This window comes from uncultured Actinobacillus sp. (assembly GCF_945915845.1).
GTDB lineage: Bacteria > Pseudomonadota > Gammaproteobacteria > Enterobacterales > Pasteurellaceae > Exercitatus.
The window spans coordinates 1-48,711 of record NZ_CAMEFX010000013.1; the positions used below are offsets into that span (position 1 = coordinate 1).

General features: G+C 41.2%; 33 protein-coding genes. 27 read left to right on the forward strand and 6 right to left on the reverse strand.

Features of this window, described 5'->3' with window-relative positions; genetic code table 11:
- Nucleotides 1–299: 299 nt before the first annotated feature.
- The 24 genes from Q0O89_RS04895 to Q0O89_RS05010 all read left to right on the forward strand — a co-directional run bounded on the left by Q0O89_RS04895 (nt 300) and on the right by Q0O89_RS05010 (nt 25,882).
- Complete coding sequence (locus tag Q0O89_RS04895) at nt 300–833, forward strand: type II secretion system protein (protein ID WP_293730569.1); 534 nt, start codon at nt 300–302, stop codon at nt 831–833.
- Complete coding sequence (locus Q0O89_RS04900; protein WP_293730570.1) at nt 830–1,564, forward strand: type II secretion system protein J; 735 nt, start codon at nt 830–832, stop codon at nt 1,562–1,564. Before Q0O89_RS04895 ends, Q0O89_RS04900 begins: the two co-directional genes overlap by 4 nt.
- Entirely contained in the window at nt 1,561–2,238 is a 678-nt protein-coding gene (locus Q0O89_RS04905) for a DUF2572 family protein (protein WP_293730571.1), read from the forward strand. Before Q0O89_RS04900 ends, Q0O89_RS04905 begins: the two co-directional genes overlap by 4 nt.
- A complete protein-coding gene (locus Q0O89_RS04910) occupies nt 2,222–2,515 on the forward strand; it encodes a DUF5374 domain-containing protein (RefSeq protein ID WP_293730572.1) in 294 nt (97 codons plus the stop codon). The genes Q0O89_RS04905 and Q0O89_RS04910 overlap by 17 nt, the downstream gene beginning before the upstream one ends.
- Nucleotides 2,516–2,595: 80 nt before the next feature.
- Nucleotides 2,596–5,934 (forward strand): exodeoxyribonuclease V subunit gamma, encoded by a 3,339-nt coding sequence (recC, locus tag Q0O89_RS04915; RefSeq protein ID WP_293730573.1) that lies wholly within the window; start codon nt 2,596–2,598, stop codon nt 5,932–5,934.
- A 53-nt stretch (nt 5,935–5,987) separates the two neighbouring features.
- Nucleotides 5,988–7,094, forward strand: a complete 1,107-nt coding sequence (mltA, locus tag Q0O89_RS04920) for a murein transglycosylase A (protein ID WP_293730574.1) — start codon at nt 5,988–5,990, stop codon at nt 7,092–7,094.
- Nucleotides 7,094–7,858 (forward strand): tRNA cyclic N6-threonylcarbamoyladenosine(37) synthase TcdA, encoded by a 765-nt coding sequence (gene tcdA / locus Q0O89_RS04925; protein WP_293730575.1) that lies wholly within the window; start codon nt 7,094–7,096, stop codon nt 7,856–7,858. Before mltA ends, tcdA begins: the two co-directional genes overlap by 1 nt.
- 86 nt (nt 7,859–7,944) lie before the next feature.
- The gene (gene znuA, locus Q0O89_RS04930; protein ID WP_293730576.1) at nt 7,945–8,892 is read left to right on the forward strand and encodes a zinc ABC transporter substrate-binding protein ZnuA; all 948 of its coding nucleotides are present in this window, start codon (nt 7,945–7,947) and stop codon (nt 8,890–8,892) included.
- Between the two features lie 199 nt (nt 8,893–9,091).
- The gene (locus tag Q0O89_RS04935; protein ID WP_293730577.1) at nt 9,092–11,833 is read left to right on the forward strand and encodes a YdbH family protein; all 2,742 of its coding nucleotides are present in this window, start codon (nt 9,092–9,094) and stop codon (nt 11,831–11,833) included.
- Entirely contained in the window at nt 11,830–12,027 is a 198-nt protein-coding gene (locus Q0O89_RS04940) for a YnbE family lipoprotein (RefSeq protein WP_273315138.1), read from the forward strand. The genes Q0O89_RS04935 and Q0O89_RS04940 overlap by 4 nt, the downstream gene beginning before the upstream one ends.
- A gap of 83 nt (nt 12,028–12,110) precedes the next feature.
- Nucleotides 12,111–14,720: a type III-A CRISPR-associated protein Cas10/Csm1 gene (gene cas10, locus Q0O89_RS04945; RefSeq protein WP_293730578.1), complete on the forward strand. Its 2,610-nt coding sequence runs from the start codon at nt 12,111–12,113 to the stop codon at nt 14,718–14,720.
- A 12-nt stretch (nt 14,721–14,732) separates the two neighbouring features.
- On the forward strand, nt 14,733–15,170 hold the full coding sequence (csm2, locus tag Q0O89_RS04950; protein ID WP_273315142.1) for a type III-A CRISPR-associated protein Csm2: 438 nt from the start codon (nt 14,733–14,735) through the stop codon (nt 15,168–15,170).
- Between the two features lie 5 nt (nt 15,171–15,175).
- On the forward strand, nt 15,176–15,868 hold the full coding sequence (gene csm3 / locus Q0O89_RS04955; protein ID WP_293730579.1) for a type III-A CRISPR-associated RAMP protein Csm3: 693 nt from the start codon (nt 15,176–15,178) through the stop codon (nt 15,866–15,868).
- An 8-nt stretch (nt 15,869–15,876) separates the two neighbouring features.
- Nucleotides 15,877–16,821, forward strand: a complete 945-nt coding sequence (locus Q0O89_RS04960; RefSeq protein WP_293730580.1) for a CRISPR-associated protein Csm4 — start codon at nt 15,877–15,879, stop codon at nt 16,819–16,821.
- Nucleotides 16,821–18,458 carry a CRISPR-associated protein gene (locus tag Q0O89_RS04965; RefSeq protein WP_293730581.1) on the forward strand — a complete coding sequence of 546 codons (1,638 nt, stop codon included), beginning with the start codon at nt 16,821–16,823 and terminating at the stop codon, nt 18,456–18,458. Before Q0O89_RS04960 ends, Q0O89_RS04965 begins: the two co-directional genes overlap by 1 nt.
- Nucleotides 18,455–19,378 (forward strand): CRISPR system precrRNA processing endoribonuclease RAMP protein Cas6, encoded by a 924-nt coding sequence (cas6, locus tag Q0O89_RS04970; protein WP_293730582.1) that lies wholly within the window; start codon nt 18,455–18,457, stop codon nt 19,376–19,378. Before Q0O89_RS04965 ends, cas6 begins: the two co-directional genes overlap by 4 nt.
- A gap of 64 nt (nt 19,379–19,442) precedes the next feature.
- The gene (gene csx16, locus Q0O89_RS04975) at nt 19,443–19,733 is read left to right on the forward strand and encodes a CRISPR-associated protein Csx16 (protein WP_273315151.1); all 291 of its coding nucleotides are present in this window, start codon (nt 19,443–19,445) and stop codon (nt 19,731–19,733) included.
- Between the two features lie 8 nt (nt 19,734–19,741).
- Nucleotides 19,742–20,914 carry a DUF1887 family CARF protein gene (locus Q0O89_RS04980; RefSeq protein ID WP_293730583.1) on the forward strand — a complete coding sequence of 391 codons (1,173 nt, stop codon included), beginning with the start codon at nt 19,742–19,744 and terminating at the stop codon, nt 20,912–20,914.
- Nucleotides 20,914–22,047: a CRISPR-associated ring nuclease Csm6 gene (csm6, locus tag Q0O89_RS04985; protein ID WP_293730584.1), complete on the forward strand. Its 1,134-nt coding sequence runs from the start codon at nt 20,914–20,916 to the stop codon at nt 22,045–22,047. The genes Q0O89_RS04980 and csm6 overlap by 1 nt, the downstream gene beginning before the upstream one ends.
- 446 nt (nt 22,048–22,493) lie before the next feature.
- Nucleotides 22,494–22,778, forward strand: a complete 285-nt coding sequence (gene cas2 / locus Q0O89_RS04990) for a CRISPR-associated endonuclease Cas2 (protein ID WP_135710638.1) — start codon at nt 22,494–22,496, stop codon at nt 22,776–22,778.
- A 9-nt stretch (nt 22,779–22,787) separates the two neighbouring features.
- Entirely contained in the window at nt 22,788–23,861 is a 1,074-nt protein-coding gene (gene cas1, locus Q0O89_RS04995; protein WP_135710636.1) for a CRISPR-associated endonuclease Cas1, read from the forward strand.
- Between the two features lie 8 nt (nt 23,862–23,869).
- Nucleotides 23,870–24,160 carry a CRISPR-associated endonuclease Cas2 gene (gene cas2 / locus Q0O89_RS05000; protein ID WP_293730586.1) on the forward strand — a complete coding sequence of 97 codons (291 nt, stop codon included), beginning with the start codon at nt 23,870–23,872 and terminating at the stop codon, nt 24,158–24,160.
- A 991-nt stretch (nt 24,161–25,151) separates the two neighbouring features.
- Nucleotides 25,152–25,415, forward strand: coding sequence for a DUF1778 domain-containing protein (locus Q0O89_RS05005; RefSeq protein WP_293730587.1), 264 nt, complete (start codon nt 25,152–25,154; stop codon nt 25,413–25,415).
- Entirely contained in the window at nt 25,415–25,882 is a 468-nt protein-coding gene (locus Q0O89_RS05010; protein WP_293730588.1) for a GNAT family N-acetyltransferase, read from the forward strand. Before Q0O89_RS05005 ends, Q0O89_RS05010 begins: the two co-directional genes overlap by 1 nt.
- 183 nt (nt 25,883–26,065) lie before the next feature.
- On the opposite strand, the gene cmoB is transcribed toward Q0O89_RS05010, so the two are convergent.
- The 3 genes from cmoB to Q0O89_RS10515 all read right to left on the reverse strand — a co-directional run bounded on the left by cmoB (nt 26,066) and on the right by Q0O89_RS10515 (nt 28,907).
- Nucleotides 26,066–27,031 (reverse strand): tRNA 5-methoxyuridine(34)/uridine 5-oxyacetic acid(34) synthase CmoB, encoded by a 966-nt coding sequence (gene cmoB, locus Q0O89_RS05015; protein WP_293730589.1) that lies wholly within the window; start codon nt 27,029–27,031, stop codon nt 26,066–26,068.
- Nucleotides 27,028–28,542, reverse strand: a complete 1,515-nt coding sequence (putP, locus tag Q0O89_RS05020; protein ID WP_293730590.1) for a sodium/proline symporter PutP — start codon at nt 28,540–28,542, stop codon at nt 27,028–27,030. Before putP ends, cmoB begins: the two co-directional genes overlap by 4 nt.
- 215 nt (nt 28,543–28,757) lie before the next feature.
- Nucleotides 28,758–28,907, reverse strand: a complete 150-nt coding sequence (locus Q0O89_RS10515; protein ID WP_366516018.1) for a hypothetical protein — start codon at nt 28,905–28,907, stop codon at nt 28,758–28,760.
- A gap of 18 nt (nt 28,908–28,925) precedes the next feature.
- Here Q0O89_RS10515 and Q0O89_RS05030 point away from each other — a divergent pair, with 18 nt between their 5' ends.
- Nucleotides 28,926–30,062, forward strand: a complete 1,137-nt coding sequence (locus Q0O89_RS05030) for a transposase (protein WP_366516019.1) — start codon at nt 28,926–28,928, stop codon at nt 30,060–30,062.
- A gap of 157 nt (nt 30,063–30,219) precedes the next feature.
- Nucleotides 30,220–31,698 (forward strand): ribonuclease G, encoded by a 1,479-nt coding sequence (gene rng / locus Q0O89_RS05035; protein ID WP_293730592.1) that lies wholly within the window; start codon nt 30,220–30,222, stop codon nt 31,696–31,698.
- Between the two features lie 67 nt (nt 31,699–31,765).
- Here rng and Q0O89_RS05040 read toward each other — a convergent pair whose 3' ends face one another.
- From Q0O89_RS05040 to Q0O89_RS05050, 3 genes are all read right to left on the reverse strand, one after another.
- Nucleotides 31,766–33,061 carry an HlyD family type I secretion periplasmic adaptor subunit gene (locus Q0O89_RS05040; protein ID WP_293730593.1) on the reverse strand — a complete coding sequence of 432 codons (1,296 nt, stop codon included), beginning with the start codon at nt 33,059–33,061 and terminating at the stop codon, nt 31,766–31,768.
- Nucleotides 33,062–33,131: 70 nt separating this feature from the next.
- Entirely contained in the window at nt 33,132–35,291 is a 2,160-nt protein-coding gene (locus Q0O89_RS05045) for a type I secretion system permease/ATPase (RefSeq protein WP_293730594.1), read from the reverse strand.
- Between the two features lie 3 nt (nt 35,292–35,294).
- Nucleotides 35,295–36,569 carry a TolC family protein gene (locus Q0O89_RS05050; protein ID WP_293730595.1) on the reverse strand — a complete coding sequence of 425 codons (1,275 nt, stop codon included), beginning with the start codon at nt 36,567–36,569 and terminating at the stop codon, nt 35,295–35,297.
- Between the two features lie 648 nt (nt 36,570–37,217).
- On the opposite strand from Q0O89_RS05050, the gene Q0O89_RS05055 reads away from it, so the two are divergent.
- Nucleotides 37,218–48,711 (forward strand): Ig-like domain-containing protein (locus Q0O89_RS05055; RefSeq protein WP_293730596.1); only part of this gene is annotated, 11,494 nt, incomplete at its 3' end.

Consider the following 48,711-nt stretch of genomic DNA (forward strand, 5'->3'; position numbering starts at 1 on the left):
AGCGGACTTTTAATCCGTTGGTCGAAGGTTCGAATCCTTCACGACCCACCACTTAACTTTCTAAATTAATTAAAAAAATCTTTTCTTAGGCGGTTTTCGCTTTTTAACTTACAACAAGTTCTTCATTGAAAGATAAACAGCCCAAGTTATCTTTGATCTTTATTTTTGCTTTCTTTCCATTTTTCTAAAAAATACTCTCTTAAAATCTAAATTTGTGATCTTGATTCCAAATTCTTATTCATTTTCTTTTCGATTTTTCATCTTCGCTTTAAAGTGCGGTTGAGAGTAGGGGAGTTTTTATGTCAAAAGGTGTTACATTAGTTGAAGTGTTGTTGGGCATTTTTATCCTGAGTTTGCTCGCTTCTTTCAGTATTCCAACATGGCAACAAAATAATACTCAAAGAGTTCTGGCAAAAGAACAACATAAGCTTTATCTTTTTTTACGTCAAGTTCAGGCTAGAGTTGAGAATTCATCGGATATTTGGTTGATTATAGCGAATCGACAAAGTTCACTTCGAGGTTGGTGTATAACCGCTCAACGGAAATCAGAACCGTTATGTGATTGCCTCCTTCCTCAATCATGTTCAGGTAGCACAAGTGCCCATTTTTATTATCCCTATTTTCCTGAGCAAACCATGATTGTGGCGAAACAATATTTTCCTACGGAAATAACGAAATTTAATGGGATCCGAAATACCTCTCCCTCTGCTTGTTTTGTGCTACAAGCCGGAGATAGTCGTACATTATTTTCTTTTTCCAATCTCGGTACCTTAAAACTGAAAGGTTATCAATCTACAAGTGCCTGTACATCAGGTTCGGGAGATGAAGAATGAAAGATATTTTCTCTCAACCTTACCGTGGGCAAAGTTTACTTGGTTTAATCCTAAGCCTAAGTCTGTCATCTTTTTTATTGTTGGTGATTATTAGCTTTTACAATCAAACTCAACAGCAAAATCAGCGCATTATGCTGAAGCTTCAATTACAAGCAGAATTACAAAGAATGGTTCAAACTATCGGACGTGATGTTCGCCGAGCAGGTTTTAGAGCCTCAGCAGAAGGGCTACAACAAAATAATCTGATGTTGTTTGAACAAGATAACCAGGGAACGAGCGTGACTATACAACAAGCCGATAATGAAGTTCCCAATAGCTGTCTATTATTCTTTTATGATCTGAATGGAAATGGTTGTATCGGGTCAAAAAATAAAGGGAAAACCTGCGTGAATGGTGATAAAAATTCCACTTCTGAAATAGGAACGGAATTATTTGGTTATCGTTTAAACAAAGGCATGATTGAAAGTCGGCAAACCTATAAAAATACAGTGAGCCAAACTTGCCAGCAAGAAGAATGCCGGAGTTATTTACAACAGCCGGCTTGTAATGTTGGTGGTTGGACTGATTTATTGGACGATAATGAATATGTGATAACACAATTAGCATTTAGTTGGTTAGCCGAAAAACAAGGGATTGAAGTGAAATTAGCCGGATATTTAAAGGCTCAGCCTGATATAACCTATGAAACAAGCATTGTTACCCCTTTGCTAAATCAAGGGGAATTTCAATGAGATGGTATCGTGGAATCATGACATTAACCCTGTTGATTTTATTAAGTTCGATGCTCTTTATTGTGTTGCTGTTTGATGATGATATATTGCGCTTGCATTCAGCATTAACCTCACAACGCCAACATTATATCAAGCAAAGCCTCACCTTACAGGAACTGAGTCAGCAAGGTAAGCCATCCGTCTGTACAACAGTGCCTTTAGAGATTAGTGGAAATATTTATGCGATGCCTTTTCAACAAGATGGGTTTGAGGATGATAACCGGCAATATATTTGGTGTGAGCGTAAAGCCTTATTTAAAAAATCCCCAACCAAAGCAACCTTTGTTGGGGAGTTTGATACTTATATTAATCGCGATAATCTGAACTTATTCAGCAATCAACTCCAACCGCCACCTATCCCCCATCCGGTAGATAAGAATTCGCATTTTTATTGGTTTGATAAGAACCAAACAGAATGGCAAATTACAGGCAATATTTATGCCGTGGTGGTCGCTGAAGGGGATTTGTCTATTTCAGGTAAGGGGAAAATTAGCGGCACAGTGATTACTCAAGGGCAATTAACAGTGGAACCTGGTGTGACTATTGCTTATCGCAAGGCTACAGTTCAATGGGCTGTTCAACAGCAAAGTCAATGGCATCGTGCGGAGAAAAGTTGGTATGATTTTCGGTTCTAATTTATTTAAAGGGATGAGCCTACTCTCATTGTTGATCAGCTTAACGGCGTTTAGTGGTATTTTCTTAACGGTCAATCAATGGACAAGCTATCAACGCAAAAGTGCGGTAGAAATTTACCAACGTTATCAAGCCATTCAAATCGCAGAGAATCAAAAGCAGCGACAATTTTTAGGCTTAGACTGTGAAAATACCGTGTCGCAAAATGGTATTCGTTTTCAGGTTCAATGTGGCGTACCTCTAATTGTGCGTTATCCTGCTGGCGAAATTCGCTTATGATTTTTGGATAAATTACTTGCAGAACATCAAAATCTCTCAGAAAATAACCGCACTTTAATTGCCCAAATTGAGATAACGCTGTGTTTTATATTTACCATTCCAACGATTTAGATGTTCAAAAAGAAATTTTACTTACCTTGATGGATGACAAGCCATCCGATCCCTTTGTACCAGAAACCATTATGGTTCAAAGCCCGGGTATGGCGCAATGGTTACAACTACAAATCGCTGAAAAGAGAGGGATTGCAGCGAATCTCAAATTTCCTTTGCCGGCTAGTTTTATTTGGCAGCAATATGTGGATAACCTTCCTAATGTGGTAGAACAGAGCCAATTTACCAAAGAGGCAATGGCTTGGCGTTTAATGACCTTAATTCCACAAGCTAATGTGCCACAACTTAATGCCTATTTGCAATCATCCACCGCTTCTGAGCAACAAAAACGCTATCAACTAGCCTTGAAAATTGCAGATCTTTTTGACCAATATTTGGTTTATCGTCCTGATTGGATTGCTGCGTGGGAACGTGGCGACAATGCCTATATTGAACAACAAATTAAAAGCCAAAAACAAGGTCACGACAAGCTATTTCAACAGATTCAACAGGATATTCAATGGCAAGGCGAGCTTTGGCGCGCATTAGTAGAGGATGTGCAAGGGCAAGATGCAGAAAGCGCGGTGCAACATCGCGCTAAATTACACAATGCCTATTTGAATTTATTACAACAGCAAACACCCCGTAATTTGCCGGCGCGTTTATTTGTTTTTGGTATTTCGGCCTTGCCAAAAACCTATTTAGAAACCTTGGTGGCAATGTCAGCATATTGCGATATTCATTTATTTTTCAATAATCCAAGCCGTGAATATTGGGGGGATATTGTTGATGCTCAATTTGCGCAAAAGCTAGCATTAAAACAACGCCAAGATTGGAAAACATTGGAGAAAACGACCGCACTTTTATCTCATACCCATTATCCAACGGAAGAAACGCAAGATGGTGAGCTGTTACAAGTAGGACATCCTTTATTGGCAACTTGGGGAAAATTGGGACGTGATTTCTTTTATTTGCTCAGCCAAATTGAGGGCGCGGATATTCAGTTTTTCACCGATTTAACGGGGGAGTCGCTTTTATCGCAAGTGCAAAATCGCATATTAAATTTAAAACCGAATAAAACAATGTTATTACATTTCGCTGAAAACGACCGTTCGTTGACCTTTCATGCTTGCCATAGCCCGATGCGTGAAGTGGAAGTATTGCATGATTATTTGTTGCAACTTTTCCAACGGGATCAAGCCTTAACGCCGAAAGATATTGTCGTGATGGTAGCGGATATTGATAAATACACCCCTTATATTCAAGCGGTATTTGGGCAATATCAACGTTACCATAAAGGCAAGTTAGAGCCTCGTTTTATTCCTTTTTCAATTTCAGACGGTAAGCTGTCGGAAAATGATGTATTGCTTGCTGCATTTCTTTCTTTGCTCAAGTTAAAAGAAAGCCGGTTTAGCGCAGAAGAAGTGCTGGCATTGTTGGATATTCCTGCAATACGTGAGAAATTCCACATTGAATTACGAGATCTAGAAACGCTTCGTCATTGGGTGATTGAGGCGGGTATCCGTTTTGGTTTGACGGAAAATGGGGCGAGCGCACGAAACTTTAATGCGTGGCAAGCAGGGCTAGAACGGATGTTACTCGGTTTTGCCCTTTCTGAACAAAATGCCGTTTGGCAAGAAACACTAGGGTTTAATAATGCTTATGGCTTAAAAGCACAATTAGTCGGAAATTTAGTTGCTTATTTGGAATGTTTGCAACAATGGCATCAACAATTATTGCAAGATCATTCTATGGCAGAATGGCAAGAAATATTGACCGCACTGGTGGATAATTTCTTTGCACTTAATACAGACAATCAAGACACCTTGCTGTACATCAAAGATTGTATTCAATCTCAAGCAGACTTATTGGAGGAAATTCACTTTGAGCAAGCGATTAACATTGATGTTATCGCTGAGGTAATGGCGGCGAAATTAGATGATAACGACAACAGCCTTAAATTCTTAGTGGGTAAAGTGAGTTTTTGCACACTATTACCTATGCGAGCTATTCCGTTTAAAGTGGTTTGTTTGTTAGGAATGAATGATGGGGATTATCCGCGCCAACAAACCCCAAATAGCTTTGACTTAATGCAATATCATCGACAAAAAGGTGATCGTTTCCGCCGCGATGACGATCGTTATTTATTCTTAGAAGCATTACTGGCGGCGCAACAATATTTGTACATCAGCTATGTAGGGCGTTCAGCTATTGATAATCAGCCTTTAGAGCCTTCCGTTTTGGTGAGCCAACTGTTGGATTATATTAATGATAATGCGGCAGATGAGCAAAAAATTGCGGTTCAGCAACACGCCATGACGATTTTTAGCCCGGAAAACTTTAGCGAAAATCACCGCACTTTTGCCAAAGAATGGTTGCCTTTAGCTAATCGTCAACAGCAAGACTTTATGGATTTCGCCAATCAATCTTCAGTTGCACCCAAAGCAAAAATTGAACCAATTGATCTGGCACAGTTAGTACAATTCGTGAAAAATCCGGTTCGTTATTATTTTGAAAAGCAATTAGGCGTGTATTTTAGAAATAATGATGAATTGATTGCAGATGCAGAAAATTTTGAATTAAGTGGTTTGGATTTATATCAAGTTAAGCATGAATTATTAATGCGCAGCGATGATGAATTAACGGATTTCTTCGATAAATTGCGCTTGAAAGGAATCAGTCCGCGTGGGCATTTTGCCACGGTTTATGAACAGCAAGTGCGGTCAAATATGGCGGAATTTCGTGAAACCCTGAGTGATTATGTGCAACAAGTACCACACACGGAATGGCTTGAGCTGAAAATGAATACGAGCCAAGGCGAGGTGTTGTTGCAAGGTGCGTTAGATCATCTTTTTGGTGATGAAAAGCAACGCATTGTTTGGTGTGTAGGCAAAATGAAAGACAGTTTCAAAATTGAACATTGGTTAATGTATTTGTGGCAAGTGGCAACCACAGGACGACAAGAAAGCCCATTGTTGTACTATAAGGATGACAAGGGGGTACAGTGTTTTCAGTTTGAAAAATTAGATAAAACGGCGGCACTGGAGCAGCTTACTGTTTATGTTGAAGCTTATTTACAGGGAAAACAAGACATTCAGATCGTTCCAACGACAGAGTTAAGTCAGTTTTTGCGAATGGCGGATAAAAATGATGCGGAAAATCAAGCGCTGTTAGAGAAAATCGCTTATGGCGATAATTACGGCATAAGAGCTGATGTTTATTGGCAACGTGTATTTATGCAAACACAACATTGGGATTTTGAGAAAATGAGTCAGCAAGTCCAAGATTGGTTTGCGCTGATGTTAACGCCGCCTAAAAAGGATAAATAAGGCTTATTTTTTGATATAATGCCCACTTTTCGTGGTTATCACAGGATATTTTAATGAAAAAGAAGTTAGTATTTAAAGCAATAGCCTTGCTTTCAGCCGGTATGCTAGTCGCGTGTTCATCGGACAATAAAACGGCACCAACCAAAGGAGCCGCGACCAATTCACAACAAGAAATGATGCAATTTGGCGCAAAATATCAAGGGCGTCATTACAGTTCAACCCCATTTACCACAGTTTCTCGTATTGATAATGAGAGCGGAATTGTCAATCAAGGGGATTTCTTAACGCAGTTGTCCAATGTACGGAGTTATTCGGGCAAAATTATGGCTAATTTTGCCGAAAATTATAGTCGTATTCAGCAATGGGTCGTATCCGGGGCGGATGTGAATGAGTTGGCGAACTTTGGGATTCGTCCACAAATTATGTCGGGCATGGATGGTTTTCAGAATGTGTTGATGACCGGTTATTATTCACCGGTAATTAAAGTTCGCGGTTCAAAGCAAGGTGAATTTAATCAGCCAATTTATTCATTACCGGCAAACAAACGTTTTAGCCGTGCGCAGATTTATGCCGGTGCCTTAGCCGGGAAAGGTTTAGAGCTCGCCTATAGCAACTCCATGATTGATAACTTTTTATTGGGTGTGCAAGGAAGCGGTTATGTAGATTATGGTAATGGACAATTACAATATCTTGCTTATGCAGGGCAAAATGGGTTCCCATATTATTCTGTTGGACGTTTATTAGTGGAAGATGGCGAGATTCCAAAAGAGAAAATGTCTATTCAAGCGATTCGCGATTGGGCAGCGCGTAACCCGTCTCGCTTACAAGGTTTGCTGGAGCGTAACCCGTCTTATGTTTTCTTCAAGTACGATCCTTCGGGCAAAGTGAAAGGGGCGGCTGGCGTCCCATTAGTGCCAATGGCATCAGTGGCAGCCGATCGTCATTTGATACCGATGGGGACAGTGTTGTTAGTGGAAGTACCGCAAATGGACAATGATGGAAATTGGACAGGCGAACATAAACTGCATTTGATGGTGGCGTTAGATGTGGGCGGTGCGGTAAATCATCACCATTTCGACTTATATCGTGGTATTGGCGATCAAGCCGGTCATATTTCAGGTTTGTCTAAACATTATGGACGGGTTTGGGTGCTACGCTAATGACAGAACGTATTGATAATTACGAACAACGATTTGGCGGCATTGGTCGCCTTTATACCCCCGAAGGCTTGGCGCGTTTACGTCAAGCCCATATTTGCGTCATTGGTATTGGCGGCGTAGGTTCTTGGGTGGTAGAAGCATTGGCTCGTTCGGGAATTGGCAAAATAACCATGATCGATATGGATGATATTTGCGTCACCAATATCAACCGCCAAATTCACGCAATGACAGGAAATATTGGGCAACTCAAAACAGAAGTGATGCGCGACCGAGTGGCGCTTATCAACCCCGAATGTGATGTACAAATTATTGATGATTTTCTCACTCAAGAAAATTTGGCGGAATATCTTAGTGGCGGTTATGACTATGTGATTGATGCCATTGATAATGTGAAGACCAAAGCCGCACTGATTGCCTATTGCAAACGCCATAAAATTCCTGTGATTACCATTGGCGGTGCCGGTGGTCAAACGGATCCCACTCAGATTCAAATTGCGGATTTAACGAAAACCATTCAAGATCCACTCATGTCAAAAGTGCGGTCAACTTTGCGCAAGGATTACCATTTTAGCCAAAATCCTAAGCGTAAATTTGGGGTAGATTGTGTTTTCTCTACGCAACCGTTGATTTTCCCCAAAATGAGCGACGGTTGTGCTGTATCAGCCACGATGAATTGCGCGAATGGTTTTGGTGCAGCGACGATGGTGACAGCCACCTTTGGTTTTTTTGCGGTATCGCGCGTGATAGAAAAATTGTTACGATAAACAGATCTTAATAACCTGATCCTATTGCTTTTTTTCTGAATTCTTGTACTCTTGTTGAGAATTATTTTCAAATAGGAGCTTAAATAATGAATTTAACTAAAACTATTTTAGCCACAACTGTACTAAGCACAGCCTTGTATGCACAAGCTGATATGGTGACTTCGGTAAAACCTTTGGGCTTTATTGCCTCAAGTATTGCCGAGGGGATAACAGAAATTAACGTCATTGTGCCGGCTGGTGCTTCTCCCCATGACTACAATTTGAAGCCAACTGATGTGCAAAAAATCAAATCCGCTGATCTGGTTTTATGGATTGGGAAAGATGTAGATGGATTTCTTGAGAAAAGCATTCATCAAATTGATCAGAAAAATGTAATTGAATTGGCAAAGCTGGATGAGGTTAAAGCCTTATTAGGACGTTCTGCGGCTCATCATCATGATGAAGATGACCATGACCATGATCACGACCATCATGACCATGATCACGGTCATCAGCACGAAGTGGATGAAAATGGGTTAACGGTAAACTGGCATATTTGGTATTCCCCTGAAATCAGTAAAGTCGTGGCGAATCAAGTCGCAGAAAAATTAAGCGAAAAATATCCTGCCCAAAAAGCGCAGATTGCAGAAAACTTAGCGAACTTTAACCGCACTTTAACGGCAAAAAATGAGCAAATTAAATCTCAACTGGCTGCCTATAAAGATAAAGGATTTTATGTTTTCCATGATGCTTATGGTTATTTCAATGAGGCTTATGGCTTAAAGCAAGAGGGCGCATTTACTATTAATCCATTAGTGGCTCCGGGGGCGAAAAAATTAGCCCATATCAAAGAAGAAATTGCGGAGCATAAAGTGGCTTGTCTTTTTGCTGAACCGCAATTTACCCCGAAAGTGATCGATACCTTGAGCAAAAACACCGGCGTAAAAGTCGGGCGTTTAGATCCTATGGGGGATGTTATTCAGCTCGGTAAAAATGCCTATGTGAATTTCTTGCAATTTACCGCTGACAGTTATGCAGAATGTTTGAGTAGATAGGGAATTTTCTGCAATTTGGCTTGTCGTAATAGCAAGATTTTTTCGCGGTATTATATTGCCGTTGTATAAAGCTGAAATGGCGGTTGGTGAGCCTGTCGAACCATAAGGCATTTCAGCGATTGCACAAGACTAACGTTTCGACAAGCTCAACGACCGTCTTGTGTTGTAGATTGTAATGCCGTTTTTTCAGGTAAGATGTATGTGGAAGCGTTGGCTGTTAGGCTTGATTGGTGGTGGGATTTTATTCTTGGTCGCGTTAATTTTAACGCTTCCTTGGTGGTTTTCACCCAAACAGGCAGAACAGCTCGCTAACCGTTTTTTAGCCCCTGATTATTCTCTTCAGCTTGCAGACTCATGGCAACTTAAACTCACGGGTCTGCAACTGGCTCATCTTAAGCTTCAAACCCCAACGTGCCCCCTTGCGGATGCCGAGCAAGTAAAGCTAAATTGGTGGAATTTTAGACGCTTAAATATCGAAAATCTCACCCTAGATTATGGTTGTGTCACGCAATTACCGACCGATCCAAACTCGCAAAGTGCGGTAGATTTAACCGCACTTTTTGCCGCGTTACCAATCAGCGAAGTGGATGTCTCGCATTTTCAGCTCAAAAACACGGCGAGTCTGACACAATCAAATTTACAACAATTATTGCAAGCTGATATTGCATTGAACGCCCAATATACAGGCGAAGCCTTACGATTTTCCGCTCAAGCCAAAGCAGAAAGTGCGGTGATTTTGCAGCATCATTCTGAATTAATCCCGGCAAATGGATTATGGCGTTGGCAAGGGCAAACCGATTATCAACCCGAACCACAGAAAACCTATCATCTTACGTCTTCAATACAGCTGGAAAATAACCTATTAGCCTTGCCGCAACAAGGCTCTCTCGATGTTTCTTGGGATAATGCGGATTTTTCGGTGGCGAAAGGAACGCTAGGGTTAAGCTGGCAAGGTGAAAAAGGGCAAATCAGTGGGCAAGATCTTGTCCGTAATCAGCCCTTGTTAGATGTGCCTTTTACTTGGAATAACAAAGGGTTAGAAGTGACTTGGGGAACGCTTTACTGGACATTTGACGGTTATCAACCGGTGAAAGCATTCTTGGGGCTGAATATTAAAAAGCCTGAACATCAGTGGTTTCCGCTGAATACGGATTTAAATATGATTTTTCAAACCTTTGGCGAATTTGGCAAAGGGGAAATTGTGATTTCAGGGCAAAACGGTGAAATTGGCGGTGGGGAACGCTTTGATCAACTGCATTTTGATCTTAAAACCCGCGGCGACTTACGCTATAACACGACTGTGGCGCAAACCAATTTGGAATATAAAGTGCGTGGTACTTTTGCTGAGCCTTGGATGGTCTTTAGTCAAGGCGCGATTTTCAAAATGGATAATGTTCAATCGGAGACTAAACTTCATGTTCGTTTACCTTTGGATAACGTGGTTATCGGGCGTTATGGTTTAGAAGGGCGTTTACAAGCCACCTTACAGGGCTCAACACCGCAGTTTGAACAATTAGATCTCAAATTAGACGGATATGCCCACGAATTTATTGCCGGTGTCAAAACAGTCTTTGATTTACGTGATGAACGGCAAAATTTACGTTCTGCCGAACTGAAAGCCGCAAACCGTTGGGACTGGAATGTTAAAGGGAGTGCCATTTGGAAGGCATTGAAAACTAAGGTGAATCTCAACGGGCTAGGTTTTTGGGAAGCAGACCATATTGAGCTCACAAAACTGAATGCCAATTCGGGCGATGTCAACATTGCAGAAGTCAAAATGTCGCCCCTTTTTCTCGAGTTAAAAGATCGTTTACGTTGGGATTACGAAAAAGAGAAAATCCGTGGTTTGTTACAAGCACAAACGGATTGGCTTGAATTTGCCTATGGTGGTCGCTTTGAGCATCCTATTTTTGGCGTGGGCATTGACGGCAAATCCATTGGGGATTTTAGTATAGCCGGCGAGCTGAAGGCAGGATTATTAGGGCCGTTGGAGATCTCAGGTCATTACCAAAAACAGGCGTTAACAGGAAAAATTGCATGGAAAGAGCAGTCTGCTAAAGTATTCCAATCCTTATTCCCACAGAAATGGGAATGGATCATTCATCGCGGCACTATCAAAGGAAAAACGGATTTTCTGATCGATGAAAATGGGGTGTTATTGGATGGTGAGTTGAAAGTGAAAAAGGGCGAAATCCAATTGCCCGATGGGGAAATCAAAGGATTAAATATTGATTTTCCATTGCATTATCAAGATCTTACTTTACAAGCCAAAGCACAAAAACCATTGAAGTTTTATATGGACAGTATTCGTCTTGGTGCACTTGAAATCCAACGCGCCAAAATGAACGCCTATGGTTATTATCCTAATTCATTGGCGAAACCCTTAATTCTCTCTCAAGTTCATTTGGATGTATTTGATGGGGACGTCACCGTAGATAAGCTCAGCTTGCCACAACAACAATTGGCGGTGTTAAATCTAAAAAACATTGATTTATCCAAAGTACTTACCATGGCGCAATATAATCAAATTTATATGCAAGGACGTATTAACGCTACGTTGCCATTTCGGTTTAATCATAAAGCATGTTTAATTTGTCAGGGGACAATCACCCAAGCAGAAAAGCTCAATTTGAAATTAGATGATGAAGTTGTAAAAGGGCTCAAAGCCGGTGGTTGGACAGAAAGCATTTTAGTGGATGTGGTTAAAAACTTGGATTTAGAGACCTTTAACGCGAAATTAACGCTTTTGCCCACGGGCGAAATGGATCTTGCTGCGTCTATTAAAGGATATAACCCCGATAAGAAAACCCATAACCCCATTACATTGAATTATACGCACAAAGAAAATATGTTTGAGCTATGGAAAATGATAGACTATGGCTCGCAATTCGAACAAAACCTTGAATATCGACTTTACCAACAAGCGGAAAAAACGGAATGAAAAACTTTGCTAAAAAACAACCGCACTTTTTACTTTTTGCAGCCTTAGTAAGTCTATTTACGCTATCCGCCTGCACCCCCACCATTCAACTCGACACCCCAAAAGAAGGGATTACGATTAATATGAACGTGGTGGTGGATCACAAAATTAGCGTAAAGATGGATGAAAAATCGCAAGAAGTGATGGGAAAATAGTCGAGAATTACAAATTTGCATTTCTTCCTTTCCCTTTGAAGTTTGCCTATAATCTTTTCAACTTATTACCAAAAGGAAGAACTATGTCATCATTACTTTTTGCTTCTTGCCGTGTGGCGTTTGCGGCATTGGTTCACGATTTAGGGAAGTTTGCAGAGCGCGCCAAACTTCCGATTTCGCAGGATGCGCTTGATGCCCACAAAACGCTTTATTGCCCTTTCAATCAAGAGGGGAATTATCATTCCCACGTTCACGCTGCTTATACCGGCTATGCCATTGACCAAATCGAGCCTTATTTACCGCCGTTAATTGAGAGTGAACTTTATCCTTTCACTTCACGCCAACAAAATAAAGATAACAGCATTACCAACTCTCTTATCAATGCGGCAGCCGCCCATCATAAACCCGATACTTTTTTGCAATGGGTGATTGCGACTGCAGATCGTGTGGCTTCGGGTTTTGAGCGTGAAGAGTTTGATAAATACAACAAAGCCGAAGCGCCTAATCATTATCAAGCCCGTTTATTGACCTTATTTGAGCAGATCAAAATCAGTAAAAGTGCGGTGGAAATTGAGAGCAATTCGCTTACTTTTCGCTATCCGCTTGCACCTTTAAGTGCACAAACGATTTTCCCTGTTTCTCGTCATCAAGTCGAAACCGATAATAATGAAATCGCACAAAAAGCCTATTTAAAATTGTGGGAACAGTTTGTGCAAGGTTTGGCGGAAATGCCGGCATCGCACCGTAAAAAATGGGATATATGGCTCGATCATTTTGATACCGCCTATCAATGTTTTGCCGGCAGTATTCCTTCTGCAACAGCGTTTGGTGTAAAACCGGAAGTTTCTTTGTATGATCACAGCAAAACGACGGCGGCATTAGCCACCGCACTTTGGCGTTGGCACGAAGAAAATCAGCAGACCGGGCAAGATCAAGCGGTGAAATTAGCAGATCGTTTTGCAAGTTGGGACGAGCAAAAATTCTTGTTAATTCAAGGGGATTTCTTTGGGATTCAAGATTTTATTTTTTCCGGCGGTAGCGATAGCAATAAACAAGCGGCGAAATTATTGCGTGGACGCTCTTTCCAAGTTTCACTGTTTACCGAATTAGCCGCCTTGAAATTGTTGCAAGCTTGCGAATTACCAAGCACCAGCCAAATTATCAATGCGGCAGGTAAATTTTTGATTGTTGCGCCCAATACCGCCAAAATTAAAGCCACCGTTGCACAAGTACAAAATGAATTAAATCAATGGTTTGTTGAAAATACTTACGGCTTAGTCGGTTTAGGTTTAGCCGGCAAAGAAGCCAGCTGTAATGATTTTATCGGCGATAAATTTAAAACGCTGATTAAAGGCTTATTTGAACAGTTGGAAGAGGCCAAACTACAACGTTTAGATTTAACGGATAGCACGCTGTCGGTTCAAAATGTCAGCTATCCTTACGGGATATGCCGCCTAAACCGTTATTTCCCGGCGGAAACGGAATATCGCTCGGAAGATAAAAACAGCGGTTTATCCCGAATTTCTAAAGACCAAATTACCATTGGCGAGCAGTTGGTCAAGAAAAACCGTATTTTAATCTGTGCGTCAGCGGCAGAAATATTTAAAACCTACAAAACTGCCAGTTTGAGTTTACCGATTTTCGGCTACAACGTCATTTTTACGGAAAACGAAGCGGAAACCGGCAAATTTGGCGAGTTGGTCAATGCGCAGCAACTTTATCGTTGCTGGGATTTTTCTATTCCGAACAGTCTCGATCAATCCGTATGGAACGGCTACGCACGCCGTTATATTAACGGGTATGTGGCTAAATTTAACCTTGCTGATGAATATACGTCTGAGAAATATCAAAATGCGGATTTAGCGGAAATTGAAATCGATAAAATTAAAGCCTTTGATTTTATCGCTTGTGAAGATCGCCAATTAAACGGCGAAAAATACGAAGGTTCGGCGGCATTGATGACCTTAAAAGGCGATGTGGACAATTTAGGCACGATTTTCCAAACCGGTTTAAAAACGCCAACTTTTGCAAAAATGGCCGCACTTTCACGCCAAATGAACCAATTTTTCAGTTTGTGGTTACCGACTTATTGCCGGCAAAACAGCCCGAATATGTACACGGTGTTTGCCGGTGGCGATGATTTCTTTTTAATCGGGCCTTGGCAAGCAACGCAAAAAATGGCAGGCGAAATGCACCAAGAATTCCACCGCTATGTGGCTGAAAATGCGGATATTCACTTTTCTGCCGGAATGGTAATGAGCAAAGTCGGGTTACCTGTCCCTCGTTTAGGCGATTTAGCGGAAGAAGCCCTTGAAAAGGCGAAAGGGATTGATGCAGGCAAAAATGCGGTAACTATTTTTAATAAAACGGTGAAATGGGAAAATTGGCAATCACTTTGTAAGTTAGAAAACAATATCCGTGATTTAGCAAAAGAATATAAAATTTCAACATCTTATTTGTATTCTTTAATCCGTTTAGCGGAACAAGCAGATAATTCAACGAATATTGAAAACACAATGTGGCGTAGCCGTTTTTATTATCGTACAGCACGTTATGTGGCAGATAAATTGCCAAAAGAGCAAAAAACCGAAGTACTTGATAAAATAATCAAATTATTAGGTAATGAAGGAATTGAACAATATCAAGGTAATTTTGTTATTCCGTTATTTAATTATTTTTATTCAAAACGTTAAGTGGAGTTATTTATGATTGATTTAAAAAAAATTCAATTAGGCAAAAATAAAAAACCTAATATTTTTTCCGAGATCGCTGAAGAAGCAGCACATAGCATTAAATATACGAATGGGCAATATGAAAAGAAAACGAACAAATCAACTCAGATAAGGAAATATTATGATGAGTTATCAATGTGGAATGATAAAGTTAATTTAACAACTTCTAAAGAGGAAAGATTACGTCTTTTTGATGAATATATCCCTTTTATCTATATGTTAAAGGCTAAAGTAGCTTATGCAGAAGGACGTAAATCAAATGGTAGCACATTAGTTAATCGAAACTTTAGCCAAATACTTAATCGATGTATAGACCAAATTATCGATCCTGAAACATTGAAAGAAGCTAAATTATTTATGGAAGCTGTACTTGCATTTTGTAAATTAGAAGAAGTAAAAAATAAAGGATAAAAATTATGAAACTGACAAATATCATCGAAATTAACGCAAAATTAGTATTAAAAACCGGTTTACATATTGGCGCAGGCGATAGCGAAATGCATATTGGCGGTATTGATAATTCCGTGATTAAACACCCAATTACCCAATCGCCTTATATTCCCGGTTCGAGTTTAAAAGGCAAAATTCGTACATTATTAGAGTGGCGTTCGGGTGCGGTAAAAAATGCACCACTTACCTTAAATGAAGCAAATGGACAAAATGTCGAAGCGGTCAAAAATATTTTGCGTTTATTCGGCATTAGTGGCGATAGCAAAAATGATAAAAGTGCGGTGGAAGAAATCGGCGTTTCTCGCCTTGCCTTTTGGGATTGTGCTTTAAATCCAGAGTGGGAAAACGCCATTCGTGAAGACAACCAACTTTTAACGGAAGCCAAAAGCGAAAACACCATCGACCGCATTACGGCAACGGCTGGCAATCCACGCCAAACGGAGCGTGTTCCGGCTGGTGCTGAATTTGACTTCAAATTAACCTTACGCCAATTTGAAGGCGATAGCCCCGAATTATTAGATTTAATCTTAAAAGGTTTACGTTTACTGGAATTAGATAGTCTTGGTGGTTCAGGATCTCGTGGTTACGGTAAAATCGAATTTCAAAATTTAACCGTAAGTGGAGAACCTAAAAACTTACCTGAAAACCCATTTGCATAGGGGGAAAAATGAAAACCTATCGTTTTACGCTTTCCCCCCAAAGTGCTTTTGGCACACCGCTAGTTGGGGATAGCTTATTCGGGCAACTTTGCTGGGCGATTGTTAATCGTTTTGGCGAAGCTCGCCTTAATGAACTACTTGAGGGTTATGTTGAACAACGTCCATTTATGGTGGTATCTGATTGTTTTCCAAAAGATTACTTACCTTTACCAACCATCCCTTCTCGTTTTTGGAACACTGATGACAGCCATAAAGCTGATCGTAAAAAATTGAAAAAAATCCAATGGATTAAATGGGAAGACGCTCAAAAAAGTGCGGTTGAATTTTGGCAAGAAAAAGCCATTGCAGCAAATTTCAAATTTGAAAAAGAGAGCCAAGACCAATATCACAATACTATTGACCGTTCTACAGGCACAACAGGCGAAGACATTTTTGCCCCTTATGCGACTGAATTGACTTGGTATAATAAAACGCAACAATTTGATCTTTATATTGTGTTAGATGAAGAACGCTTAAGCCTATCTAACTTAAAACAAATCTTAAAAGATGTGGGTGATTTTGGTTTTGGGCGAGACGCTTCTATTGGTTTAGGCAAATTTACCATTGCCGAAGAAGTACAAGCGGTTGAATTTAAGCAAGAAAATGCAAATTGCTATTTCACGTTAGCTAACTCTGCCCCACAAGGGTTAGGCTTAAACAAAGACAATAGTTACTACCAAATTACTACCCGATTTGGACGGCACGGCGATATTCAGGCACTGAGTTCGAGCCCGTTTAAAAAGCCGATTATTTTAGCAAAAGCAGCCGCGATTTTTACCCCGAATGAATATAAAGGGCGATTATTTTTGGGCAATGGTTTAACACAAATATCAACTGCTCAAACCAACGCTGTTCATCAAGGTTATGCACCGGTATTTAATTTATGTGTGGATTTCACTAAGGATAAAAAATAATGAAATTTATGCAAACTCACAAAGTCTATTTAACCCCAATTAGCCCTATTCATATCGGCTGTGGGGAAGATTTCGAGCCAACGAATTATGTAATTGATGGAAATATTTTATACCATTTTGATCCTGTCAAACTTGGCTTATCTCAAGAACAAAAAGAACATTTAATCAAGTTAATAGATGATGAAAGAATATCTAATGCCCAAAAATTGTTAAATATTCAAAAATTTTTTCTTAACCATAAAGAGATAGCAAAAAAAATCTCTAGCTATGAAGTAAACGTTGCTACTGGATTTCCACCAGAATGGAAAGAAAAAGTTTCAAAACCGGTTGAGATAGATAAAAATGGAAAAGAAAAGGATTTAATCAATCAATTAGCTATTCAGCGAAATGCCTATTATCCAAGTAAGAATGGACATATTCCATATATTGCAGGAAGTAGTTTTAAAGGGGCATTTATTACACCAATTTTATCTCAACGTCATTTTGAGAATGGGCAAAGACCATTTATCAAATTAGAACCTAAAATAAATAGTCAAGATAAAAATAAAAAGCTCTCTGAAATAGCTAATAAAATAAATACTGATTATATTTACCAGATCAATAACCTTAAATCTTTCGAAGAGGTTAAAGAGAATTTTGCTCATAATGAATTTAGAAGTATTAAATTTTCTGATTTTATGCCCCAAATAGCCGCAAATACCAAAGTATACTATACGGTTAGCTTTCATCGGGAGTTAAGTAAAGGTCAGAAAAAATCTGATAGCAGAATAATTCAAAGAAGAGAATGTATTCTTGCAGGGCAATATCGAGCATTTACGGCAGACCTTACTATTATGGAAGATAGGGTAAATAAATTATGTCCATTAGAAGAATATTTTGAAATTACCCAAGATTATTATCAAAGAGCCTTTATTTCTGAAATTGAAAAAATGAAAGAAAGTGATTTAGTTAATGAAAAATGGGCAAACTCTCTTCTAAATTTAATTTCAAAAGGTGGATATTTAATTCGATTGGGTAAAAATGGCTCTGATACTAAAGTATTAGAGGGAAAAGGTGTTGCTCAAATAAAAATTAATCCTAAACAAGGTCAGGAAGAATATTATCAGGAAAAAGCGACAACCTTTTGGCTAGCTGCAGATAATAATAAGCAACAAAAAGATCTTTTACCTTTTGGCTGGGCTCTAATTGAGATTCAAGGAAAAAATGAAAATTCAGCTTTAGAAGATTGGTGTAACCGACACCCAAGACCTGCTTTAGATAAAATATCAATATTTAAAGCAAAAGAGCAAGAACGTCAAAAAGAGAAAGAGGACAAAGAGAGACAGGAATTATTAAATTCTTTATCTAGTAACAGACGAACTATTGAAGAGTATATTGATAATTGGAAAAATTTATCTAAAAACTCATTTACATCTTCAAAAATTTATTCTGATGCAAAAAAATTAATAGAACAAGCTATCCAAGATAATTGGGAGATTGAAGATAAAAAATATATTTTTGAACTATTAGATCCAAGCAACGCTAATAGTATTAGCCAAGAAAAATTTACAGATGTAGATAAATTGATTAAACCTAAAGATAAAAAATCAGCAGCTGGTCAGTTTAGAAAATTATTAAATAGTTTGGTAGAAGAATGATTTCAAATAGTTTCCCCATCGCTCGCTATCAATTTACATTTAAAGTGAATGACCCCATTATTCTTCCCGAATATGCAGGCTCCACATTACGTGGAGCTTTCGGGCGAGCATTACGCAAAATTGCTTGTATGACTAAACAAGAGGATTGCAAGAGTTGCCCGTTATATCGCACTTGCCCTTACACCAATATTTTTGAAACGCCAGCACCTGAAACCCATCAAATCCAACAATTTAGCCAAGTGCCAAATGGTTATATTATTGAACCGCCTGAATGGGGAATAACAGAATATCGACAAGGCGAAATACTTCGCTTTAATTTAGTTTTATTCGGCCGTTTAGTGTCGCAATTACCTTTAATTGCCTTTGCCTTTAAACGTGCTTTTGAATATAACATTGCAGGCGGAAAAGGTGAATTAGTGGATATTGCATTTTTTTCACAAAATCAAACCGCTTGTCAGTCGATTTTACAGCAGGGAAATATTATTGAACATCAAGCAGAAATTATTATTCCCACCGATTTACCTAATAAAATGGAATTAGAGATTTTAACGCCATTGCGTTTACAAGATAACGGCAAACCATTAAAACCCAATGAAATTAATTTAAACCGCTTTTTAATTAGTTTGGCAAAACGTATTTCATTATTAAGTGAATTTCATCATCAACCGCTTAATTTAGAGTTTGATAATTTAATTTCATTATTGCCACAAATTGAAGATCAAAAACAATTAAAATGGCAAGATTGGACAAGATATTCTTCTCGCCAACAACAAAAAATGAAATTAGGTGGCGTAATTGGAAAATGGGAATTTCACAACGTTCCGAATGAATGGGCAGAATTGCTTTATATCGGGCAATGGCTACATAATGGTAAAAATGCGACTTTTGGCTTAGGAAAATATCAGATTACAAATTTGTAATTTAATCTCAATTTAAAAAATATCGTTTAAACTTACCGCACTTTTTATCAAAATAAGGAAAAATATGGCGGTCTGGTTTATTTCAAGACATCAAGGTGCAATTGATTGGATTAAACAACAATCTATTCATATTGATCGTTTTGAAAGCCACTTAGATGTTAATTTAATCCAAGCGGAAGATACCGTTATTGGTACGCTTCCCATTCATCTTGCGGCAGAAGTTTGCCAAAAAGGGGCAAAATTTTATTTTTTATCAATTAACATGCGCCCGGAACAACGCGGCACAGAATTAACACAAGCACAACTTGTAGAACAAGGCTGTGCATTGCAAGAATTTTATATTGAAAAATGTTAGGAGTCATTATGCAAAAATATGATATTCACGTTTGTTTGGTTTCAGGACAAGCTGCACCAAATTTATTACCTATTTTAGATACGGAATTTAAGCCGAAAGAAATTGTATTGATTGTGTCAAATAAAATGAAAGAAAAAGCCAATAATTTGGCTGAAATTTACAAAAAGAACAATATTAAAGTGATACAAAAAATGTTGAGTGATGAATTTAATTTTTCAACAATGGAACAAGAAATTTATGCTATTGCAGAAGAATATCTTGATAAAAATGTCGCTTTAAATGTTACGGGTGGCACAAAATTAATTGCGATTGCAGCTCAAAATGCCTTCCAAACGGCTGGAAACCCTATTTTTTATGTAGATACAGATGAGAATCGTATTATCTTTATTTCTAAAGATGAACAAGGACGCTGGATTGAAGATAAGATGTTACATACCAATGTTAATCTTAGTGATTATTTTGGTTCTTATGGTTTCCAAACATTCTGCCATTCGCAACCTGACATTAAAGAAGAATGGTTAGATATTCCAAAGTTACTTATACAGTATTACGATCGTTATGCTAATGTTATTCCACTTTTAAATAAATATGCCTCTTTAGCGGAAAAACAAGGTTTAAAAGTGGAGATTTATAAAGAAGATCAGCGAATTAATTTACTTGATGATGTATTGGCTGAATTTGATGATAAATATGATTTGATTGAATATAGAAATAATCAAATTAATTTCAAAAATCAAGATGTTCGTTTCTTTCTTAATGGTGGTTGGTTAGAAGATTATACTTTCAATCTTCTAAAGGATATTAAGCAGATTGATGATATTGGTTGTAATATTGAAGTGGCTAATCTTCATTATAAGCAAGAAAAAAGTGATTTCTCTAAAAATAATAAGGGGAATAAAAACGAGTTTGATATTGTTTTTATGGCTAAAAATAAATTACATATTATTGAGTGTAAAACACAAAAGCTGGATAAATCCGGTGGCGTGAAAGCAGAAGATATTCTGTATAAATTAGAAACCTTAAAAGATTATGGTGGATTGTTCACCAAAAAATGTTTAATTAGCTATTGTTCTCTTCCTGAAGCCATTTTAAATCGTGCTAAATCGCTCAATATTAAAATTATTCAAGGAAAAGATTTATTACGTTTAAAATCATTGATTCAAGATTGGATTGCACGCTAATGAAAAATTACAACAAACGCATACTACTATCTGTTACAGGAATGTCGCCAGCGGTTGTTACAGAAACATTGTATGCTTTAGTAACAGAAAAAGGCTTTATCCCAACAGAAATTCGAGTCATTACCACGCTACAAGGTAAAAATAAATTACTCGATGTTTTATTACGCCGTGGCGCATTAGCAGAATTTATTGCTGATTATGGCGAACAATATGGTTTTTCACATATTCATTTTGATGAGAGTTGTATTGAAGTAATTAACGATATAAGCGGTGAAAAATTATCGGATATTCGCACGCCTGAAGAAAATGATTTAGCGGCAAACCAAATCGTGAAACTGGTTGGACAGCTTTGCCAAGATGAACATTCAGCAATTCACGTCTCTATTGCCGGCGGTCGCAAAACAATGGGATTTTTCTTAGGCTATGCGCTTTCCCTTTATGGGCGTAAGCAAGATAGCCTATCCCACGTGTTAGTTTCGGCAGAATTTGAAAATGTGCGAGATTTTTATTATCCGAAACCTTACCCTTGTGAAATTTTCAATGATAAGGGGGTAGCTTTGGACGCTTCGCAAGGCAAAGTGATGCTGGCGGAAATTCCTTGGGTTCGGTTGGGGTTGGGGATTCCGGCAGATCTGCTTAATAATCAGATTTCCTATAGTCAGTCGGTCAATAATGCACAACAAATTTTGGAAACCCCAAGCATTTCTTTTATCGACAAAATTGTGGATAGAAAAGTAAAATTAGGGGAGCATATGGTGAAATTTGCGCCACGAGGCTATACCTTTTTGCTTGCACTAGTGATTGCCAAAGAACAACAATGGAAATTTGACTATAACAAGCAAGAAGCAAAAATCATTGAACTTTACCTACAAATTTATGAATTAGTGAAAGGAAATGATCTTAGTATGCAGGATCGTTTAACCGGTAAATATTATGAATTGGATATTCTTAAGAAAGTGTTGTCGGAGTCGGCACACGATATTAATGAAAAAGTTCGCAAAGCCTTTTCCTTAGGCAAATCTGTGAAAGTTCCCTATATTCCTTCCGCTAAAAATGGTTGTTATGAATTGATGATTGAAAGTGCCGATATTGATTTTTCTGCTATTCAATCTGAAATTCAACATCTTCTTTAATCTTTTCTATACAGGCGGTAGTTTTTTACCGCTTTAGCCTGATAACAAAGTTTATTCATTCAGTGTTTATTGGGGCTAATGTAATTAGCCCCTACAGCCGTTTTATATTAAGATATTTTGATAACTAAAATATTTCAAATCGATTAAAAAATTTGAAGTGGTAATTTTTTACCGCTTTTTACAAATTTGTAATTTTAAATATGCGTTGATACTTAATTTATTATACTCCCATTCTTAGAGAGAATTTGAAAATTTATTCTAAATAAGTTAATTAGAATATTTTACCACCTTAAATTTTAATCTAATCCATCAGTGAAAATTTTATCAAAATTATTACAAAGGAGAGTAAAAATGGGCGATATTTTAGAAGAAATCCAACAAATCATTTTTGCACATTGTAGTAATGATGAGCCGTATCTCTATGATCTCTTTAGGGAGGCTGAAGAATGGACACTACCCGAACTCGATATCTCATTGCTTATGATATAGCCGACAGCAAACGGCTTTATCGCATTCATAAGCAAGTGGAGGCTTATGCCATTGGCGGGCAGAAATCCTTTTATGAGTGTTGGCTAACGCCACACGAATTGGCAAAATTGAAGGAAAAAATGACCGCACTTATGGAAAATAGCGAAGATCGTATTTTTATTTATCAACTTCATCAAGACACAGAAGTCGAATTATTCGGCAAAGCAACATTACAATCCACGCAACCTTTTTTATTGATATAGGAGGGCATTATGTCTAGCTTATATATTGATCGCAAAGGCACGGAAATTAAAATGAGTGGTGATACCTTGGTTTGTTATGAAAATGAAGAACGGATCGGTACCATTCCTCTTGCGCCGATTGAGCGAATTTATTTGAAAGGCGATGTGAAATTACAGGCTTCGCTATTGGCTAAATTGGGAGAAAGAAATATTGGGATTATTTGCCTTTCAGGTCGTAAAAATATACCAACGTTGTTTATGTCGCAACCACACAATGACGCAGAACGCCGTCTCTCACAATATGAACTCTCAAACAATGAAGCGTTCTGCCTTGCTTTTGCCAAAAAACTGATCACGCTCAAACTTGTTACACAGAAAAATTGGCTGTGGCAAGCTTCCAATGCAAGACTAGATAAAAAAATCTTGCTTGTGCCAAAGGCAGAAGAGTTAGAAGGGCTCATCGGTAAGATTGAGCAACAGACAAATTTGGCATCTTTACGTGGTATTGAAGGCAGGGCGGCAAATGTTTATTTTACTGCGTTAAGCCTTTACCTTCCGCCTGCATTACGGTTTGCGGGTCGAAACCGCCGTCCGCCACGAGATCCGTTTAATGCGGTAATGTCATTAAGTTATACGTTGTTACATTCGGAAGCTGTTTTAACCGCCTATGGTGCAGGTTTGGATCCTTATATCGGTTTTCTTCATAGTTTAGATTATGGGCGTGAGTCGCTGGCTTGTGATTTAATTGAGCCAATTCGACCGCTTGTGGATAACTGGTTGTTGAGTTGTTTTCGTCAAAATATTTTGCGTGAAGAGCATTTTAACACCACGCAAGAAGGCTGCTTACTTGGTAAAGCAGGGCGCATTCATTTCTATCAAGAATATGAACGTGTCATTGCTAATTGGCGCAAAATGCTAACGGAAAATTGTTATGATTTGGTGCAATTGTTTAAGACTTGCCAATTGGATTGTTCGCCACAACGCCGTGCCAGCCAGCTTTCGCCAGCCAGTTTGTTGCAATATGAGCAAAACTGGAAACGCTTGTTGGAGAACTATTATTTTAATCAGCGCACAATGTTGAGTAATTATGAATTTTATTTTTAGGAGGCATTATGCATTTTTTAGTAGGTTATGATATTAGTGATGAAAAACGGTTGCAAAGAATTCACAAGGTAATGGCTAAGCACGCTACGCCTATTCAATACAGTATTTTTTTATTTGAGGGGGAGCGTAAGGGATTACAAGCCTGTATTGATGATGTAATGCGTTTTTTTCATAAAAAAGAGGATGATTTGCGTGTTTATCCGCTTCCTTCCAATGGTAAGCAATGGCATTTAGGGAAAGCGGTTTTACCCGAAGGGGTTATTTGGACAGCATTGCCGTTAAATACGCAGGTTGTCTAATTACGCTCGAAAAGTGCGGTGTTTTTTGTTATAATATCGCTGTTTTTGACAAGTGGAAGGAATAAAGTTGATTATTTTTCAATCAATTCAACAGCTAACTCTTCGGCTTCTCGGAAATCTTGGGGAGTCGTTGTTTAACTTATTGAAATGTAAGAAAAATAACCCCTTCCACAGTCAAAAGACCTTGCCCTGTATCAAAGGGATTGAAACTGAATTACCACAACCTTTCTTGCAAGACATTATTGTGTCAAAAGACCTTGCCCTGTATCAAAGGGATTGAAACGATCTGAGATTATCTAGATCCGCCATCACGTTTACGTCAAAAGACCTTGCCCTGTATCAAAGGGATTGAAACCTGATAGCCATAACCAGTTACCGCAAACTTCAATAATGTCGAAAGACCTTGCCCTGTATCAAAGGGATTGAAACTCTTAATATCGGTTTTTTCAGATCCCGAATTTTCTGTCGAAAGACCTTGCCCTGTATCAAAGGGATTGAAACTACGTCATCGCCACGCACTTATCTAAGTAATCGGTCGAAAGACCTTGCCCTGTATCAAAGGGATTGAAACTTAGGTCGTTCGTACAACTTCATCATAACCGTCGAAAGACCTTGCCCTGTATCAAAGGGATTGAAACATGGTAAGGGGATACGACTCCCCACTTCAGCTTGGTCGAAAGACCCCGCCCTGTCTCAAAGGGATTAAAACGGATCGAATACAACGACCATCTGCCCTTTGCTGTGTCAAAAGACCTCGCCCTGTCTCAAAGGGATTGAAACAAAAACTTGCTTAGAATGTCTAACTTTCATCTGGTCGAAAGACCTTGCCCTGTTTCAAAGGGATTAAAATAGAATGAAAGATTTAGTCGGGTATCTTGTTCAATTACTGCATAATGCTGCAAAAATTTAGTTACTTAGCGTGTTAATATTGCATACACAATCAATATACATTATAGTTTGTGTATTGATTGTATATCTTCGGAGAATAATTATGCGTACAGCAGCAATTAATTTAAGAGTTCACCCTATGCAACGGGATATGATTGATTATGCGGCTTCTCTGCTTGGCAAAAGCCGTTCTGATTTTATGTTAGACGTTGCTTACACCTATGCGCAAAACGTGATTTTAGATAGAACGGTATTTCAATTAGATAGTGAAAAATTTAACCGCTTTATTGAAGTGCTTGAACAGCCAATAGAAGAAAATGCAGGATTAGCCAAATTAATGGCGGTAAAAGCCCCTTGGGAGGCATAATGTATTCTGCACCTGAATTATTAAATGCCACTCATCATTTAGACGATTTTGATTGTGGCGAAGAAGCCTTAAATAGTTGCTTAAAACGCAATGCATTGAAAAATCAACAAAATCAAGCAAGCCGTACTTTTGTGATTTGTCAGAATAATAACGTTGTTGGTTTCTATGCTTTAGCGGCCGGATCAGTAAGCCATCAATTTGTATCAGGTGGATTAAGACGAAATATGCCGAATCCTATTCCTGTTGTCGTTTTAGGTCGATTAGCCATTGATTTAGCTCATCAGGGGCAAAAATTGGGGGCGGCATTATTAAAAGACGCTGTTTTGCGGGCAAGCGCAGTTTCTCAGCAGGTTGGCGTTAAAGCGTTGTTGGTTCACGCATTGAATGACAAGGCGAAAGCGTTTTACCTAAATTATGGTTTTCAAGTTTCACCTATTGATGATTTGATTTTGTTATTGAAATTATAAGGCTTGTTGATGTTTTGTGCGTATAAAATATGCTATTTTATACCTAGTATGCAAAATACGTATCAGGTTACGCCTAGTTGAGCAGCTCTGTCTCTCTAATTCTCAGCCCCAAAGGGGCTGATTTATGCATAACCCAGTATGGCTCTGCCATGCTGGGTTATTGATACCCATGAAAAATTCATCTCACTTATTCGCCATAATCACCGCACGTTTGGGTGCGGGGTAGCCTTCGATGGTTTTGCTGTGGTCGGTTGGATCTAAGAAATCAACGAGACTTTCGTTTTCGAGCCAATCGGTTTTGCGTTGTTCTTCAAGGCTGGTCACTTCCACATCCACACAACGTACATTCTCAAATCCGCATTTTTCTAACCAATTGATTAAACAAGGTACAGATGGGATGAAATACACATTTTTCATTTTGGCATAGCGATCGGCTGGCACGAGAGCAGTATGTTCATCGCCGTCAACAACCAGTGTTTCTAACACCAATTCGCCGCCTTTGCGTAATTGATTTTTCAGTTGGGTTAAATGATCCAACGGCGATTTACGGTGGTAAAGCACGCCCATAGAGAAGACCGTATCAAATACGCCTAAGGGTTGCATTTGTTCGATGCCGAGCGGAATCAGATTGGCGCGGCGGTCGTTGTTGAGCAATTTGCGCACCGCTTCAAATTGGCAAAGGAAAAGTTCAGTTGGGTCAATGCCGATGACCATTTTTGCCCCTTCGCCAACCATTCGCCACATATGATAGCCACTGCCACAACCGACATCTAAAATGGTGCGATCTTTTAATGGGGCAAGATGGGGTAAAACACGATCCCATTTAAAATCGGAACGCCATTCAGTGTCAATATGAATACCATGAAGATGATAAGGGCCTTTGCGCCAAGGCATTAGCTGTTTTAGATGATGAATAAGACGTTGTTTTTCGCCATCAGAGAGAGGCAAAGTGCGGTCGGATTTCACCGCACTTTTTAAATCAATTTGTTCCGCCGGTGTATCGGGAAGAAACTCGATAACCTTTGCCCATTTGGCATAATCACCATGGGTATTTTTTTCCCAATTTTTGAGCTGCAACGGTAAAGTTTCCAGCCAAGGCGATAACGCTGTGGTGGCAATTTGTTGATAAAATGGACGAAAATCAATCATTTTTCATCCTTATAAGCGGCGTCCGCTTTATGGAATGTGTCCACAATTTCTTGACTTGGTTTGCCTGAAATCAATGAAAAGACAATCACCGCCAAGGTTGCCAGTGCAAAGGCAGGAATCATTTCATAGACGCCATGCCATACGCTGTCCGTTGGGATCATTTTTTTCCAGCTAAACACGATAATTGCCCCTGTGAGCATGCCAGCCATTGCGCCGCTAGACGTCATCCGTTTCCAAAACAGTGAGAGTAAAACCACAGGGCCGAAAGCACTACCAAATCCCGCCCACGCGAATTCCACTAATTTTAAGACTTGATTGTGTTCATCTTGGGCAATCCAAATGGCAAGTCCTGCGATAACCAGTACCATCGCACGTCCAAGCCACACAAGCTCTTTATCACTGGCTTTAGGGCGAATAAAGCCTTTGTAGAAATCTTCGGTAATTGCGCTAGATGAAATCAGTAATTGGCAACTTAAAGTACTCATGACGGCGGCTAAAATCGCAGAAAGTAAAACGCCGGCAATCCAAGGATTAAAAAGCAGTTTTGCCAGTTCGATAAAGACTTGTTCACGTTCGCGATTGACTACTGTTGCCACCTGTGGATTAGCATGGAAATAAGCAATACCAAAAAAGCCAATACCCATTGCGCCGGCTAAACAAAGCACCATCCAGGTCATACTAATACGGCGTGCTTTAATTAAGGATTTTGCAGAATATGCCGCCATAAAACGCGCTAAAATATGAGGTTGGCCAAAATAACCTAATCCCCATGCCGCAAGGCTTAACAGTCCAAGAGGGGTGGTACCTGTGAATAAGTCCGTAAAGTCTTTATTTGCCACTTGTTCTGCCTGTGCCATCACAAGATGGAAATTATCCATTCCGCCTAGGGCGTAAACTACCACGACCGGTGTAAGAATTAAGGCAAAAATCATCAAGGTCGCTTGAATGGTGTCTGTCCAACTTACCGCCAGGAATCCCCCGATAAAGGTATAGGCAATGGTCGCTAATGCGCCATACCAAATTGCCGTTGAATAAGGTACGGCAAAGAGATTTTGGAAGAGTTTTGCTCCTGCCACCACACCTGAAGCACAATAAATGGTGAAGAAAACTAAAATAATGCTGGCGGATACGATTTTGAGTAAATGGTGAGAGGTGCCAAAACGGTGATGAAAATATTCGGGCAAAGTTAAGGCGTTATTATTATATTCGGTATGGACGCGCAAACGCCCTGCGACAAAACGCCAGTTGAGATAAGCGCCAATGGTTAAACCAATGGCAATCCAACCTTCTACTAAGCCTGAAACATAGACTGCACCGGGTAACCCCATTAATAGCCAGCCTGACATATCTGATGCACCGGCAGACATAGCGGTAACAAAGCTGCCTAAACGACGGCCGCCTAAAATATAGTCAGATAGATTGGAGGTATAACGGTAGGCAAGAAAGCCGATAGCAATCATACCTAAAATATAAACTGTAAAGGTTGTGAGTGTTGGATCAAGGCCAAACATTAGAAACTCCAGAATTTTTTACCGCACTTTTTGGTCACGCTCAAGCGGAAATTTGATTATAAAATTTGATAAAGCGCACATTTTACATGATTTTTGCTTGTTTTTCTATTTGCCTTCGTTATCCTTATGGCAGTTTATCAGATTATGTGCTGTAAAACTCCGTCCTTCAGGGCGGAGATATAAGGCACAAACGGCGTAAGCCGTTTCAAACCTAACTAATCAGGTGTTTGTTGTTGCTCAATGTATTGGCGAATAATGGAAATCGGTGCACCGCCGCAACTCCCCACAAAATTAAAAACGCAATGTCTACCATGTCTAATTTCAGTTTCTTTTTGCATAGACCAAGTGTAAAATGTTGAAAACATACATTCTAAACCTTGTCAATGCAACTACGCAAAGCCTTTAAGTTCCAGATAATGCCAAATGGTAGCCAAATCCGCAGAATTAAACAGTTCTGTGGTTGCTCTCGTTTTGTGTTCAATCGGGCGTTGGCTTGGCAAAATGAACAATACGAGCAGGATAACAGCTTTAAGTTCAGTTACACCAAAATCGCCAACTTGCTTCCACAATGGAAAAAAGAATTAGTTTGGTTAAAAGAATGCCATTCTCAAGTGCTTCAACAGTCTTTAAAAGACCTAGAGAGTGCGTTTAGAAATTTCTTTCAACAGCGAGCAGACTTCCCAAAATTTAAGAAAAAAGGTTTAAAAGAGAGTTTTCGCTTTCCACAAGGTTGCAAATTAGAGCAACAAAATAACCGCTTGTATCTACCAAAGATTGGGTGGGTTCACTATCGCAACAGCCGAGATATCGTTGGTGAAATCAAAAATGTTACCGTCAGCCAAAAGTGCGGTCACTTTTTTGTCAGTATTCAAACTGAATTTGAGTACGAAATCCCGACACATAAAGGCGGTGAAATCGGTATTGATATGGGCGTTGCACGTTTTGCTACGCTTTCAAACGGTGAATTTTTTGAGCCATTAAACGCCTTTAAAACCTACAAAGGCAAATTGGCAAAACTGCAACGTCAACTTAAAAACAAGGTTAAATTTAGTCAAAACCGGCAGAAATTAAAGGCGAAAATCGCCAAACTGCACCATAAAATGGCCAATTGTCGCAAAGATTTCTTGCATCAGACTTCAAGCAAAATCAGCAAAAACCACGCCATGATCTATATTGAAGATTTGCAGGTGTCAAATATGTCAAAATCAGCCAAAGGCACGGCGGAAACACCTGGAAAAAATGTTGCTGCAAAATCAGGCTTGAACCAAGCGATATTAGATCAATCTTGGTTTGAGTTTCGCCGTCAGTTGGATTACAAAACACAATGGACAGGTGGATTTTTAGTGGCGGTGCCACCGCAAAATACCAGCCGAACTTGCCCTTGTTGTGGTCATGTAGCAAAAGAAAATCGCCAAACACAGGCTAATTTTGAGTGTGTAGAATGTGGCTACACAGAAAATGCTGATGTGGTTGGAGCGTTAAATGTATTGGGGCGTGGGCGAGCTATCGTCCACGCGTAATAAAATATCAGGGCAGGACATGTCCGTAGAGCTTGTGAAGTGAACTTCATTAGAAGTCAGCAGCAAGAACCCACCGAGAGTAGCTCATTGCTTGCAATGGGCACTAGTAGGAATCCCCGTCCTTTAGGGCGGGGAGGATGTCAAGGAGAGTTTAAAGATGAATTCTGTTGAATTATTAGTCAATGTCACCCCAAATGAAACCCGTGTAGCGTTAATGGATAACGGTGAATTAAAAGAAGTGCATATTGAACGCCAAGCGAAGCGTGGCATTGTGGGGAATATTTATAAAGGGCGCGTAACGCGTGTGTTGCCCGGTATGCAATCGGCTTTTGTGGATATTGGTTTGGAAAAAGCCGCATTTTTGCATGCTTCCGATATTGTGTCGTACACCGAATGTGTGGATGAAAATGAGAAAAAGCAATTTGTGGTTAAAGACATTGTGGAACTGGTGCGAGAGGGGCAAGATATTGTGGTACAAGTGGTAAAAGATCCCATTGGTACCAAAGGGGCCCGTTTGACTACCGATATTACCCTGCCTTCACGTTATTTGGTCTTTATGCCGGAAAATAGTCACGTTGGCGTGTCTCAACGCATTGAAAGTGAAGATGAACGCGTGCGTTTAAAAGACTTAGTGGAACCCTATTGTGATGAATTAGGCGGCTATATTATTCGTACTGCCGCGGAAGGGGTGGCTGAAGTCGAATTAAAACAAGATGCCGATTTTCTTAAACGTGTTTGGCGCAAAGTGTTGGAAAGAAAATCGAAATATCCAACGCGTTCAAAGATTTATGGTGAATTACCTTTGGCGCAACGTGTTCTGCGTGATTTTATTGGGCAAGGGATCGAAAAAATTCGTATTGACTCCAAACTGTGCTTTTCAGAAGTGAAAGAATTTACAGAAGAATTTATGCCCGAATTAACGGATAAATTAGTGCTTTATTCAGGCAATAATCAGCCTTTATTTGATGTATACGGCGTGGAGACGGCGATTAATACGGCTTTAGATAAGCGTGTCAATTTAAAATCAGGCGGCTATCTCATTATAGAACAAACAGAAGCGATGACCACGATTGATATCAATACCGGGGCTTTTGTGGGGAATCGCAATTTAGAAGAAACGATTTTTAACACCAATATTGAAGCCACAAAGGCCATTGCGCAACAGCTCCAATTGCGTAATTTAGGCGGAATTATCATCATTGATTTTATTGATATGCAAACGGATGAACACCGTAATCGTGTACTGGATGCATTACGAGCCGCATTGGCCAAAGATCGGGTTAAAACCAATGTGAATGGGTTTACTCAGTTAGGGCTGGTGGAAATGACACGTAAACGCACAAGAGAAAGTCTTGAGCATATTTTATGTAGCGATTGCCCTTCTTGTCAGGGGCGCGGACACGTGAAAACTGTGGAAACCGTGTGTTACGAAATTATGCGGGAAATTATTCGTGTGCATCACCTATTCGCGAGCGAGCAATTTACCGTATACGCGAGCCCGGCGGTGGCAGAATACTTAATTAACGAAGAAAGCCACGGTTTACTTGCGGAAGTGGAAGTCTTTATAGGTAAACAGGTGAAAGTGAAAACCGAAGTTTATTACCATCAAGATCAATTTGATGTGGTTGTGGTGTAATTTTTTGACGACCGCCGTCCTTTAGGGTTGGCGGTCGTCAAGGTTGTAGACGTAACTAGGGAAACTCTTACCGTTCTTGTAATGCCTGTTTCATTCGAGTAATCGGTTTAATCAAATATTGAAACACGGTTTTTTGTCCCGTTTTAATATCCACAGAAGCAATCATCCCCGGGATAATAGGCATTTCTTTCCCCGCTTTATCGGTCAAATGACTACCGTCAGTTTTCACTAACACGCGATAATAGGCTTCATTCGGGTTTAATTTCAAATCACTTGGGCGTTTCTGATCGTGCAAGGTGTCAGGACTCAGCAACGTCACAGTGCCTTTCAATCCACCATAAATGGCATAATCATAAGCAGTGAGTTTCACTAATGCCTCCATTCCGGGGCGCACATAAGCCACATCATTCGGGCTAATATAAGCCTCTACCAACAACGTATCTTCAACAGGCACAATTTCCATAATATCCTGCCCGGCACTAATCACCCCACCAATGGTATTAATACGGATATTTTTCACAATGCCTTTCAACGGCGAACGAATCATCGCACGCTCCACAGGATCAGCACGTACCGCCATATTTTCACGGGCTTGAGATAACTCCGCTTCGATTTTAGTTAATTCCGTTCCGGCATCCGTAGCATATTTATTACGGCGTTCGGTTATTTGTAATTGCAAATCGCTTGATTGCCGCTTCATCCGTAGCAATTCCACCTCCGACATCGCACCACGCGCCACCATCGGTTCAGTCATCTTAATTTCTCGGTCTAATAATGACTTACTATGCGCCAAACTTTCCAAGGATTCCTCTAATGCGGCTTTTTTGGCTTGGTAAATCGCACGTTCACGTTCTTGTAGTGCGGTCGGAATATTGTCAGAAAATTCCAACGGAATATCGTAAGCTTCGGTTTTCAAACGAGCAGCCAAGGCTTCTAAGTTTTCCACTTTAGCTTGACTTTCACGCAATACCGCTGAACTTCGAGTATCGTCTAATTTCAACAATACCTGCCCTTTTTCCACTGTATCGCCTTCTTTAACCAGCATCTCTTTGAGAATTCCGGGGTCTAAACTTTGAATGACCTGCTCACGGCTTGTGGGAATAATGCTTCCTTGTCCACGAGTCACTTCTTCAATCGGGCTGTTATACGCCCAAATGACAAAAGCGATAAGCAAAACAAAAAAGAAAGAAATCGTAATAAAAATAGAATGATGCTTTTCCTGTTGCAATGCCGCATGCAAATCATTGAGCAAATGCAAATCTTTTTGGCTGATTGCATTTTTTACCGCCACCGCACTTTGTTTTATCTCTTCAGGCAAAGCTGTCTGAGCTTCCGACGGCGTTTGTTTGTTTTCTTTGTCCATAATTCTTATCCGAAAATCATCTTATATTGCCGTAGGGTCAAGGCAAATATTGACCCCACCATGGTTTATTTTAAGCACTTTGCGCCGTTTCAGCATTTGGTGCAGCAGCTTGTTTATCTTTTGCGGATAAATGTTTCAATACCGCATCACGAGGGCCGTCTAAAACAACCTTACCCTCTTCAACCACCACCACACGATCAACCAATTGTAAAACCTGTGAACGATGGGTCACCACCACCAACGTCCGCGAACGGCACCAATGTGCCAGCGCGCGTAACGCATAAACTTCAGAGGTTTGATCCAAACCCGTAGTCGGTTCATCCAGTAACACCACTCGAGGGTCTTTTAGCGTCATTCTCGCCAACGCGACCATTTGTTTTTGACCGCCTGAAAGTCCCAAACCGTCTTCGCCCAAAGGCATATCTAAGCCGCGTGGATGTTGACGGATTAAATCAATCAAGCCAAATCTCGCCAGCGCATTCAGCAAATCCTGATCCGTTGAAAAACCGTCCATTCTGGCTAAATCCAAGTTCTCGCGCAACGTACCAAGGAACAAACGCGGATTTTGTTCCAGCAACACCACTTGATTGCGCAAAAAGTGCGGATCGATTTGACGCAGATCCACATCATCAAGACTAATATTGCCATGCTGTGGTTCATATAAACCGGCCGCCAGTTTTAACATCGTGGATTTTCCGGAACCGATTTTCCCCAAAATGGCCACTTTCTCACCAGGTTGCAAGGCCAACGTCAAATTATTCACGGTAGGCTCGCCGTCTTTGCTGTAACCAAAAGAAACTTGATGAAATTTGACCGCACCTTGAATATGACTCAGCGTCACATAATTACGTTCCGTATCACGGTCGGTAGAACGTTCCACAATCCCATTCACCCCTTTTAACGCCAACCAAGCCTGTTGAAAGCGAATCGCCAAACCGGCAATTTGCCCCAAAGGAGCCAACGCACGCCCGGATAAAATCACACAGGCAATCAACGCCCCCATGGTAATTTTTTCTGCAGGATTATCGCTATGAATAAGATACGTTCCTGTTAGCACAAGAAAAACCGTATTCAACTGCTGCATCATCATGGTGAAATTAGTGACAAAATTACTGATATTTTTCACCTTAATCGAAGAAGCCGAAGATTTTGCCGTGAAAAAATCCCAACGTTTTTGCGCCCAATTAAAGGCATTATTGGTTTTTAACGTTTCCAGCCCTTCAATGGCTTCCACGGTTAATCCTTGGCGTTGTGAACTTTCTCGCATGGATTCATTAATAAAACGCGATAGTGGAATTTGTGCGAATAATCCCACAATAATTACAACAGGAATAATGGTTAAGGGAACAAAAGCTAATTTCCCGGCCACCAAAAACATCACAAAAATAAATAAAAATAAAAAAGGTAAATCCACCAGCGTTAATAAACTGGCACTGGTCATAAATTCCCGAACGGATTCAAAATCGCGCAAGTTATTGGCATAAGAACCGGAAGAAACAGGGCGTTCTTGTAATTTAATATTTAATACCCGTCGAAATAAGGCAGAACTAATAATTAAATCTGCTTTCTTTCCGGCAATATCGGTTAAATAAGCCCGTAATAATTTCGCAATTAATTCAAAAATAATGGCGGTAATTACCCCTAAACTTAATACCCAAAGCGTCCCATAGGCTTTATTAGGCACTACGCGGTCATACACATTCATCACATATAATGAACTCACTAAAGCTAAAAAGTTAATAATAAAACTGGCTAATAAAACTTGATAATAATAGCTTTTAAATCGCCAAATAACTTTAAAAAACCACGCCTTAGGTAATTTATATTCAGGTAGCTCAGAACGTGTATCTACGCTATCGCGCGGTTTAATAAACCAACAATGTTGCAAATAATTTTTATCTAATTCTTCTTCCGTTACCCAACGGGTTAAATCATCGGGTAAATGAATTTTATAACGACGCCCTTCATCATCTTCAATAATTTCAGTCACCAATGCGGCTTCTTCATTTTGTAAAAATAATAGAACAGGTACCGCTAAAGACGGAATTTCATTTAACGGACGTTTGGATAACGTATTTTCAAATCCCTCACTTTTTAAATATTCACGTAAGGAACTAAAATCTAAACTATTATCTTGAGTGCGTAAAGTATGGGAGGCTAACGTCGCGACTGATAAATTAGCCCCTAATAATCTCGTGGCGAGAGAAAGTGTTTCAATAATTTGTTTCATAACTTATTTAAAATTTAATTTAATATCTTGGTTTTTAATACCGCTCCAAGTAGAAATCATCCCTTGGGTATATAAATAATCTAATTTAGATTGGCGTAAATTATGTTGCGTATTGCTATAGGCTAATTCCGCATTAGATAATTCTTTTTCCGCATTTAATACATCCAACAACGAACGACGTGCCACATCAAATTGTAAGCGGTAAAAATCCACCACTTTCTCCGATGCCGCAATTTGACGTTTTAAGGTTTTTAATTGGCTTTGGCTTTCTTGAATATTAATTTTTGCCAAGGCCGCGCTTTCTTCCAAATCACGGGCAGTGCGCAATAAACGTTCATGCCCGGCGGCAATGGCACTGGCACGCTCACGCACAGTGTAATCCGCCGCGCGATCAAACACATCCCAAGCCACTTGCACCCCAATTTGACGGTCTTCACGGGTTGCCGACCCCACCAAATTCACACGCGGTAAGCGTTTTTTCTCTTCCGCCGCCAAAGATAAATTCCGTGCTTCTAAATCTGCTGCACCGGCTTGATACAAAGGGTTTTGCGCCTTATCCGTCAAACTGTATTTGTGATACAACTCATCGGGACTTAATTGCACAAAGGGATCGCTTAATGTTTCCGCCGAGATTTTTTTATGATTGTACTTAGAAAGGGTGTTCAAGGTCGCCGCTAATTTCTGACGGTAGGTATTAATTTCCTGTTGCACCATCAACATCCGCGTTTCCGCTTGCACAAATTCTGATTCGCGTCCTTCGTCGTTTTCCAACACCACGGAAAGGTCTTGCAAAATACGCTGATGACGCGCCAAACTACGCTCCATGACTGCAATAGACTCACGCATATTCAACGCTGTTAAATACAATTGCCCAATGGTATAACCCAATTCTTCGCGCGTTGCCGCGTGGTTGTGGCGATAATATTCCTCTTCCTTGCGGCTACGCTCAACATCTTTCTCAATGGCACCAAAAGCATATAAATTCAGTTCCGCTTGCACACCGGGAATGACTTTTTTCGATGTGTAATCGCCTTTGTCTTGATGATATTGGCTCAAAGATTTGCTTCCTGTCACGCTCACTGTCGGAAAGTGGGCGGATTTACTTTGCTCCGTCCGATTTCTCGCCGCTTCCACATCCGCAAGAGCTTCTTTGACTTCAGGCGCACCGGTTAAATTTTGTTGTAATAAGTGTTTCAAGGTTTCCGCTTGCGCAGGAGAAGCCGCTAAAAGTGCGGTCAAAATTAACGCAGAAACCGATGAGTAAGAAAATTTTTTCATCACAGCCTCCTTAAGGATGACAAAGGTCTTTTTTAGAAAATAACAAAAAATAAAACAGAAAAAAACACGAAATTTATGCTTAAGCAAAAAATACTACTTTTTTTGTGATTTAGTTCACAAAATTTGAGTTATGTGTTTGATTTTTTTTTTTTTTTTGCTTTAAATTACTACGCTAGTATAAATAGGACTGCTTATATTTCACAGGCTTAGCATTAAAAAATGATTGGTTGATTAACAAAAAATGAGCATGAAAATCGATGTGGGATCGATGTAAAAGTGTTCAGTATTTGATTTAAAATCAACCAATTTGTAAGGAAGTGCGGTGAAAATTTAACGGGTTTTTATACGCGGTATGCTCCAAAAAAATGATTGATTGTGTTTGTGATTCGGACAGGTGTTGTCGAGTCTGTTTGAAAAAAAACAGATTCAAAATTCACCGCGCTTTTGTCCATGATATTGCACGAAGTTTGTGCCCGATAGCATTACCTATCTCTCACCCATCACTCGCTGTATTTTTTTTGTGTGCAGTTGTCGCCCAAATAAGGACGTTTCAGTTTTTATCAATTTTACATGGAGAGAGGCCTCTCTAACTCTGTTCGTGCCAAATTTTTGGCATAATTAATTCATTATCCAATTGGGGAACGTATTATGCAAATGAATATTAATTACCACTATGCAAAAGGTACAGTAACTAAACATACCATTGACACAGCCGGTAATAAAACCACAATTCTTGACGCGCCGAAACAAGCGGCTTGGATCGAGTTTATCGACGCGAAAAGCGGTATTTCACCGCAAAAAATCATCACAAAACGTCAAGGGGATGATTTGCTTGTTTACTTTGATGAAAAAGAAACTGAACCGGATTTAATTATTAAAAATTACTATGCCAACGACGAACTTCCACCGATTTTAGGGGTAGATTCTCAAGGGGCTTATCACGCCTATGTGGCAGAATTAGCACAACCTGAATTAGCCCTTGATAAATTAGCCTCAGGGGTGACTTCTGCGCAAATTCTTAGCTCAGAGGCTTACAATATGGCCGCATTCCCATGGTGGCATGTGGGCGGCATTGCAGCCGGTTTGGGCTTAGTGGGCTTAGTCGCCGGTGGCGGTGGTAGCGGTGGCTCCAATTCATCGGCAAAACCGGAAAAAGTCGTTTTTGACAACAACAAAGAACCAGGCGATGGTTCAGTTTCTTTTGACCTTCCGGATATTCCAAACGATATTGTTCGTGTGGAAATTACTTACACCCCATCGGATTCCAACACCCCTGTTGTGGCGGTGATTGAAAAAGACCCGACCACAGGCAAATACATCTCTCGCGATCCGAATGTGAAAGTTGACCCGGAGAGCGGTAAAGTCACCATTGCAGAAGAACATATCCAAGACGGCACAGAGGTTTCTGTGGTAGTGACCAATGATAAAGGGATGAGTAGCGACCCGGCGACGACCACAGCCGGCAAAGATTACGCCGATGACACCCAACTTGAACAGCCAATCATCAAAGAACTCACGGACAAATCTGACCGAGCGGATAACAACCCTGAAGAATTAATCGTAGAGGGTAAAACCGAGCCATTGGCGGAAGTGACCATCAAGGACAAAAACGGCAACGTCGTAGGTAAAGGCAAGGCGGATGCGAACGGCGATTATCGTATTCCTGTGGTAGAACGCGACAAAGGCGATAACGACATCAACAGTGGCGATGAATTAACCGTAATTGCTAAAGCGGACGGCAAAAATCCAACGGAAACCAAAGTGACCGTACCTAATGCGGAAGATAATGGCGTGACCATTAAGCACACAGGCGATAGCGTTGGACCTGAAAACCCACCTGTTATCAACAAAGACCCAGATACAGGGAAAACTACTATCTCATTCCCGGATGACAATGGCGACACCAAGGAAGTGGAGATTGACTACACACCAAAAGGCGGCGACAGCACAACACCTGACCACATTAACGTAGAAAAAGACAAAGACGGCAATGTGAATGTGGAATACAAACCGGGCGATAACGAATTCCCGATTAATATTGACCGCACTTCTAACCCTGACGGCGGCTCAGAAACAGGCGTTACCTTTACACCGGAAAACCAAGATAAGCCGATTAAAATCGAAGTCGAAAAAGACAAAGGCGGCAATACGACTACCAATGTAGAATTAACGCCTGAAGGTCAAGATAAACCGATTAATATCGAAGTGAAAAAAGACGAAGAGGGCAATACGGTTGTCGAAGTGAAAGACCAAGACGGCAACGTCATTGGCGGCAAAGAAAAATTGCCGGATAACGTGAAAGTAGACGATAACGGCAAAGTGGAAATTGATACAGACGGCAACAAAAATACGCCGGATACGGTAATTGATGCCGATGGCACCATTAGCGTTCCACCGGGGGTTACTGTTAAACCGGACGGCAATGTTGAAATTGATACGGATAAAAATCCGGATACTAAACCTATTGTGATTGACCCTGAAGGCAATGTCACCATTCCTGATGGCGCGACAGAACCCGGCACCAATATTGATGCGACAGGTAAAGACCTTGCTGGCAATCCAAGCGACACTAACGGCGTAGTAAGCACCGAACCGGCTAATCCAAATCCGAATGGCGGCACCCCATTGCCACCAACACTAACAGCAAAAGAAGACGGTTCTGTGACAGTCACATTACCAACCGCGGACAAAGACGGCACACCGGTAAAAGACGGCGACAAAGTGGTCTTAACCTTTGACAAAGAGCCGGCGGCAGGTACCACCACAGCGCAAGGAGAGAAAGTCACCGTCACCTTAGTGAAAGACGGCGATACATGGAAAGTTTACCCGGCTACCACACCGGCTGACTTAGTGACAGTCAATAACGACGGCACCGTCACCATTCCTGAAACCAGCGTCGCGGATGCGTCGGTGGTGACCGCTTATTCTCAAGGCAAAGACGACAGAGCGGATCAAAAGAGCGCGACAGTGCAAGTAACAGTCTTGCCGGATGATGTCACCGCATTAAATATCAATAGCATCCATTTAAGCTCTCACAACGATGCCAGCCCGGCGAAATTAGATGACATTACTGAATTTACCTTAACAGGGTATGCAGGCAGCACCGATCCGTCCGCGAAAGTTCAAGTAAAATTTGGTGATAAAGTGATTGGCGAAGGCGTCGCGGACGAAAACGGCGGTTTTGCGTTGATTTTCCGTGAACCGGAAGGCGTCACCATCAATGCTCACGATAAATTAACCATTGTGGCAACCGCGCCAACGAAAAAACCATCAACCGCCCAAGAAAAAGAAGTGCCTGAAATTGTGAAAGACAGTACAGGTTACAAAAATGACGAAATCGCCCCTGAATCCCCATCTGTTACAGTCGGTAAAGACGGCGATAACCAGGTGAAAATTACCCCGAAAGATCCACAACCCGGGGATAAAATTCAGATTTCTGTAGTAGATAACGAAGGAAATACACAGGAAATTATCGTCAATGTGGACAAAGACGGCAATCTTGTGCCGGATACAAACAATCCAACAGCGCCGGCGGTGACCATTAAAGACGGCGTGATTGAGCTTGATCGCACGCAAATCAAAGACAACACCAATATTGTTGTCACTGAAAAAGATATTGCAGGCAATACTTCTGAGCCGGCTATCAAAAATTCCGGTTTTGATGAGGTAACGGCTAATCCGACCATTGACGAAATCGTGGCACACGACACAGATTTACAAGCAGATAAAAACCCGGAAACCTTTACCATTAGCGGTACGGCACCGGCAGGATCGAAAGTGATTGCACGAGATGAACAAGGCAATGTGATTGGTGAAACCACCGCCAATGCTGACGGCAAATATCAAATCGAAGCGACAGAGAAAAACGGTGTAGATATTAACGCCGGCAGCAAAATTTATGTTACCGCTCAAGAAGTAGATGGAGACGGCAAACCGACTAAAGGCGAAAGTGCGGTGCCTGCTGTGGGAGATGTCGGGGTAGCGACGACCCATGAAAATGACAAACAACCGCCACAACCTGCGGATATTTTAGATCCAAAAGACAATGGCGATATCGACATTAATTTACCTGAGGACGCTAAACCCGGCGATAAAGCGACGATTTCTGTGGGGAAAGATACCAATGGCAATGACAAATTAGATCCTGATGAAGTCAAGGATTCTGTCACCTTAGAAAAAGGCGAAGACGGCAAATGGAAACCTATTGACGGCAACAAGGATTTAGTCAAACCAACGGAAGATGACAATGTGGTCACCATTCCGAGCGACAAAGTACCAAATGACAGCGTTGTTAACGTAGAAACCGAAGATTTAGCCGGCAATAAAACCACAACGGAAGACAAAATAGACAACAAACTTCCGCAAACGGCTATGCCAACGGATATTCGCGTCACCGCAAAAGACGAAGACAATCCGGCGGACGGCGAACCGGATAGTATGACGGTCACAGGCAAAGCGGAGCCGAATTCTATCATCACCGTCAAATTAAACGGTAAAGAATATACCGGACAAGCGGATGACAAAGGCGACTTTAGTCTCAAGGTGGCGGCTGAGGATCTTAAAGTTGGCGACAGCTTTGAAGTCAAAGCTCAAGCACCAAATAAAACCCCAAGCGAACCGGTCACAACAGGCGCGGACGGCAAAGGTTTAACTGTGCCGAACGCGACAGAATTTGCCGACAATGTCGATCCGAACAAAGCCGAAATTGGCGACAAAACCGATGACGGCGATATTCCGGTTAAATTGGATAAAAATGCGCAACCGGGCGATCGATACACCATTCATGTGGGTAAAGATACTGATGGCAATGGCAAATTAGATCCAAACGAAATAATCGATTCTGTTACCTTGGAAAAACAAGAGGACGGCAGTTGGAAACCGGTGAGCGGCAATGAAGATTTGGTGAAAAAACCGATCGAAAATAACACCGCACTTATCCCAAGCGACAAAGTGGAAGACGGCGACAAAGTCAAAGTAGTAGGTAAAGACAATGCCGGCAATACCAGCGAAGTCGAGAAAACCGTAGGCGACAACACCCCTGCTGTCACGCCAACGGAAAAAACGACTGCGCCTGTGATTGACGAAATCAAAGCCATTGACACGGATTCTGTTGCCAATAACAACCCTGAAAAAGTCATTGTAAAAGGTTCAACCGATGAGCCAAATACCGAAATTGTGATCAAAGACGGCGAGGGCAATATCATTGGTCAAGGAAAATCTTCCGATAAACCAAATGAGCAAGGTAAATATCCGTTTGAAATCGAAGCCACGGAATTAACGGGCAAAGATTTAACCACAGGAGAAAACCTCACGGTAACAGGTAAAGCGGACGGCAAATCTGAAAGCGATGCGGCGAAGATGAAAGACGGTACAGACACCAAAGTACCGCCAGTGGAAAACAACCACGAAGGTCATCCAAACGACACGCAAAATCCTGAAGCACCGACTGTTTTACAGAAAGAGGGAACAGACGATGCGGAAGTCTTCTTGCCAAAAGATGCGGTGACAGGCGACCAAGTCTTGATTTCCAAAGATGTGAATAAAGACGGCGATATTGACGATAATGAAACAACGGTTATCGAAAAAGGCGCGGACGGCAATTGGACAATCAAAGACAATAATGATCCATTGAATATTGGCAATGGCAACATTGACAACAACAATGGCAAAGTCACTGTACCTGCGGAAACTGGTGATAAGATTATTGCGGACTCGAAAGATTTAGCCGGTAACACCAGCGGCGACAGCGTGACCATTTTGCCGGTGAAAGAGAAAAGCACCGCGCCAACCGACATTGAAATCACCGCGATTGACAGCTCAAATCCGGCGGACAGCAACGCGGAAGTGATCAAGGTGAAAGGCAAAGTGCCTAACGCAGCGGACGGCACCAAAGTCATCGTTTATGGGCCAAATGGCGAGATTTTAGGCGAAGGCACCGTCCAAGGTGGTCAGGGTGAGTTTGAATTCAGCGTACCGAATACTACGAAGCTCAAACAAGGCGATGCCTTAGAAATCAAAGCCTTAGAAAAAGACAAGGAAGTGAGCGACGCCGGCACAGGTAAAGATGGCAATAATACCGTATTAGGTGAAATACCTCGTACTGCTGAAGGGCATCCTAATGATCCAACAGGCCCAAGTGCGCCTGAATTAGTGAACGTACCGAAATCTGGTGCGGTGGCGGTGATATTGCCGAAAGATGCGAATCCGGGCGACAAAGTGGAAGTGAAATTCACGGATGAAAAAGACCAAGAACAAACGGTCACCTTAACCAAACAAGCGGACGGCAGTTGGACATCGGACAAAGAGGATGTAATCCCGAGCGTTAAAGACAATTTGAGCCAACCGCAAGTGGTGATTCCTGAAAACACCTTAAAAGACGGCAAAGAAGTCACCGCGAAATCTATTGACGGCTTTGTGGATGGGGCAGAAAAAGCGGCAGAACCGGTAACCGCCGGCGAAGACGCGAAAACCAATACACCGGCACCGGAAGAGGTGAAGATTACGCCGATTGATAAAGACGCTCAAGCCGATGGCAATATTGACGCGATCCGCGTGGAAGGAACCGCTGAGCCGGATAGCCTTGTTGTGATTTATCAAGGAGATAAAGAAATTGGTCGCAAACAATTGGAAAACGGCGAAACCAAATTCAGCATTGAAATTGGCGAAAATGCCGGCGAAATTAACGTAGGCGATCCGATTCGTATCGTGGCGAAAGCACCGGGTAAAGATGTGAGCGATCCTTACAATACGACTGTGCCAAATGATATTACTTTCGTAGATCAACAAAAACCGCAGGATGAACCTGTCGTTAAACCTCATGAGGCGAAAGGTGACGGTAGTGTCACCATTAGCGTACCGGAAAATCCGACAGAACCGTTTGTTAACGGCGATAAATTAATTGTGGAATATACCGATGAAGACGGCACACCACATACTGCCACTTTAACCTACAACGGGGTAGGCGGTTGGAAATCGGATGATCCAAATGTGCCTTCTATTCCAAAAGGACAGTTTAGCACCACTATTGCGGAAGAACATTTGCAAGATAACGCTGAAGTCAGCGCGAAGTTCAAAGATGTCGCCTCAAATGAATCTGATGAAAGCAGTGAGACAGCAGGTTATGACGAAATCACGCCAACGCCAACCGTTGAGAGCGTGACTGGAACCGATACGGATAACGATGGCAATCCTGAAACGGTTGTCATCAAAGGTAAATTGTTAGACGGCGACAAACCGCTTGCTAATGTTCCAATCACTGTTACCTTAGAAGACGGCACGGTGTTAGGTGCAACCGATTCGCTCATTCTCACTAACGAGAAAGGCGAATATGAAGTGACCTTAACAGAAGGTCAAAACAACGTTCCAAGCCCGCTTAACAAAGGTACAACATTTAAGGTGCGTGCAGAACAAGAGGGCAAAAAAGATCCTAGCGACGATAAAGTCGTCCAAGCACCGGCAGTCACCATCTTAAAAGACGAGATTACCGTAAAAGGCATTGACTTAGACGACCATTCTAACTCAAGCCCGGAACAATTCAGCATTTCCGGTACGTCAGAAAAAGGTGCGACAGTTTCGGCTTATATTACGGTGAACGACAAGGAAGTGAAAATTGGTGAGTTTGTGGTGGAGGCTGATGATGGTAAATTTACCTTCAAAACCACCGCACTTTCTGATTTAAATTTAGGTGATTTCAAATATAGCGTCAAAGACAAACCAGACGATACCAAAACGCCAACAGCGATCACCTTAAAAGCAGAAAAAGCGGATCAATCGCCAAGCCCTGTGCGCACCACAGAAGCGAAACGAGTCGACCAAGGAACCGGTTCGGACAGTGACGCAGCATTAAAAGCGGAAACTTTCCCGAATGATACTCAAGCGATTGATGACAAAACAACAGCAAAAGTGACCGCACTTCCGAATGGGTTTGGTGGCGCACGTATTGAGTTACCAAATGCCACGGATGAAACTTTCCTTGAAGTCACGGTAAGTTATCCGAAGAAAGACGGTTTGGCGGGTACAAATGACAATGTCACCTTAACTTGGGACGGCAACACTTGGACATCGATCGATCCGAACGTAATCCCAACGCCAACGGAAAAAGACGGCAAATTTATCGCTTATCTCGCACCGGATAAAGTGAACGAAGGCACGGACGGCAATAAAAATAGCGTTACGGTGGTGACACGCGACTACGCAGGAAACAAATCCGCAGAACAAAAAGCGGAATTGAACAAACCGGCTACCGATGCGATTACTGATCAAGATCGTACGGATCCACCAACTTTAGTGGCAGGTTCGGAGAACAACGCAGGTGATTTAGTCGCCACACCGGGCGCGGATAACGACAAATTGGAATTGAAATTTGTGGATGACAAAGGTAAACCGCAAACTCTCACCATTGTGAAAGATCCGATTGCCGGCGAATGGAAAATCGAGGGCGAAAACCCAACCGGGGCAACCCTAGATAAAACCACGGGTACGATTACTGTTCCGGCTAATAAAGTCGAAGATCGCTCAGAGGCGGAAGCAATTGGTCACAAAGGCGACAAACCGTCAACAGATAAATTTAATGATGCTAACGGTCTTTCAAGAGAAGTTCATGTAACAGTTAGAGCTAATGCGGACGATGCAACGCCGAATGAAGCAGACGCGCCAACGGTAACCGGCTATAAAGATGTACTAGAGGGCGGTGAGAACTATCAACTTAAAGGCGGTGCTACTGTCAAAGTGGGCGGCGATAATGTTGAAGTGATCATCAACGCCAAAGGCTATGTGGAAGAGATGAAAGGTGCGGACGGTGCTTATCATACTTCCGGCTTAACTGTTGCGCCTGTGACTAATGAGACCGACCCACAAGCAACGTCTAAAGTCACCGAAAAAGACATTGTGATCCGTGCGCAAAAAGATCCGGCTACAGGCGAATGGACATTACAAGGCGCGACAAAAGACGAGTTCACCAAAGCACAAACGCTTACGGAAGAGGAGAAAACAGGTCTATCTGATGAAGAGCAAGCGGTGAAATTAGCGGAGAAAAAAGCGAGCATTTGGAATGAAATCCCAAGTGATATTGCGACTGTGGATAAAGACGGCAATATCACCTTAAAACCAAATGCCTTAGTGGATAATTCCGCGGTTAGCGCGAAAGGTTACAACGCGAAACATAAAGAATCGAGCGAAGCCAAAGTGGATGACATCGGGGCAGAGCCGAGAGGTAAAGACGTGGATGCGGATGAACCGGAAATACCACAAACCAATCGTGATGGTTCAATGTCTATCACCCCGGGGGCAGATAACCACAAGGTGAAAGTGACTTATACCAAGGACGGTCAAACGAAAACCTTAGAGATTGAGAAAGACACTACGGGCACGGACGGTCAAGTAGAGTGGAAAGTCAAAGACGGCGCTGCTTTACCTGAGAATGTCACCTTGGATAAATCAACGGGTAAATTACACTTCCCGAAAGGCACCGTGGATGTGAACACGGAGATGACGGCGGTTGGTACTAATAATGACGGTTACGAGAGTGATACGGTTAGCAAGCCGGTATTAAAAGACCCAACGCCATTTGCCGATGCGCCGCAAGCGGTGGTAGATGGCGATAAAGTGGTCGTTACACCGGGGGCGGATTCGGAAAAAGTGAAAATTACCGGTACAACCAATGATCCGGTCACCATTGTCAAAGGGGATAATGGCGAATGGAAATGGGAAAACGGCACGGAACCTAATGGTTTCAAACTTGATCCGAAAACAGGTAAAGTCACCATTAACAACGACAAGATCGGTCAAGACGGTATTGTTGCTAAGGCGACGGATGGTTATGAGCCAACGCCAAAAACTGCAGAATCCAATAACGGCAAACCGGTGAAACCGTTTGTGAAAGACGATACAGCAGGCTCCACGGAACCCCCAGAGCTTACACCGATTCAAGATGGTGAAAAACAAGGCGCGATGACGGTGAAACCGAAAGGTGACCATGTTGAAGTGAAAGTGACTTACACGGATGAACAAGGCAACAACGGTAGCATTACTGCCGTGCGCGATCCGCAAACAGGTAAATGGAGCTTGGCGCCAACGGTGAAAACCGAAGAGAAAAACGGGGAAATGGTTACCACTAAAGAACCTGTTCCACCAAGCAGAGCAGTTATCGACAAAGTTACCGGTGAAATCACGTTAATGGCGGATGAGTTGAGTGATGGCAAGGAAGTGAAAGCCGTTGGTAAGGATGTGAATGGTAATACGAAAGAGGGCGTGGCGAACGCGGCAACGGATCCTGACAACAAACCATTACCAGAGGAAGAACAACCGCAAGATAACCCAATTGTGATTCCAACACCGACACCGGAAACACCGACATTATTTGAAAACCGCGGTGCGGGTGAAGTGAAAATCACCGCAGGAAAAGGCGTGGACTACATTAGTTTCAATGTGGAATTGGATGTTCGTGAAGAAGGTACCAACCAAACTCAACATGGTGCATTTGTAAACTATGTTTTAGTGAAAAATGACGAAGACCAATGGGAACAATATGTTTACCGCATTGTTGATAAAAATAACAACGGTAGTATTGATGAGAATGAAGGTGATGACTTCGTAGATATTACCAACGCGGCAAGTACCTTAAAAATCGATATGTCACAAAGTACAGACGGTGTCTTTACCTTGAAAAACGGCACTGTTGGTGCGCCTGATGGTCACAACCCTAATGCTACCTATATTAGCCGTTTGGCAGCGACTGCAGGTGATAAAGTAACGCCTAATGGTAAACAAGGTAAGATCTTTGGCATTATGATTGGTCGTGAAGGTGAAGAATTTATTGATTTACCGAACGACAATACCTCAGATAAACGATTAGTGGTGTTGAGTGATAAGGGCAGCATTGATGATTTTGATATTGTGACGACAAATAGTGATGGCACAGGGGCAAGTAATGCACCGCTTTATCATCATGTGTTGTCAAACGGTTCGGATTTAACTTCACCGGTAATTACTGTGGGTAAAAATGCGGATAATAAAACAACATTAAAAATCAAGTTCGATCCTGATACTTATGCAATGAGTTTTGCAAGTACGGTTTATGATTCGTCATATGCACCAACTTATCTGGATTATCCAGGATTCAACTTGTATCGTGATGCCGGAATTTGGAAAAATAGTAATTCGATTTCAAAACAGATAACCCAAGTGGATCCGAATGACAATAATGTTGTGCTTATTCAACCAACAGATAATCTCCATTTTTATTATGATCATGAGGCGAATAATGCTTATCGTTGGTTGACAGCGGTTAAATATGGAGCTAAGGATACCGAAGGATTAACTTTAGGCGATTTCTTCCCGATTGATGCTAGTGGTAATGGCAATAAAGCGATTGGTTTACCAAACATAGATCTTTCTAAAGCCACTGATGGCTTAACGCCGGGACAACCTAGACCGCCTCAACCAGTTGAGCCGACAGATAACGCAGAAAAAGTGGATAAGCCAACAGCGGAAGTTGACCAAGCTCATCAAGGCGGCGTAAAAGTTAAACCTGCTCAAAATAACAGCGGTAGTAAATATCGTGTGGATTATCTGGATGAAACAACCGGTGAGCCAAAAGTTATCAATGTTAAGAAAGAGGGGGGTAAATGGAAATTTGATCCAGATGGCTCAACAGGCAGTATTGATAATGCCAAAATTAAACTTGATGAAAACACAGGTGAATTAACCTTTGCCCCTGAGGCGGTTGCTGATGGTGGTATTGTCACTATTACGGTATTCGATAGCCAAGATAGACCTCGTGTGAACAATTCAGTTGTGGCATTAGATGAACCATTACCAAATGTGACCATCGAGCAAGATAGCACACAAACTAATATTGGTGGTGTGGTCAGTAAAGTGATTTCAGGTACAAATAAATTTGAAGTTCGCTTCACAGACGAAGGCCGTAACAACACTTCAACCTTGCCGAAAGATCACGTATTGGTTTACGAGAAAAAAGGCGGTAAGTGGGAATTGGTGAGTGTTGACGGCGATAGTAGTAACAAGAAAATCAAAATTAACGGCGAAGAGAAAGATCTTTCTCAAGCCGATAATGAGACGATCAAGTTAGATGCCAACACGGGACAAGTCACCTTTGACAAAGACGCCATTGGCGATAAAACCA

Bases quoted from the DNA above. Each gene is read 5' to 3' on its own strand.
- cas2 (WP_293730586.1), top strand. From the start codon at position 23,870: ATGCATTTTTTAGTAGGTTATGATATTAGTGATGAAAAACGGTTGCAA.
- cas2 (WP_135710638.1), top strand. From the start codon at position 22,494: ATGGACACTACCCGAACTCGATATCTCATTGCTTATGATATAGCCGAC.
- znuA (WP_293730576.1), top strand. From the start codon at position 7,945: ATGAATTTAACTAAAACTATTTTAGCCACAACTGTACTAAGCACAGCC.
- Q0O89_RS04960 (WP_293730580.1), top strand. From the start codon at position 15,877: ATGAAAACCTATCGTTTTACGCTTTCCCCCCAAAGTGCTTTTGGCACA.
- Q0O89_RS04895 (WP_293730569.1), top strand. From the start codon at position 300: ATGTCAAAAGGTGTTACATTAGTTGAAGTGTTGTTGGGCATTTTTATC.
- csm6 (WP_293730584.1), top strand. From the start codon at position 20,914: ATGAAAAATTACAACAAACGCATACTACTATCTGTTACAGGAATGTCG.
- Q0O89_RS05010 (WP_293730588.1), top strand. From the start codon at position 25,415: ATGTATTCTGCACCTGAATTATTAAATGCCACTCATCATTTAGACGAT.
- Q0O89_RS04940 (WP_273315138.1), top strand. From the start codon at position 11,830: ATGAAAAACTTTGCTAAAAAACAACCGCACTTTTTACTTTTTGCAGCC.
- csm3 (WP_293730579.1), top strand. From the start codon at position 15,176: ATGAAACTGACAAATATCATCGAAATTAACGCAAAATTAGTATTAAAA.
- tcdA (WP_293730575.1), top strand. From the start codon at position 7,094: ATGACAGAACGTATTGATAATTACGAACAACGATTTGGCGGCATTGGT.
- Q0O89_RS05030 (WP_366516019.1), top strand. From the start codon at position 28,926: ATGCAACTACGCAAAGCCTTTAAGTTCCAGATAATGCCAAATGGTAGC.
- cas10 (WP_293730578.1), top strand. From the start codon at position 12,111: ATGTCATCATTACTTTTTGCTTCTTGCCGTGTGGCGTTTGCGGCATTG.
- cas6 (WP_293730582.1), top strand. From the start codon at position 18,455: ATGATTTCAAATAGTTTCCCCATCGCTCGCTATCAATTTACATTTAAA.
- Q0O89_RS05005 (WP_293730587.1), top strand. From the start codon at position 25,152: ATGCGTACAGCAGCAATTAATTTAAGAGTTCACCCTATGCAACGGGAT.
- Q0O89_RS04905 (WP_293730571.1), top strand. From the start codon at position 1,561: ATGAGATGGTATCGTGGAATCATGACATTAACCCTGTTGATTTTATTA.
- Q0O89_RS05045 (WP_293730594.1), bottom strand. From the start codon at position 35,291: ATGAAACAAATTATTGAAACACTTTCTCTCGCCACGAGATTATTAGGG.
- Q0O89_RS10515 (WP_366516018.1), bottom strand. From the start codon at position 28,907: ATGTTTTCAACATTTTACACTTGGTCTATGCAAAAAGAAACTGAAATT.
- csx16 (WP_273315151.1), top strand. From the start codon at position 19,443: ATGGCGGTCTGGTTTATTTCAAGACATCAAGGTGCAATTGATTGGATT.
- cas1 (WP_135710636.1), top strand. From the start codon at position 22,788: ATGTCTAGCTTATATATTGATCGCAAAGGCACGGAAATTAAAATGAGT.
- csm2 (WP_273315142.1), top strand. From the start codon at position 14,733: ATGATTGATTTAAAAAAAATTCAATTAGGCAAAAATAAAAAACCTAAT.
- Q0O89_RS05040 (WP_293730593.1), bottom strand. From the start codon at position 33,061: ATGGACAAAGAAAACAAACAAACGCCGTCGGAAGCTCAGACAGCTTTG.
- Q0O89_RS04980 (WP_293730583.1), top strand. From the start codon at position 19,742: ATGCAAAAATATGATATTCACGTTTGTTTGGTTTCAGGACAAGCTGCA.
- rng (WP_293730592.1), top strand. From the start codon at position 30,220: ATGAATTCTGTTGAATTATTAGTCAATGTCACCCCAAATGAAACCCGT.
- mltA (WP_293730574.1), top strand. From the start codon at position 5,988: ATGAAAAAGAAGTTAGTATTTAAAGCAATAGCCTTGCTTTCAGCCGGT.
- cmoB (WP_293730589.1), bottom strand. From the start codon at position 27,031: ATGATTGATTTTCGTCCATTTTATCAACAAATTGCCACCACAGCGTTA.
- putP (WP_293730590.1), bottom strand. From the start codon at position 28,542: ATGTTTGGCCTTGATCCAACACTCACAACCTTTACAGTTTATATTTTA.
- Q0O89_RS04900 (WP_293730570.1), top strand. From the start codon at position 830: ATGAAAGATATTTTCTCTCAACCTTACCGTGGGCAAAGTTTACTTGGT.
- Q0O89_RS04910 (WP_293730572.1), top strand. From the start codon at position 2,222: ATGATTTTCGGTTCTAATTTATTTAAAGGGATGAGCCTACTCTCATTG.
- Q0O89_RS04935 (WP_293730577.1), top strand. From the start codon at position 9,092: ATGTGGAAGCGTTGGCTGTTAGGCTTGATTGGTGGTGGGATTTTATTC.
- Q0O89_RS05050 (WP_293730595.1), bottom strand. From the start codon at position 36,569: ATGAAAAAATTTTCTTACTCATCGGTTTCTGCGTTAATTTTGACCGCA.
- Q0O89_RS04965 (WP_293730581.1), top strand. From the start codon at position 16,821: ATGAAATTTATGCAAACTCACAAAGTCTATTTAACCCCAATTAGCCCT.